Source organism: Bacillus sp. 3103sda1, from assembly GCF_024159135.1.
GTDB lineage: Bacteria > Bacillota > Bacilli > Bacillales > Bacillaceae_G > Bacillus_A > Bacillus_A rhizoplanae.
The window spans coordinates 455,515-502,500 of record NZ_JAMYWS010000001.1 but is presented as its reverse complement, the minus strand read 5'-3'; the positions used below and the strand labels follow the sequence as shown (position 1 = coordinate 502,500).

Below are 46,986 nucleotides of genomic sequence, written 5' to 3'. Positions count from 1 at the left end.
CCTTTTTTTATACATATGCATAAAAAAAAGTGCGAGAAAAAACTCGCACATGGAAAACTATCACCTGAGGAGGTATGCCCTACACTACTAACATATGAGAAATCCCCAAAAGTGTATAGACATATGCCTTGTAATATTTCACTTATTATTTCGTGCTGCACAAGTGGGTAAAACTCCACCTCTATTGATGCAATTTTTACTTTACTTTATATAAGACAAAACTTCCTCTACGTGACCTTTTACTTTCACCTTACGCCACTCTTTAACGAGTTCCCCTTCCTTATTAATGAGGAATGTAGAACGCTCAATACCCATATATTCTTTTCCAAAGTTCTTTTTTAGCTTCCAAACATCATATAGTTCTGCTACTTCATGTTGCTCATCCACTAAAAGTAAAAATGGTAAGTCATGTTTTTCAATAAATTTTAAATGTCTATTTACTGGATCAGGACTCACCCCAAGAATAACTGTATCTTTCTTTTGAAACACCCCGTATGCATCACGAAAATCACACGCTTCTGTTGTACAACCTGGTGTCATATCTTTCGGATAAAAATAAAGTACAACATGTTTCCCGCGAAAGTCAGATAGTTTTACTTGCTCTCCGTTACTTGCTTCTAGCGTAAAATCTGGTGCCATTTGTCCTACTGCAACCACGTATAATCACTCCTTGTCTTTTTCTTCCACTATATCAAATATCATATCATTTTTCAGTTTCTATAACTGTTCGTACAACAAACGCAAATGGCATCGTATACCCTATTAGCGCTTCTACAATCGCGATCCAACGCCCAATTCCAATAGGAGTTACATCCCCATATCCAACTGATAGTAATGTAATCGCACTAAAATATAAACATACCTCTACAAGTGAAAATGAATGACTCGTTATCATCTTTCCGTCTTCCTGTAATACCGAAAATCCACTTTCTTCTAAAACAACATAACTTAACGCAAACGCAATTAGTATAGTTGTATAAATAAGAAATAATGAAATAAGATTATACAAAGAAAAGAAACGATTTGATTCCCCCGCCGAACTCCATAACAATTGGATACTTCGTAACACAGCAATCGCAGCAATAAATAAAATAATTCCCCATAACATGTCCTCCACCTCATTTTATTTGTATGAGGACAAAGATAGTTTTATCCCATCCTCAATGGACAATAAAACCTAGAGAAAGAAGACATAAAACAAATTAACTTTATTAATTTCCGGCACCGCGATATCGTTTTACTCCTATATTCCAAACGAAAAAACCAATTGAGAAACAAATAATTCCAACCGCAGGCGTTGCAAATGCGTAAGAGTTCCATTCTGTTTTTCCTAGAAAATAAGATGCTGGATATACACCAACAAAAGCAAATGGCAATACAAACGTTAAAATAAAACGAATGACGCGATTATAAATGTTAATAGGATAACGCCCATAGTTTCCGATATTATACATAAGCGGCATAATCGAACTTCTTGCATCTGACCAAAAACCAATACTTGCAAGTGTTACGAAAATTCCCCCATATACTAGCGCACCGCCTAGTACCATCAATATAAATAAAAAGAAATCATACCAATGAAATGTTAATTGAAGCTGTACTGCAGCATATCCCATTACCGCAAAACCTGTTATCGCACCAAGAAGTGACTCCAGCTCCATTCGTTCTAATATGACTTGAAACAAACTGTGAATGGGACGTGTTAAAATGCGATCCATTTCACCTTTTACGATATAACGATCATTAAAGTCCCATATATTAAAGAACGCTGAAAAAACTGCAAATGGAACTAAGAAGAACCCATAAATAAAAATAACTTCCTCCCTATTCCACCCTTTCAATTCTTGTGTATGTCCAAATACAACAAGAATAAAGATTAAGTTTACTGCTTGTAACAATAAATCTGATAGTAAACCAACAATAAAATCACCGCGATATTCTAGCTTCGTTTTTATATATTGACTTGCATATTGTAAAAACAACTTAAAATATAACATTTTCTCATCATCCCCCTTGCACAATCAGCCGTTTTCTCGCTGTTTTCCACATCATAACAATTGGAATAATGAGCAGAACCGCCCATGTTATTTGAAATAATAAAGCTTTATAAATTGCCTCACCTTGTATGCCTTCAGAAAAAATCATACTTGGAATGTAACTAATCGCTTGAAACGGCAAAAACATCATTGCTTTTTGAGTCCATAACGGAAAGAAGCTAATTGGGATTAATAGTCCTGAAAACAAATCGATAACGACACGTTTCGCATACATAATTCCATTATTATTAAATAAAAAGAACGTTAACATCCCTGTCATTAAATTAATTTGTGTATTAATGATAAAACTAAATAATAGCGATAGGAAGAAGTACAACCACGTTTGGAAATTCGTTGTAATTTGCAGTGAGAATAACAATGTAACGATTACCATACCTGGAATAGAAAAGAAAGCAAATCTAAAAATCCCTTCCCCTAACCCTTGCATCACTTTCATACCTAAATAGTTATATGGACGAATTAACTCAACTGCAACTCGCCCTTCCATAATTTCCATCGCAATCTCTCTGTCAATGTTATTAAAATAAAAAGCACGGGCCATCCATGCAATTGCGATATATGTTGTCATTTGTGTAACTGATACACCCTCGATATTTTCTTTCCCACTATAAATTGCTTGCCATAAAAAATAATATGCTCCGATATTAATTGTATAAATGATAATACCGCTATAATAATTTGTTCGATAAGCAAGCATCATTAAAAAACGGACACGAATCATTTCAATATACTTATCCATGAGTTATACCCTCTTCATAAATATTACGAATGATTTCCTCCGTAGATACTTCATTAATTTTTAAATCTTTAATTGCAAAAGTTTGTACAACTTTTGATATAAGAGTTGAAATAATAATTTCTTCATTCGGAATCTTGGCAATCCACGTATTTTGTTCCTTTCCTTGCGACCAAACTACATCATTATCAGGCATTAACATCGCAAGCTGCTGATAAGCAACGGAAGTCCCAAATTGAAAATGAATTTCTTTTTCTGCTCCCCACTGCGACCTTAGCTTGTCTAAAGATCCGTCATACATTACTTTTCCTTCATCTAACATAACAACACGATCACAAAGCGCTTCAATATCTGTAATGTCATGTGTCGTTAATAAAATTGTTGTTTTATATCGCTCATTCATTTCTTTTAGAAAGTCACGGATTTTCAATTTAACAAGAACATCAAGTCCAATTGTTGGTTCATCCAAAAATAATAACGGCGGATTATGAATTAATGCTGCCGCTAATTCGCAGCGCATCCGCTGTCCAAGGGATAACTTCCGAACTGGCTTGTCCAAGAGCGGACCAATATCTAACGTTTCAATCACATGTTCCATATGTTCTTTATATTGCGCATCAGATACACCATATACTTTTTTTAACAAACGAAATGACTCTTGCACAGCAATATCCCACCAAAGCTGCGAACGCTGCCCAAACACAACACCAATCGTTTTCACAAATTCTTCCCTTTGTTTGTGCGGATTCATGCCATTCACAGTGATCTGTCCAGCGGTCGGTGTTAAAATACCTGTTAGCATCTTAATAGTAGTGGATTTACCAGCACCATTTTCACCAATATATCCAACCATCTCCCCTTGCTTTACAGTAAACGAAATATCATTTACTGCTGGCACAATCTTATAATTACGATTTAATAAATCTCGAAACGCTCCTTTTAATCCTGAGCGGCTTGAGTACGATGTAAATTCTTTTCGTAAATCTTTTACTTCAATAACCGTCTCCATACTCATTCTCCTTTCTGTTTCTCCCTAACAAGCAACACCTTTTATTTTCATATGATATAAAGATCAGCGAGCTTTTGCGGGATTTCCCTATGAACTCGCTTCATTTAACTAACCATCAATGAAGCAGATAATGCCGACGAAAGTTTCATTTTAGCACAACGAATAGTTTACCCAACAGTAGCAACTATCACAAACAATACGTCTTTTCCAAAAACGTGTTAAAATAATACATAGATTTTTGTAAGGAGATGAATTTTCGTGAAATTCACAAAATCGGAAGAATTACATAAAGAAGCATTAGAACATATCGTTGGTGGTGTAAATAGCCCTTCTCGCTCTTATAAAGCGGTTGGCGGTGGATCACCTGTTGCAATGGAGCGCGGTAAAGGCGCTTACTTTTGGGATGTAGACGGCAACAAATACATCGATTATTTAGCAGCATATGGACCAATCATTACAGGTCATGCTCATCCGCACGTAACAGAAGCAATTAAAGTAGCTGCTGAAAATGGTGTATTATATGGAACACCAACAGCTTTAGAAGTAAAGTTTGCAAAAATGCTAAAAGAAGCAATGCCTGCAATGGATAAAGTACGTTTCGTAAACTCTGGAACAGAAGCTGTTATGACAACAATTCGCGTTGCTCGCGCTTATACAGGTCGCACAAAAATCATGAAATTTGCTGGTTGCTACCATGGACATTCTGATTTAGTACTTGTAGCGGCTGGCTCTGGTCCTTCTACACTTGGTACTCCTGATTCTGCCGGTGTACCTCAAAGCATCGCACAAGAAGTAATCACAGTTCCTTTTAATAATGTAGAGACATTAAAAGAAGCATTAGATAAATGGGGACATGAAGTAGCAGCAATTCTTGTGGAACCAATCGTTGGGAACTTTGGAATTGTCGAACCAAAACCTGGATTCCTTGAAAAAGTAAATGAACTTGTTCATGCAGCAGGTGCATTAGTCATTTATGATGAGGTTATCACAGCTTTCCGCTTTATGTATGGTGGTGCTCAAGACTTACTTGGTGTAACACCAGACTTAACTGCTCTTGGCAAAATAATCGGCGGCGGTCTTCCAATTGGTGCTTACGGTGGTAAAAAAGAAATTATGGAACAAGTTGCACCGCTTGGCCCTGCTTACCAAGCTGGCACAATGGCTGGAAACCCAGCTTCTATGGCTTCTGGTATCGCATGCTTAGAAGTACTTCAACAAGAAGGTGTATACGAAAAACTAGACGAACTTGGAGCAATGCTTGAAAAAGGTATTTTGGAACAAGCAGCTATACACAACATTGATATTACAATAAACCGCCTAAAAGGCGCTTTAACAGTATACTTTACTAAAGATAAAATCGAAGACTACGATGCTGCACAAAATACAGACGGTGAAATTTTCGGTAAATTCTTCAAACTAATGCTTCATGAAGGAATTAACTTAGCGCCATCTAAATATGAAGCATGGTTCTTAACAACAGAACATACAAAAGAAGACATTGAATACACGATTGAAGCTGTTGGCCGAGCGTTTGCTGCATTAAAATAAAGTGAAACTTCCATCAGTAGGGGTTCTTCATCCCCCGCTGATGGTTAACCGATTGGGCGCATGCCAGTAGTAATACCCTCACCACTTTTTGCATAACTTTAAGATGAGGGTATTACTCCCAAAAATAGAAGTATAACGCTCAACTACAGAACAGTGAATCTCTTTTCTGATCAATAATTAATATTAGTGAAATAAAAAACAGAGGTCCCCCTCTGTTTTTTTATTTTTACTATTTCATAAATTATGAATTGATAGTATAATTATTCATAATTATTTGTTTTTAGTCTTGAATAACAATTTATTATTTTAAAATATTAGGTGTCGCACACCTTTAATATTTTGACTATTCAAAATTAACACCAGAGGGGGCTTGACGGATGCTAAATAAAACAAATAAATGGACACCGTCTTTATTTCAAAATTATGCAAATGCAGAGCATGATGCGTGTGGAATCGTTTCCGTAATGGAAAAACGAAACATTCCAACGAAAGAAAACATTAATCTTTGTATACAGTCGCTGGTGAAAATGAATCATCGTGCCGGATTTATTAATAATGAAGGTGACGGGATTGGAATTCATATTGATCTTCCAAAAACACTTTGGAAAGAAAAATTAACTCAAAATGGTTATAATCCAACATTAGTGGACCATCCTCACTTTATTGTTGGACATTTTTTTCTACACCAAAAAAGGGATACAAACTCCTTACAAAATTATATTCGTTCCTTGCTGCATAAAGAAAATCTAACTATCGTATTTGAAACTAGCACCGTAACAAACTCTGATGCACTCGGACCTATCGGCAAACAGGAAGAACCACTATTTTGGCAAATTGCTATTGTTCCGGAAAATCAACATGAAAAGATTGATCAATTATTATTCTCTCTAACGATAGAAATTGAAAAAAATGAAGCTGTTCATGTCGCGTCATTCAGTCAAGATTATGTTGTTTATAAAGTACTAGGAGCTGGCGATACACTTGTATCATACTATGATGACCTGCGAAATCCACTTATCGCATCTACAATGACACTTGGGCATAACCGTTATTCTACTAACACATTATCTAACTTTTTCCGCGTTCAGCCATTTAGTATTCTTGGACATAATGGAGAAATTAACACAATTGCTAAGCTGCGCGATCAGGCTGAAATGATTGATGTACCACTTACAATTGGCGGCAGTGACTCTCAAGATTTAAACCGTACCCTAGAAACACTTCTCACTCATTACAACTACAGCTTATTCGAAGCAATGGATATATTATTTCCGCCAATTATTAATGAAATTAAATTATACAAGCTGCATATGCAGGACTTATATACGTATATACGTGAAGCCTGGGGACATTTTGCTCAAGGACCCGCTGGAATTATTTCACGACATAAAGATGAAGCTGTTTTTAGTGTAGACTCCCTTGGCTTACGACCAGTTTGGAAAATAGAGACAGAAAATTCTTATATTTTTTCATCTGAGCCAGGTGTTATTTCTCCATCAGAATATGTTGCAGAACCAAAATCACTTGCTCCTGGAGAAAAAATTGGGTTAAAGCGGAATGCACAAGGCGAGCTTATTTTATACGAATACGATGTATATCAAGAGGAAGTATATGCACGTATGAAACAGCGAATTGACTTTATCGACTATCGTTATCATCTACATCTTCCACCAACAGAAGAGCTAGATAACCTTGCTTCAATTACTGAAGTCAAAACAGAACAATACGCAGCCTTTGGCTGGGACCGCGAGCATATTCAGCTTCTCGAACAAATGGCTGAAAAAGGCGCTGAGCCAATCCGTTCTCTCGGACATGATGCTCCTCTTGCAGGACTCGATATAGGCAGAAGAAATATTGCTGACTTTATAAAGGAAAGCGTTGCTGTTGTAACAAATCCTGCTATTGATCGCGATCGAGAAATAGAGCACTTCTCTACACGTACAATTGTAGGAACACGCCCAAATCTGTATGCCACAGAAGAACAACCATTTGTTGTAGAACTTCCGAGCCCAATTGTCTTAGAAGGAGAACCCGGACAGCAAGCGGCAAAGTATTTAGAAACAGTAACATACGAACAACTCATCCGTATGTTTTCTCTGCATAGCACTGTCTATAAATTATCTGGAACATTTACAGCAGATGAAACTTTATATACTGCACTTAATCGACTAGGAGCAGAAGCTGTAACAGCAGTAAAAAAAGGAGCCTCTCTTCTCATACTTGACGATGCAAAGGCTCATCAAAACAACCAATTATGGATTGATCCGCACCTAGTCACAGCAAAAATCCATAACGAACTTGCAAAACATAAACTCCGCCGTGATTGTGCAATTGTCGTACGTTCTGGAGCACTTCGCTCTTTACACGATATTGTAACATTATATGGTTTAGGGGCAGACGTTATAAATCCATACCTTACCTTTGCAACAGTAAATGACGGAACAGAAAAGCCTATTCTAAATTTATATAACGCATTTAATAAAGGGCTTGAGAAAGTCATCTCAACACTTGGAATTCATGAATTACGAGGCTACGGCCGCCTCTTCTCTTCCATTGGTCTACACGAAGAGATTGCACGTATACTGGATATTACAAACTTTCTTGGATCTGATACATTAACTTTTTCACTAGAAACGTTAGCTGAAGATGCAAAAGCTCGGGCAATGGATTATACAAACGAAAAAGCAAAAATACGAAAAACGTTTCATCTATTCCCACGAATTTGGAAAGCGATTGGGGACATCGCAAAAGGGAATGCCTACGATGACTATCGTGAAAAGCTAGAAGAATTAGAAGAAAAAAATCCAACAACAATTCGTCATCTCATAAAAATAAAGGAAACAAATCATAAAGTTCCAATTGAACGCGTTTCAATTGCAATAAAAAATCATAGCCTACCATTTATTATTAGCTCGATGTCATTTGGCTCACAAAATGAAATTGCCTTCCGCGCTTATGCTGAAGCTGCCGACCGATTAAATATGATTAGTTTAAATGGTGAAGGCGGCGAAATTAAAGATATGATTGGCAAATATCCACATACACGTGGACAACAAGTTGCATCAGGACGTTTTGGCGTTAACGCTGAATTGCTCAATTCCTCTAATTTAATTGAAATAAAAATTGGGCAAGGAGCAAAACCGGGAGAAGGCGGACATTTACCAGGCTCAAAAGTAACGGCAAAAATTGCAGAAGCGCGAAATGCAACAATTGGTTCGGACTTAATCTCTCCTTCTAATAACCATGACATTTATTCGATTGAAGATTTAGCACAAATGATTACAGAAATTAAAACGGCTAATCAACATGCAAAAGTTGCTGTTAAAGTTCCTGTTGTCCCTAATATTGGAACCATTGCGGTAGGCATCGCTAAAGCTGGTGCTGATTTTATTAACATTAGCGGTTTCGACGGCGGGACAGGTGCAGCTCGTATTCATGCCTTGCAACACGTTGGTCTTCCTGTTGAAATTGGTGTAAAAGCTGCTCATAATGCTCTATCAGAAGCTGGGATGAGACATCATGTAGAAATTTGGGCTGACGGTGGTATCCGCAGTGCTGCAGATGCGTTAAAAATAATGCTTCTTGGTGCAAATCGCATTGGCTTTGGTACACTTTCTATGATTGCCATCGGTTGTACGACATGCCGCGGCTGTCATTTAGATACATGTCATGTCGGAATTGCAACGCAAATTGAGTCAGAAGCGCAAGCGAAAGAACATGGTCTGCGCCGCTTTGTGCCACGAGATTTTGAAAGTGCTGTAAAAGGATTATTGAATTTATTCACAGCATTTGGAACAGAACTAAAGCGATTAACAGGACAGCTCGGTCATGTAAACTTACAAGAAATTGTCGGACGTTCCGACTTATTAGAACAAGCACACGGCCAGCATTTGCTAAATTTACATTACCTATTACAAACATTAGAAGATGTCACATACGATGCTCCGCAAACAACATCACAACAAAAGTGTAGTGAGGCTAATTATGCCATTGAATCAAAAGAACTTGTTAGTATTGGTGTCGATCAGCGCGTAATGGGCGGCATGGAATCTTGCTACCGCGTGCGCAGTAAATTATATGAAAATCATGTATTAGAGCCAATCACATTAAAATACACAAATGGTTCCGTTCCAGGAAATGGTTTAGGTGCCTATAATAGCGAAAATCTGTTCATTCATGTCAATGGCGGCGCGCAAGACGGCATCGGAAAAACAGCTTTCGGAGGCGGTATTTACATTACAAAAACAAAAGGAAAAGACAGTAAATACTATAACGGTTCTGTTGGAAAAGGATTCGGATACGGAGCACAAAAAGGATCATTATATGTACAAGGAAATGCTGATGCTAGAGCTGGAATTCGTCTATCAGGTGCTGATATGATTATTGGCGGAAGAATGACAACATCACTTCCGAAAGAAGAACATGGAAATATCGGTGTTCACGCTAATATAAAAGGATTTGCTTTTGAATACATGACAAATGGTCGCGCGCTCGTCCTTGGTGACCCTGGTCCATGGATTTGTGCTGGAATGACAGGCGGAGTTGTATACTTACGTCATCAGCCTGATCTTGGATTAACAGAGCAAGCACTAGAGCGACGAATTGCAAAAGGTGCTAACGTTACGCTTCGTCCACTCAGTAAAACAGGAGAATCTGATGTAAACGAACTATTATCGGACTATCTCCGCGTGCTAAAGGAACATGAACAATATGAAGAAGTTGCTCTTCTTTCACCTTTGCTAATAGATCTGGATTCTCATTTCTACGAAGTAATTCCAGCAAAAGAGCAAGCAGATCCGTCTGTTTCAACAGAGTAAAATAAAAGAATAACAGCTTTCTCATTGACGACTTATGTTTCTCATAGTAAGCTATAACAAATTAAAAAAACCTGCTGAAATTCAGCAGGTTTTTTCATTAAAATATTACTTGCTAACATAAGTTAATGAATGTATAGTATCATGTTGTACATTCATTATGACAAGAAAGAAAGGATATAAAAAAGAGTATGAAACTTGGTGCTCGCGTTTTAAAAACGGGTATTGCCATTACATTAGCTTTATTTGCATGTTTATTGCTTGGATTACCAAGCCCTGTATTCGCTGGGATCTCAGCAATTTTTGCTGTACAACCCTCTGTGTACCGCTCATATTTAACAGCTCTAGAACAAATTCAAGCAAATGTAATTGGGGCAATTTTTGCCATTGTCTTTGTGTTTGCCTTTGGAAACAACCCTTTTATTATTGGATTAACATGTATATTAGTTATTGCACTTGCTTTAAAATTACATTTAGAAAATACAATTTCCATTGCCCTTGTAACTGTTATTGCCATTATGGAATATCAAGGTGCAAATTTCTTTGATTTTGCCCTATTACGCTTTGCAACAATTATGGTTGGGATTATCGCAGCATCTCTAGTAAATTTAATATTTATGCCGCCAAAATACGAAACAAAACTCTATCATAAAATCGTGGATAATACAGAAGAAGTCGTAAAATGGATTCGTATGAGCAGCAGGCAAGCATCTGATTTCACAACATTGAAAACAGATATTGACCATATGAAAGAAAAAATGATTCGTCTAAATCATTACTACTTACTGTATAAGGAAGAAAGAAGCTATACGAAAAAAGTGCAATTTGCTAAAATTCGTAAGTTAGTTTTATTTAGACAAATGTTAACGGCAACTAATCGTGCTTTGAGTACATTAAAAGCATTACATCGAACAGAAAACGAATTACGTTATATGCCAGAATCATTTCAAGAATCGATTCAAAATGAACTTGATTCGTTAACACATTATCATGAGCAAGTATTGCTGAAATTTATTGGGAAAGCAAAGAAACAACAATCTGTTGAATTTCTTGACGAAGTTTCTATTGGTAAACAACAACTAATTGACATATTTATGAACTACCAAAATAAAGAAGATGAAGAAAGTTATAAAATATGGCTTCACCTGTTCACTCTCGTTTCAGCTATTATTAATTATAGCGAAGAAGTAGAGCATCTAGATTTACTTGTAGACAGCTTCTATACGTATCATAAGCCAGAAGACGAACTGAAAATTCATGATAAACAAGAAGATGAATAAAAAACGACCCTTTCACCATTACGAAGGGGTCGTTTCTTTTATATGTTGAATTTGATATAAATTATAATAATGACCACGCTTTTGCATTAATTGCTGATGAGAACCCTTTTCTTTTATCTCACCGTCTTCTAAATAAATAATTGTATCTACATGTGTAATTGTCGATAATCTATGCGCAATAATAATAGTGGTTCGATCAGCAGCTAGCGTTTGCAGTGCTTCTTGAATATAGCGTTCATTTTCTAAATCTAACGCAGATGTAGCCTCGTCTAAAATAAGCAGTGAGGGATTTTTTAAAAATACACGTGCAATTGCAATGCGTTGTCTTTGCCCACCTGACAATTTCACACCTCTTTCCCCGACCACCGTTTCATATCTATCAGGCAAACTCATAATAAAGTCATGAATATGTGCAGCTTTAGCTGCTTCTACTACCTCTTCTTCTGTCGCCTCAGGTCTTCCATATAAAATATTCGCTCCAACCGTATCGCTAAATAAAATGTTATCTTGCAAAACAAGACCAATATGACCACGTAAATTACGCACATCGTAATTTCTAACATCAATCTCATCTACATAAATCGATCCTTTAGAAACATCATAAAAACGAGGAATTAAACTTGCAAGCGAAGACTTTCCACCCCCGCTTAAACCAACAAGCGCTACTTTTTCACCTGGTGAAATAGATAAAGAAATATTTCGGAGCACATCTTGTTCATGTTCATTGTAGCGAAATGAAACATCTTCAAATACAACCTCACCTCGAAGTGACTTCTTTGTAATAGCATCTGGACGGTCTACAATATCGTACTCTTCATCTAATAATTCAAAAACACGGTCCATGGAGGCAAAAGATTGCGTAAGTGTGGTTGAAGAGTTTACAAGACGGCGCAATGGACTATATAGACTATCCATATATCCAACAAAAGCTACCATTGTACCGAGCGTTAACGATCCATGAATGACTTCATAAGCAGCAAAAGCTATTACGATTAAAGGACCAAGATCCGTTAATGTGTTTACAGTAGAAAATGTCCTCGCTGTCCAGCTCGTATGTGTTAACGCCTTCGTTAAGAATTTGCTGTTCTTCTCTTGAAATTGCTCTTTTTCATACTCCTCTAACGCAAAGCTGCGTGTCACTTGCATGCCTTGAATACGCTCATGTAAATACCCTTGCATCGTCGCCAGCGCTTGTGAACGCTCACGTGTTAATGTTCGAAGACGACTGAAGAAGTATTTAACTGCAACTACATAAACAGGTAATACGAGTAAGGAAACAAGTGTTAGTTTCACATTCATCGAAAACATAACCGCAATTGCAATAAAAATTGTTGCTGTATCAAGCCAAACATTCATTAATCCAGTAATAACAAAATCTTTTGTCTGTTCAACATCATTAATTACACGAGAAATAATTTCACCGGTCTTCGTATTAGAGTAATAACGTAAGCTTAATTTTTGTAAGTGTGCGAAAATATATTTTCTCAAATCATACAACACTGCATTTCCAATGCGCTGTGCAAAATATTGACGATAATATTCAATCGGAGGCCGTAGCACCGCAAAAATAAACAACGCAATCCCAATGGCCGTAAATAATTGAGTTGTTTTCTGTTCGAGTGAGCTTCCTCCTTGAATAATATCATCAATAATATACTTTAATAACCAAGGCATAATAAGCGGAATACCAAATTTAATGAGACCTATTACAATTGTAACCGTAATGAGCCACCGATACGGCTTTACAAATTGTAGATACCGTTTTATTCCTTTCATGCCACTCCCCCAATCATGTTCTAACAAGACAAAACCTGCAGGATGCCCTAGCAGGTTTTTCTCTAGTCTCTATACATTAAATATCGTTCATACCACATATCAATAAAATCAGGAGCAAATGGGCCCTTTCGTTGATGAATCCATTGTGTTAAATACTCAACATTTCTTTTTAATATAGTGTCAATTACAGCTGGATAGTTCATAAGCTCACGATGTTTTTCATACTCATCTTCATCTAACAATGTATACGTCATATCAGGATACACTTTAATGTCTAAATCATAGTCAATATACTTTAATGCTTCATAATCGTAGGCAAATGGCGAACTTAAATTACAATAGTAGTACACACCTTCCTGCCTCAGCATTCCAATAATATTAAACCAATAATTCGAATGAAAATAACAAATAGCTGGCTCGCGAGTAATCCACGTTCTTCCATCCGCTTCTGTTACCATCGTTCGATCATTTGCTCCAATAACAAAACTTTGTGTCCCTTTTAAAACCGTTGTCTCTTCCCACATTCTATGAATGGAACCGTTATGTTTATAACTATGTATTTGTATTTTTTCTCCTTCTTTGGGAAATCCCATACTTTCTCCCTTCTTTCGCCGTGAACGCTCTTCTAAAGTTGTTATTTGGTATACCGTTCATTTTTACTCTTGTCCCAAAACATATTGAGCCGAATTCACTTTTCTTCTTATTATAACGGTTCTGTCGAAATTTTAAAACAAAAGAGCCGATTTACAAAATCGTCTCTTAGTTCGAAAGCATTTTCTCATTTTCAAAGGAATGAATCACTGCTGCTGTTTGCTGTTCAAATTTCTCCTGTAAATCTTTTAATGTTTTTTCTGTCTTTTGGATTTCTTGACGAATAAAATGGAGCTCTTTCGCATCTTGCTGATTCATTTCAAGGTGTTGGTATTTTTCTAAATGAACTTGTAACTTTAACAATTCGTCCATCGTCCTCAATTGTTCTTCAACCAGTTCATCAAACGATCTCATTCCATACCTCCTTAAAAATACTATTACATAGTTTCGAAGAAAAACGTTCCTTCTCCTTTGACTATATTTGTTGACTTATTAGAAGTTATGTCGGCTCTCACAAATAAAGTGAAACTTCCATCAATGGGGGTTTTCTTTATCCCCCACCTAGCTTCTTCACTTTTCTCTGAATCTTGAGGCTGGGGGGCTTACTGTCCGCGAATAGCGGGATAAAGTGGAACTTCCTTTTGGGAGCTTTTTTTCCCCAGAAGGTTAGTTGAACCAATCGGGCTTTTACGGACAGTTATTCCTCACCTACCTTCTTCGCTTTCCCCCGAATCTTGAGGCGGGGGTCTTACTGTCCGCGAATAGCGGGATAAAGTGAAACTCCCTTTTGGGAGCGTTTTTTCCCCAGAAGGTTAGTTGAACCAATCGGGCTTTTACGGACAGTTATTCCTCATCTACCTTCTTCGCTTTTCCCAGAATCTTGAGGTGGGGTCTTACTGTCCGTTAATGCGGGATAACAAAGAAAAAACACTCCTCTTACATTAAAGGAGTGTTTTTTTCTTTGTTATTAAGATTGTGATTTTTTTGCTGCTGATTTTGCGTTTTGTTGTTTTACCGCTTGTACATTCGTTTCTGTTGCAAACTCTGTACCATAGCTAGCAGCTGCACTTTGAGCAGCGCTAGCAACGCCAGAAGCTTGTGATTTCTTAGCTTCTGCTTGTGCGTTTTGTTGTCTTACTGCTTGTACATTTGTTTCTGTTGCAAATTCTGTGCCATAGCTAGCGCTTTGTTGTTTTGCGCTTTGAATGCTAGCACCAGAAGTTGTTTTTCCAAAACCTTGTTGTTTTTTGTTCATCTTTCTCACCTCCACAACAAATAATGTAACCATCCTTCACTGAACATATCCGTTAAAAATGTGAAAAGAAAAATATTTTTTTACGTATACAGACAAAAACGTTCATTCAAACTAACTATGATGGAGGTGTAAATATATGTATGTTGGACGTGATATGACAGAATTATCAATGACTCCAAGAAATCAATGGAAAAAAGATGAACTCGCTCATTTTCATCATTCTCTGCAGCAAATAATGCCTTATTTAAATGTAGAAGGCCAAACTATTTACAAAGAAATTGTAAAAGAAATTGAAGCACGCGGTGGTTTACAGCGGCAATAAGCTGATTAGACACATGGTATAAAGTGAAACTTCCATCAGTGGGGGTTTTCTTCATTCCCCACTGATGGAAAGCTCTCACCAATCGGGCGCATGCCAGCAGTTATCCCCCACCTCTCTTCTGTAGAAAAGCGGAAGCGGCTCGCCCAGAATCGCAGGATGTTGGAGCACCCGACAGAGAGGCGCTTTTTGCCTCGTCCGAGGGGGCGAAACGACCGGAGATTCTAGCCGCTAGAGCTGGACAACGCTTTTCTCTGCATCTTGAGGTGGGGGTCTTACTGCCCGCGAATAGCGGGACAAAAATATCCTATGATTAAAAACCCCAGCCGCTACGGCTGGAGTTTTTTCACACACTCTTCAAAAATTGTTCGATGCGATTTAGAAATTGGTAACTGTTCAAATTCCTGAACCGTTATCACCTTTAAAATATCTGTTTCAACAATTGAACTTGTTACTGTACCATAAAATACAAATATATCCCACGTTCTATGCGTAAATGTATGCTGAACATTCATTGCATAATCATCAATAGAAACAGAAAGAGAAAACTTCTCTTTCATATAATCTGTCAATTGCTGTTTGTGGTTACGAATTCCTTCTCCAATTTCTACGTTAGGAAATTCCCACATGTTAGCAAGTAGCCCTGTGCTTCCTCTTTTATTAATGACATATTTACCGTCTTCTGTACGCAATACACCGGCAACGATTGGAACCATTTTCGGTGCTTTCGCCTTACTTTTCACAGGCAATTCCTTTTGTACTCCTTCTGCAAACGCGTGGCAGTGTTCTCTAACAGGACATAAAAGACAAGATGGATTTTTAGGAACACAAATAAGTGCACCTAATTCCATCAATCCTTGGTTAAAATAAGATGGATTTTCTTTTGAAATGATTTCACGAACAATATCTTCAAATACTTTACGTGTCTTTGGCTTAGCGATATCATCCCAAATCGATAAAATCCGTGATAATACACGCATCACATTTCCATCAACAGCCGGCTCTGGAATTCCGTAAGCGATACTTAAAATTGCTCCTTTTGTATACGGCCCTACACCTTTTAACTTTTCAATTTGTTTTACATCGCTTGGGACTTTTCCACCATATTGTTCTTTTACTTCTTTTACTGCAGCATGTAAATTACGTGCTCTTGAGTAATAACCAAGTCCTTCCCACGCTTTTAACACCTCTTCATCCTCAGCATCAGCTAACGCTTCTAGCGTTGGAAACTTTTCCATGAAGTTTGCGTAATATGGTTTTACAGCTTCAACTCGTGTTTGCTGAAGCATAATTTCTGAAACCCAAACACGATATGGATCTTTATTGATGCGCCATGGTAAATCACGTTGCTCTGTTTCGAACCAACTGATTAAATCATGTTGGAAATTTTCTATATTAAAATCATCTAGTATCTCAAGCTTCAAACTTGATCCCCCTCATTTTTTGCATATACGTACTATTATAAAGAATTTAGGAGAAAATTTAAGTAAGATAGTGTAAGAAATAAAAGGTAAATGCCTTGTGATATGAAATAAAAAGAGTTACATTAATAAAAAACGGAGGTGGTTTTCATGGACACAGCCACTCATCTTGTCATGGGCGTTACATTAGGAAGCTTAGCCACACTAGATCCAGCAATCAGTCAAAGCGATTTTGGACCGCAAGCTGTGATGCTTGCCGCAATTGCCGGTTCAAATATACCTGATATTGATACTGTTTTAAAACTGCGCAACAATGCGAAATATATTCGAAATCACCGCGGGATTACTCACTCTATCCCAGCTGTTATGCTTTGGTCATTTCTTGTTAGCGGGATTACCTTTGCAATATTTCAAGGAACCCCTTATTTCCATCTTCTTTTATGGTCATTTATTGCTGTTTTTCTTCATGTTTTTGTTGATATTTTTAATGCCTACGGTACACAAGCGCTGCGGCCCTTTACTAAGAAATGGGTGGCACTAGGCGTCATTAATACATTTGATGCAGTTATTTTCTTCATTCATTTATTAGCGATTGCATGTATACTTGTCGATGCAAATAAAGGTTATGCAGGAGTAGCTGCTTATATATTAATGACCATTTATTATATTGGCCGAATTATAATGCGTCAAAATGTAAAAAGCGTCGTTAATAAACGGTTCCGTGATGTTGAACAAGTCATTATTTCACCGTCATACCGCTTTTATCATTACCGCTTAGCGATTGTAACAAAAGATCATTACTTTGTTGCTCATTGGCATCGCGGTCATATTATGGTTCATGATAAATTCGAGCGCATTCCATTACCTAATAATGATGTCATTCGTGCCGCTCAAAAAGACGAAAACATTTCAGCATTCTTATCGTTTTCTCCTGTCTATCGCTGGGACATTTTTGAATACAACGATCATTATGAAGTTCGATTTATTGATCTGCGCTATCGCAGCAAAGGTTATTATCCATTTGTTGCAATTGTCCGGCTTAATAAAGAGCTCGATATTATGAGTTCATACACAGGATGGATTTTCAGTGAAGAAAAACTACGAAAAAAATTAGAATTAATTCCCCATTAAAAAAACGACCTCAATTGGTCGTTTTTTAATGTTTTAAATGATTTTCTTGATTAATTAAATGACTATACTTTGGATTATTCGTTTGAATTTCATGCAAACGCGCCCCTTGGTTATTAATCCATGCTCGTACAACTTTCTCTGTCATTTCAATCCCTTGATACGTTCCTGTTTTTGCATATGTCGCTCCAAAATCCTCCCATAACAGCTCAACCCAAGTACGTGCCTGAGAATAAGAAAGGGTAGCATTTTTTTCAAGAAGTTCTTTCGTTAATTTTTCAAAAATATCGTTCATTTTATGTCTCCTTTAGTCAATTTATCCATTTTACGTTATAGAATATTTTCTCTCACATTGCACATTCTATAAGTGATACTTTTTGTATCAATTTGTAGCGAGGGGGAGTTCCTCTTGGGCAAACAATCTGAAATTTGGTCTGAAGCTAGAAATAACAATAAGTTAGACGGTCCGCCAAAAGCACAAGCACGTTTTGCTTCGAAACGACCTAACGGCACTATTAATACGCATCCGCAAGAACGAATGCATGCCGCTAATCGAGAAGAAGAAGCATAACAAATGTTTATCGATAACTATACGAGGTGATAAGATGAGTTACCGCGATCATTTAGACCATCGTTCCGAGTTATTCAACCCTACATGGGCGCGTCGAAAACATGCAAAAGCACAGGTGAATGGACAAACGCAGCAAACTCAATCTCTTATTATTTTGGCAAATGAGATGAGAAAACGCCAAACTTGATTGCCTATCTCCTGTAACAACTACGAAAAGTGAAAACCAGAGCAGCCAAGGCTCTCTGGTTTTTATTTCTTTTGCAATAGCGAAATAGGAATACCAATTTCCTCTGTTTCATTTTGTTTATGGCCCCAAGCAAATACTCCATTAAAATACGTAATCGTAAAAGATACCCCTGGCTCTTCTGTAAGTTCATATGTTTCACCAATCTTAAATGCATCGATATCTGTCATATAAGCACGAGCCATTGCAATTTTCCTCATTAATACGTCAAATTCATTTACAATACCAAGTTGCTCTGCCTTCACTGCCTGTTCTTTTAAAATGCCAATTTCTTCTCTTAACTCATGTGGTGTCATCTCGCTATAGCGCTTTGGCATATTTCTCATATTTTCCCTCATCCCTCTTCACGTTTCATTTGAATAAGCACTTCTATTTCATCAATCGAAAAACCCTTTCGATATAACGCTTGCTTCATCTTATTTTCATACGTCCAGCCATCATATTTCTTGTATTTTTCATGATATTTATTACCATGATATATAAGGGCTTCTTCTTGTTGCTTATCATCCTTTTCATCCTGTAATTCTTCTAAACAAATTTGAATGATATCACGCCCATACCCTTTGCGCACTAGCATCTCTTCTAATTTTTGTTTCATTTGCAGAAAAGAATGTTTTTGATAAGATCTTTTCTTTTTTTCTATAAGTCCAAGACCATTTTCAATTTGTTTCTCTTGTGGATACTCCTGTAAACTATGAGTAATAATTATATCCGAAACACCCTTACTTAACAGTTCACGTCTAATAACAATCGGTCCTTTTTGGCTCACATTGCTATGAGTACGTACATATGCAATTGCATACTCTTTATCATTAATATAACGGTCATGCAATAGTTTTAAAATGACTTCAGAGATGATGGCTTGTCCAATTTCTTTTTTTCGTAATTGCTCTTCTACTTCTTGTTTCGTTCTCATTTGATGCGATAAATAAGTAATGGCGTATAAATACGCTTTTTGCACTTCTTCATCGTATAAAATATTTGCTAATTCAACATCATCAAATTCTAGGCCTTTTTGAAGCCCGTGTTTAATTAAGGTCACTTGATCTACACTGAAACCATATTCTTCTCCTTGACCTTTATCAACATAAATATTAAATCTTTCTTTTATTCGTTTTTGTACTTCTATTTTTGTAATGACAGCCATAAATTTCACCCCTACATTATTTTAACATATATGAAACAAATTTGAGTTTCTTGAATATACATAATGAGGAGGGATTTCTCTTGGAAATTGCTATTTCTGGAGGAACAGGTTTTATTGGAAAAGCACTCACTTTATATTTAGCAAGCAACGGACATACCGTATACATTTTGACACGTCAACTGAGAGAAAATCTTTCACCTTCAAATATTCAATATATAAAATGGGACGCTAATGCTGTGAAATTCCCCCTTTCTTCCATTGATGTTGTTATTAATCTTGCCGGGGAATCTATTAACAATGGACGTTGGACTATGAAACAGAAGGAAAGAATCGTCAATAGTCGCTTACAAACGACAAAAGGATTAATTAAGCAACTACAAACGTTGTCCCAATATCCACATACGTTTATAAATGCAAGTGCAATCGGCTATTATGGTACATCAGAAACAGAAACATTTACAGAAGAACACCTAAAATCAGGTAATGATTTTTTAGCTACTACAGTAAAGTTATGGGAAGAAGAAGCAAGCAAAGCTACTGCATTTGGTATTCGCACTGTCTATACACGCTTTGGTGTTGTTCTTGGAAAAGATGGAGGAGCACTACCGAAAATGTTACTTCCATATCAATTGTTTATTGGAGGAACCATTGGCTCAGGCAACCAATTGCTTTCTTGGGTTCATCTTGAAGATGTTGTTCGAATGATTGATTTTGCTATTCATACAAAAGAAGTGAACGGTGCATTAAATGTTACAGCTCCTCACCCAGTAACTATGGAAGAATTCGGAAGAACAATTGCGAAAGTGATGCATAGACCACATTGGTTACCGATGCCTGCCTTCGCACTCAAAACCCTTCTCGGTGAAATGAGCATCCTTATTTTACAAGGACAAAATGTATTACCTCACAAGGCGATACAACATGGGTATACACATTCTTATGATACTTTAGAAAATGCGCTTCAAAACATTGTATCTTACTAATAATTTCTAAACTTCCTCAAGAGAAAAAACTCGTATGCAAAATAAAGAGGTTATTATGAAAATATTATTTAAGCAAGCCACTGTTTACCCTATTACATCTCCTAAATTACAAGGCGATGTACTAGTAGAAAACAACAAGATTGCTGCGTTAGAACGATTTATTGAATCTAGCGAAGATATGACCGTTATTGATGCACGTGGTCTTCATCTTCTTCCAGGCCTTATCGATGTGCATACACATCTTGGCTTATATGATGAAGGAACAGGATGGGCTGGAAATGATGCAAATGAAACAGCAGAAATGCTAACTCCTCATATTCGCTCTTTAGATGGCATTCATCCTTTTGATATTGCTTTTCAAGATGCCATACAAAGCGGTATTACAACCGTACACGTTATGCCTGGAAGTCAAAATGTAATTGGCGGAACAACATGCGTCATAAAAACAGCAGGAGATAGTATCGATCACATGGTCATTCAAGAGCCCGCAGGTCTGAAAATTGCGTTTGGAGAAAACCCAAAAGGAATGCATAGTAATGGAAACAAAGAGTCTATTACCCGCATGGGAATTATGGGAATGCTGCGTGAATCTTTTTATGAAGCAAAGCATTATGGGAATGATGCAGACTTTCGAATGATTCCTATCTTACAAGCGCTCCGCCGTGAAATTCCTATACGTGCCCACGCCCACCGTGCGGATGATATTCTATCTGCTCTTCGCTTTGCTAAGGAATTTAATCTTGATTTACGTATTGAACACTGTACGGAAGGTCATCTTGTTGCTGATAGATTAGCAAACCACGATTTAAAAGTATCTGTCGGTCCAACATTAACACGTCGTTCAAAAATTGAATTAAAAAACAAGTCTTGGCAAACATACCATACCTTATCGAATCATGGGATTGAAGTCTCAATTACGACAGATCACCCCTATACACCAATTCAGTATTTAAATATTTGCGCGGCTATCGCTGTTCGAGAAGGATTAGATGAACATAAAGCTCTAGAAGGAATTACGATTATACCTGCTCGCAACTTACGTTTAGAAAAGAAAATTGGTAGTATCGAGCCTAGGAAAGACGCTGATCTTGTCCTATGGACTCATCATCCTTTTCACTACTTAGCCAAGCCTGTATTAACGATGATAGACGGAAAAATTATCCACACAAAAAATTCATAAAAACTAGTTTATTTTTTTGACTAGATGAAGTATTATACGATTATAAACTGAATGAAACCATGATCAATTTGTGTCGTGTTGAGTAATTTCAAATTGATGAATGGGGAAGGCAAATGGTGCGCCACCAGCATTATAGACTGGTTCTAGTGGGTTCGATTCCCACCCCGAAATTTTTTTAAGTTTTATATAAAAATTTCGAGGGTGGGGTGTTTTTTGTCGTCATGCTGCCCTCTTTTTAGGAGGAGATAGTATGTTAAAAAAACGTGACCTACATGACAGCCACGTTCTATATGATTTGATGATTCACCCTGATGTCTTCCCCTTTGTGCGTCAGAAGGCATCTTCTTATGAAGAATTTTTGTTTTTAACAAAACAAACAATTGAAGCTGAAGAGCGCGGAGAACTAATTTCACGCACAATTGTTGATGAATGGGGAAACCCTATTGGAACAATAACTTTATTTGATGTGCAAGAAAAAGCAGGTTTTCTTGGCACTTGGCTTGGCAAACCGTATCACGGAAAGGGTTATAATAAACCAGCAAAAGATGCTTTCTTTAGTGAACTTTTCTATGAATTAGATATTGAGACTATTTTCATGCGAATTCGCAAATTAAATACTCGCTCTATTAAAGCTGCCGAAAAACTACCATACGTTAATCTAGCAAATGAAACAAGAAAATGTGTATACGATCAAATTAACGCAAATGGTGAAGTATATAACTTATATGAAATTCCAAAAGATCAATACACACTACACACAATGCGCGAAGCAACATTCCAAGACGCTCATCATTTAAAAGAAGCATAATATATGTATATCTCCCTCTGTCATTGGTAACGATAGGTAATGACTTTATGACACGAGGTGAACTGTAATGGATAAGAAAAAACGTGAAAAATCAAGAAATACATTATCTAGCACACAGGAAGTTCTCTATCAACGTGAATTTAAAAGAGCAGATCGTGCAGCTGGATATAAACCAAAAGGAATTTATTAATATGTAGCTACCTCTTGTTCAGAAGAGGTAGCTTTTTTTGTGGAAAACTTTATCCACAAAATCACTAGAATTGTGTATAAATTCTAATATCTTTTGTATAAAAGAGGAATTTAATCACAGTTATCCTGTTTACTTTGTGGATATATTTACTAAAAATTGTGGATATTGTGGATAGTTTTGTTAATATTTAAAGTTTACTGTATATTGTAAGCGGATTCTTTTGTGGATAAAGTGAAATTTACATTCGCCCTCCTTATTTTCTCAAAATCCTGACGAAAATATCTATCCTCGTAAGTAGTGAGATGCAACCAAATGTTGGATTAGAATAAAGTTTGATTAAAAGTTACACACACATTGATTTTAATATAAAGAAAAAGACCCCGTTTTGAACAAAGTTTGATCAAAACGAGGTCACTTTTTTAATATTGATAGGTTTATTTTTATAAAAAAATTGATCATTTTGTCTGCTAATTTCAACAAACTTATGAGTATGTAAATGATAGCAAACCACGTTAGTAAGAATTCCACTAACATCCGGCAACTTATCTCTTTCGAAGGTGAGAATATTAAATGTGGATAATACAAATATGTTCAAGCTCCGTGAATTTCTTACATTAAGCCCCTATTGATCTCTGTTCAATTGAAAAACATCTTGATTGATCATTTGATGAAAGTATCTATCCATTTCTTCTGCTGAAACACTTTTTCTATTTTGTAACCACCATGTACTTAACGTTGTAATTACACCTGAATAGAATTCGATAATTAACTCATTTGGTATTGTATGGCTTTTACAAATTCGATTTAATTCTTGATTCTCCTGTTTCTTCATTTCACGGGTTTGATAATGTATAAAGTTATTAAATTGTTCATCACCCATTTGCGACTCTAATATTTTACCAATCTCTTCATGATGTAAGAATTGCTCCATCACTTGAAATGGTTTAGTTAATCGATCTAAAAGTGTTATGGCATAATCTTCCTTTTGATATTGTTTAAATCCAAATGCCAATAACGCGTCTTTATCTTCAAAATGTTTATAAAATGTTGTTCGATGTACCATCGCACGATCACAGATTTGGTTGATGGTAATGGAACTATATTTCTGTTTTGATTGTGTCATTAATTCAAATAAAGACTCCCACAATAATTTATGTGTACGTCTAACACGTAAATCCAGCTGTTCCTCATTATTTTTCATCTACACTTCTCCTTTTCTGTAGATTAATTATACAACTGGCGAAAATTGATTCTCCCTTTTTAATCTACATGTGTATATTATATTAAATATCTTAGTATACAAGTGCATTAAAAACAATCAATGCAGGAGGTGGTCCAAGGGGAGTATGTTTCTGTGCCAGACGGATTAGGTAGTCAAATTTTGTTCTATTGTACTCTGATTAGACATGGAGGGATTTATATGGAAAATACAGTCATTTCAACTTCTGAAATTAAGGGTTTTAAAACTAAATCCGAAGAATTTGCTCCATTTTCTTGGTATAAAAAAATGCTGACGGAGCATCCGATTTACTATCATGCAGACACGAACACTTGGAATGTTTTCAAATATGAAGACGTTAAGCGAGTTCTTACAAACTATGAACTATTTTCAAGTAAACGCCACCGTTCTATTTCCCAGATTGGAGCAGACACAGAGGAAGGGAGCGTCCCAGATCGCTTAAAGATTAATGAGACGGATCCACCGGAACATCGTAAATCACGTTCTCTGCTTTCGGCTGCTTTCACCCCTAGAAGTCTCAAAACTTGGGAGCCGCGTATTGAACAGATTATTAACGATTTGATTGCCGAAATGAGGGATAAGTCGGAGATCGACATTGTCAAAGATTTTACAACCCCCCTTCCGATCATAGTAATGGCCGATTTGCTTGGGGTTCCGCATAAAGACAAGCTGCTGTTTAAGAAATGGGTCGATATATTGTTCATGCCGTTCAATAGTGAAAATGCCGAGGAAGTGGGTCAACAAAAGGCGAAGGCAGCGATGGAGTACTTTAATTATCTATATCCGATCGTTGTGGAAAAAAGAAAGCAGCTTTCGGACGATATTCTTTCTGATTTGATTCAAGTTGAAATCGAAGGAGAAAAGTTTACGGATGAAGAAGTTGTTCGTGTGACTATGTTTCTTCTTGCGGCGGGTATTGAAACAACAAGTCTTTTGTTGGCTAATTCATTCTACGCATTGCTATATGATGCTCCTAAACTTTACGAAGAATTAAGAAGCAATATAAACCTCGTACCTAATTTTGTTGAGGAGATGCTGCGTTACCGTTTCAACGTTATTGTATTGGACCGTGAAGTGAAAGTAGATAACAATGTTCTAGGCGTTGAGTTGAAGAAAGGTGATTTGGTGATCACTTGGAATAGCGCGGCAAACTTTGATGAGGATGTATTCGAAGATCCATTTACTGTGAATATTCACCGAAAAAATAACAACCGGCATCAAACGTTTGGGAATGGGCCGCATTTCTGTCTCGGTGCGCCACTGGCAAGATTGGAAGCTAACAAAGCGTTCAAAATTTTTATAGAAGCATTTTCTCGCATTGAATCGGTTCCAGGCTTCAATTTGGAGGCAAGTTTACAGACCTCAGCTGCTGGCCAGGCCTTATCCAGCTTACCGCTGAAGGTTCACCGCTAGGCCAAGTTGTCCAGTAAATTGGGGTATCCCAAAAGTCATCAAAAATGACGGAGGGACGCCCTTTCTTCGTTTTGAAAATGATCTCTAATCTTCTATTTCAAATCCAAAAACATCTTGATTGATCATTTGATGAAAGTATCTATCCATTTCTTCTGCTGAAACACTTTTTCTATTTTGTAACCACCATGCAATTAACGTTGCAGTGACACCCGAATAGAATTCGATAATTAGCTCATTTGGTATCGTATGATTTTTACAAAGTCGATTTAGCTCTTGATTCTCCAGTTTCTTTATTTCACGATTTTGATAATGTATAAAGCTAATAAATTGTTCATCATCCATTTGTGACTCTAACATTTTACCAATTTCTTTATGATGTAAAAATTGTTCCATCACTTGAAATGGTTTAGTTAATCGATTTAAAAGTGGTATGGTGAAATTTTCCTCTTGATGTTGTTTAAATCCAAATGCCAATAACGCGTCTTTATCTTCAAAATGTTTATAAAATGTTGTTCGATGCACCATCGCACGATCACAGATTTGATTGATGGTAATGGAACTATATTTCTGCTTTGATTGCGTCATTAATTCAAATAAAGACTCCCACAATAATTTATGTGTACGTCTAATACGTAAATCCAGCTGCTCCTCATTATTTTTCATCTACACTTCTCCTTTTCTGTAGATTAATTATATAACTACTGAAAATTGATTCTCCCTATTTTTAATCTACACGTGTATATTACACATGATCTTTTAGATACAAATGTATTAAAAAGAGAGAGACAAAAAAATAGGAGGAAAATCGATAAATGAATATGACAGCCACGAGTTCCACAAGTAGCAAAATTGATACTTCTAATATTAGACATACACCCATTTTAATTGCATTAATTTTAGGTGCAATGGTCGCATTATTAAACGAAACATTACTTGGTAATGCTTTAACCGTATTAATGAAAGACTTTGATGTAACAGCTTCAACAATTCAATGGCTTTCTACATCCTACATGTTAGTTGTTGGGGTTTTAGTACCGATTACAGCTTTACTTCAACAATGGCTTACAACAAGACAAATGTTCTTAACCGCCATGTTAACATTTTTAGTCGGTACATTGATTGCTGGATTCGCACCGACATTTGCCGTTTTATTAATTGGACGTATTGTCCAAGCAATCGCGACTGGGTTAATTTCACCATTACTAATGAATACGATTTTAATTATTTGTCCACCTGAAAAACGTGGTGCGACAATGGGCTTAATAGCACTTGTTATGATGTCTGCTCCAGCAATTGGTCCTACTTTATCTGGACTTATTGTTGATTCGCTTAATTGGCGCTGGTTATTCTACATTGCTATTCCTATCGTAATCATTTCAATTTTAATTGGAATGAAGTATATTCAAAATGTCACAGAATTAACACGACCAAAAATTGATTATTTATCAATTCTTTTATCAACATTAGGTTTCGGTGGTATTGTGTATAGCTTTAGTTCTTCAGGTGATTTAGGATGGTCAGATCCTAAAGTTTATTACTCTTTAATTATCGGGGCTATATCATTATTCATTTTTGTTGTTCGTCAATTAAAAATCGATAATCCAATTTTAGAACTACGCGCATTTAGATTTCCAATGTTTACTTTATCAGTTGGGTTAATATTCATCGTCATGATGTCGCTGTTCTCAACAATGACATTATTACCAATGTTCTTACAAACGGTTTTACTTGTTACAGCCTTTAAATCAGGGCTAATCATGCTACCGGGGAGTATGATTAGTGCCATAATGGGACCGATTGCAGGTAAATTATTTGATAAATTGAGTCCAAAGGTTATTATCATCCCGGGTATTGTGTTAGTAGCCGTTGCAATGTGGCTATTCAAGGGCATTACCCCAGAAACAACATTAACACAAATTATCTTGATGCACAGCGTATTAATGGTTGGGCTCATGTTTGTAATGACAGCACAAACATATGGTTTAAATCAATTGACACCAGAGCTTTATCCACATGGTACAGCGCTCTTCAATACATTACAGCAGGTAGCTGGCGCGATTGGCACAGCTATATTTATATCTAAAATGTCTTCAGGCACAACTCAATATATGGAGAACTCAGCAAATCCAATGGATCCAGCAGAAAAGTTAAATGGCTTAACATCCGGCTTCCAAGGGGCATTTACGCTTGGGTTAACCTTGGTAATTGTTGCCCTCGTTGTATCGTTTTTCTTAAAAGGACAGAAAAAGAAAGCAAAAACCACTCAGCTCTTACACAATGAAAATTAGAAGAACTTAAATTTTATATTAGCTGTAGCTTGATTTAATAAGAACATCAAAAAGACATCTTTACTAGTTAAAGATGTCTTTCGTTATAACCTACGTTGGATCGAATATAGGTATATCAGTAAATTTAAAAGTCCTTAATTTTGATTTTTAAGTCTGCTTGTCAAATAGTCTACAAACAATTCCTCTTCTCCCTTTTTTAATATTACTATCCATTTAAACGAAATAACGAAAAAACCTCCTTCTACTCAGATAGAAAAGAGGTTCTTATATTAAGTAAAAGACTGCACAAGGGCCGTTGGGTGTACCGGCGAATGTACTTGTACATGATTTTCTTTTAAAATAGAATCTACAATATGAAACGCTGGTTCCGGACGATAAATGTGTTTCATCGCTTCTTTCATTTGCAATAATTTCATATCATCTTGCAATAATTCTTTCGTTTTCTGAAAGATTTCATTATCTTCGCGAATAACAATTGCTGCACCTTGTTTTTCAAAATACTTCGCATTTTCATTTTCTTGCCCTGGTACTGGTTTATATAAAACGACAGGTACTTGCAAAGCCGCTGCTTCACTTAATGTAATTCCTCCTGGTTTTGTAATCATACAAGAGGTAATACGGAACAACTCATCAATATTCTCCACATAACCGAATACTTTTAATAAATCTGGATTGCTTTCTTGTAATTGTAGCAAATCCTCTTGCAATACTTTATTTTTCCCACAAACTACGGCTACCTGCAGATTAGGAACTGACATAAAGGATTGGCATAACTCTTTTACACTTCCTAACACTCCATGCGCTCCTGCTACAATAAGCAAAATCTTTTTGTCCCGTGACAAATCATACTTATCATACAATGTTTCTACATTGATGACCGCTTCAAAATTTTTACGAATCGGAATTCCTGTTGCTACAATTTGCTCAGCAGGTACTCCTACCTTTATCATAATGTCCTTCACATAATCTGTTGCAACAAAATAACGATCTACTTCTCGGTGAATCCATATTTTATGCAAGCAAAAATCGGTAACTACATTATAAACAGGTATAGAAATATCTGTTTGCTTTTTCAACTCTGGCACCGCAATGATTGGAAATGTATTAATAACAATATCGGGTTTTTCAGCATGCAATATCGCTTTTAAACGTTTTCGACCAAAATTGGCATACCATGATGCAATTTTTTTATCGTAAATTTTCTCAACACCATAATAAAATAAGCGGTATAGCTCTTTCCCAATTGTATAACTTTTTAAATATAAATATTTTGTAATGTCTGTTATAACAGGGTGCGATTCACTAAAAAGATCGCATACGATTACATCCTCAAGTCCTCTTTGACGAAATGTTTGTTCTAATGTTTTTGCCACTTGTATATGACCGTTACCATAATGTGCTGTTAATATTAAAACCTTGGGGTTTTTTATCAAACAAATCCACTCCTAGCTTTTTCGGTCTTTCATATTGCATCTGTCACAATATAAAAAACAATTTCCTTATGATTTTGCATGTTTGAATTCCAACAAATTTTCGTTGGATCTGTACCTGTCGTGGATATGCAAAGCATATGTTATTGACCCCTTAATCCCATCTGCTCATATCTTAAACATTATACTTTCCTATAACTGCTTTCGCAATAACTTGACTTTTATCTATACTCCAAGATACGCATTACATTATTTCTTAATTCTTTCTATTGTTTCGTTTTCCCTTTACATTTTTGTAAATTTATCCATATCGTTTCTTTACAAAAATAGACATTATGTAATCTTAGTATACTCTTTTCCTTATTTTTGCTCTACTATTTGTCAGCAGAAAGCAAAAAGCCTAATCCACAATTGGATTAGACTGCTGCTAAAATATGCTTTGCTTTTTGAATGCTTTCTTCCGTTGGAGGCTCTACTCCTTCAAGAGGATATTTATGCCCTAACGCCTCCCATTTATAAACGCCTAACTTATGATATGGTAAGACTTCTACCTTTTGTACGTTATCAAGACTTTGGATAAAGGCTGCCAAATTTTCTAAGTCCTCTGTACCATCTGTAATTCCAGGTACAAGTACATGACGCACCCAAATTGATTTCTTTTTATCTGATAAATAACGAGCAAATTGTAAAATATGTTCGTTCGGTTTTCCTGTTAATTTGCGATGTTTCTTCGAATCAATATGTTTTAAGTCAAGTAATACCAAATCTGTATATTCCATCAAAATATCTAATTTTCTTTGGAATTCTTCATCTTCAGAATAGCACCCTCCAGAAGAATCAATTGTCGTATGAATCCCGATCTCTTTACATTTCTTAAACAGCTCAGTCAAAAAATCTAACTGCAGTAAAGGCTCGCCGCCACTTACTGTAATACCACCGCCAGAAGCTTCTATAAAAGGAAGGTAACATGTAACATCCTGCATCACTTCTTCAACTGTTATTTCTTTCCCTTTACCAATCTCCCACGTATCCGCATTATGACAATATTGACAGCGTAATAAGCACCCTTGTGTAAATATGACATAACGAATTCCTGGGCCATCAACAGTACCACAAGACTCTACAGAATGTATTCTTCCTTTTACCATGTTGCTTCCCCCTCTATTGAAACAGCCTCCCTCTGTCTTCATGAGAACAGAGGGAAAGCTTTTACTTACATACTTTCGTGCATTGTACGGTTAATAACGTCAATTTGTTGTTCACGAGTTAATTTAATGAAGTTAACCGCATAACCAGATACACGAATTGTTAATTGTGGATATTTTTCAGGATGTTCCATTGCATCCATTAATGTTTCACGGTTAAATACGTTAATATTTAAGTGATGTCCTTCTTTTACTGCATATCCATCAAGCATAGATACTAAGTTGCGAACTTGTACATCATCTTCTTTTCCAAGTGCTTTTGGAATAATAGAGAATGTATTAGAAATGCCATCTCTTGCATCTTCATATGGTAATTTCGCAACAGATAATAATGATGCTAGTGCTCCTTTTGTATCACGACCGTGCATTGGGTTTGCCCCTGGTGCAAACGGTTCGCCCGCACGACGGCCATCTGGTGTGTTACCAGTTTTCTTACCGTATACAACGTTAGAAGTAATCGTTAAGATTGACATTGTGTGAATAGAATTGCGATATGTTGTATGTTTACGAAGCTTGTTCATAAATGTTTTCACAAGATTTACCGCAATTTCATCAACGCGATCATCATTGTTACCGTATTTAGGGAACTCGCCTTCGATTTCAAAGTCTACTGCAACTCCGTTTTCATCACGAATTGGTTTTACTTTTGCATATTTAATTGCACTTAAAGAGTCAGCTACTACTGATAACCCTGCGATACCTGTTGCCATTGTACGAATTACTTCAGTATCATGAAGCGCCATTTCAATACGTTCATAACTATATTTATCGTGCATATAATGGATGACATTTAATGTGTTTAAATATAAACCTGCTAGCCATTCCATTGTCATATCAAATTTACGCATAACTTCTTCGTAATCTAATACTTCAGAAGTGATAGGTGCAAATTCAGGTCCAATTTGTTCTTTTGATTTTTCATCTTTACCGCCGTTAATTGCATATAATAGTGTCTTAGCTAAGTTTGCACGAGCTCCGAAGAACTGCATTTGCTTACCGATTCTCATTGCAGACACACAACAAGCAATACCGTAATCATCGCCATACTCTGGCCGCATAATGTCATCATTTTCATATTGAATTGCAGATGTCTTAATAGACATTTTCGCACAGTAGTTTTTAAAGTTCTCTGGTAATTGTTTAGACCAAAGAACTGTTAAGTTTGGTTCTGGAGCTGGTCCTAAGTTATCTAATGTATGCAAGAAACGGAATGAGTTTTTCGTTACTAATGGACGACCATCAAGTGCAATACCACCGATAGATTCTGTTACCCAAGTTGGATCACCAGAGAATAATTCATTATAATCAGGTGTTCTTGCAAATTTCACAAGACGTAACTTCATAATGAAGTGATCAACAATTTCTTGTGCCTCTTCTTCTGTTAATGTACCGTTTACTAAATCTCTTTCAATAAAGATGTCTAAGAAAGTAGACGTACGGCCAAGACTCATCGCTGCACCGTTTTGTTCTTTAATTGCTGCAAGATAAGCAAAATATAACCATTGGAACGCTTCTTGTGCATTTGTTGCTGGCTTAGAAATATCAAAACCATGAGAAGCTGCCATTTGTTTTAATTCTTGAAGTGCACGAATTTGCTCAGATAATTCTTCGCGTAAACGCATTGTATCTTCGCTCATTACACCGCCAGTTAAATTCAAATCTTCTTTTTTCGCTTTGATTAAACGATCTATACCGTATAATGCAACGCGGCGATAGTCACCAATAATACGGCCGCGACCGTATGCATCTGGAAGACCTGTAATAACGCCTGATTTACGAGCTGCTCTCATTTCAGGAGTATAAGCATCGAATACACCTTGGTTATGCGTTTTACGCCAGTCTCTGAAAATACGGCTCAGTTCTTTGTCCATTTCATATCCGTAAGATTCACAAGCTTGCTCTGCCATACGAACGCCACCAAATGGTTGTAATGAGCGTTTAAATGGCTTGTCAGTTTGGAAACCAACTACTTTTTCAATATCTTTATTTAAATATCCTGGGTCATGTGATGTAATAGAAGAAACAATTTTAGTATCCATGTCAAGAACTCCGCCATTGTCACGTTCTTGTTTTGTTAATTCCATTACTTGATCCCAAAGTTGTTTCGTCGCTTCTGTCGCTTCAGCTAAGAAGGATTCATCCCCCTGATGAACGTTTATATTATTTAAAATGAAATCGCGAACATCAATCTCTGCTTTCCACTTTTCACCTTTAAAGCTTTCCCATGCATTTTTTACATTTTCTAATACTTGAGTCATCCTAATCTCCTCCATTTTTTGATTAGTACAGGACTAAGATTTTTTGTATAACAGCTTATGTGCTTAGCATACTACTTTTTTGAAAAAATGAACGTTAAAGTTGTGACATGTTTGTGAAACAATGAGCAAACTCCTATGGACATAGTGAAAACGTTATTGGAATCTTTATTGAATTAACCCCTTTTACTAATTTCTTTTTTGGGTATTCTAATAAAAGAATCCTTTTCTGCAAGTTAAGAGTCGTATCCACTTTAAACTGTAATACTCTCCCTCCCTATTCTGTTATAGTATTTTTGAAACAGAATAAAAAAAAGTGTGCCTGTTTCAGCACACTTTTTTATTTTGTTTCTCTCTTACGTCCTCCATCATGAAAACCACCTCGAATGCCAAGTTCTACTATCACACATGACATCCCCTCTATGTAATCCTCAATACAGCTGGGGCATGCCCCTCCACTGCAAAATGTTCACTCGGCCGACTTCGATTCATTTAGTCTAAATCCACAAGAGGTAGAGAATCCTGCTAATATCGCCTTCACCTGTGCCACACATGGAAATAAGAAAGCATCAAATCCGATATATTCTAAACAAACCTTACTAAATGCATTTGGTACGGCTACCAGCGAACCTACACCTAAATCTTTTCGGTTACAAGCCAAGTTTAAAGCATATTTTAGTGCCGTAACAAGATGTAACGGTGCTCGTAAATCTAAATAATAATTTAAATCATTCAACGCCACGTCTTGTCCGTCCGCAATCGCTTTTGCAAAATCCCCATCAATAAATAGCACGATATCCCCTCCCCTATAGAACGTCCCACATCATTTCCAAGCGTTTCTTCATAAATAATAGTTGTAGCCCCGCATTACTTTGCAATTGTCGCTGTCTTATCATTCAATCCATTAACAGCAACGATAATTTCAAGTGGCTCAATTTTACGTGCTTCTTGAATAACCGATGCAATCGTCATTTCTTCGTTTTGAACAGTCTCTTTATCCGCTCCATTCGCAATAACAATAATTTCATAAGGTTGTACTTTTTTACTTCTTCCAACACACCACCTATCGTTTGTGCTTCATTATGTGTTGGAATCACAACAGATACGCGCATGTTATTCCTCCTAACTATACAATCGAACATATGAAACAACTGGAATTCTTACAATAACATCTTCTAGTGGACCATAGGACGGAGCTGTTCGTATGACAATTACTCCATCTGTTACAGATAAAATACTCCCAGTTACAATTTCTCCAACAGTTACAACTTGAGCAAGTTGTCCCACATGAGACCGTAATGCATCAATAAACGACATTTTATTTCCCCCTTTCTCTATACCTCACGAATTGAAATAATACTTGAAAATGGTAATGAAATAGTTGCTCCAGTTAATTCTTGTAATGTTAAAAAGTCATCTCCTACTTGCGCAATGATACCTGTTAAACCTCCAACAGTTACAGTAATTTCGACCTCTTTCCCTAACAATTGTTCTGCAATTTCTTTAAATGGAGAAACATTACATTCTTTTAAAATAAAACAAATAATATTTTGAAATTCCTGCGATTTAATGTATTCTGCAACACCTTTTTCTGTATAAATTTCTATATACCGTGCAAACCGCGGTGAAAATAATTTTTCTTCCATAACAGGGATAAATTTCTTATATAAAAAGCAATCTAATTGTTTATCGACAGCATGTGCAAACTTACGCCAATAATCTTTAAATAGAGACATTAGACTTTCCCCCTATATACATTTTGTTGTATGGACAACTTGTTCACACTTATCAGCGTATACAGAAATAACACTTTTGGTGCTAAATAAACTACACATTTTCTATAAAACAAATCACATACCTATACATGAAGTACACATACAATTGCCAACATAATAAAGTGAAACTTCCAACAATAGGAGGATTTATTGTCCGCTAATATGTGGGTTAAAAAAGGAGGAATTTTATATGCGAAAAACAAAAATCGTTTGCACAATTGGACCTGCAAGTGAACAATACGAAACATTACTTTCTTTACTAGAATCTGGAATGAATGTGGCTCGGTTAAATTTTTCTCATGGAACACACGAAGAACATCGCGCACGTATAAATACAATACGAAAGGCCACAGCGGCAGCTAAAAAAAATATTGCACTCTTACAAGATATTAAAGGACCAAAAATTCGAACCGATGAATTTGAAGGAGGACAGGCAGAACTGCTTGAAGGTACGACTGTTACCGTTTCAATGAAAAAAGTACTCGGAACATCTAAACAGTTTTCCGTCACATACGAAGGTCTATACGATGATGTAGAAGTAGGATCTCATCTATTACTTGATGATGGATTATTAGAGCTAGAAGTAATAGAAAAGGCAAATGGTGAGTTACAAACAAAAGTTATACATGGCGGGATAATTAAAGATCATAAAGGTGTGAACGTACCGAATGTAAAAATCCGCCTACCTGGTATTACGGAAAAAGATAAAAAAGATATTCTTTTTGGAATAGAGCAACATGTTGACTACATCGCCATCTCCTTTGTACGTAAAGCTGCTGATATTTTAGAAGTACGCGACATATTAGCGAAGCATAATGCCTCACATATTCGCGTCATCGCAAAAATTGAAAATCAAGAAGGAATTGATAATATAAAAGAGATTGTAGAAGTTGTGGATGGAATTATGGTTGCCCGGGGTGATATGGGCATTGAAATTCCAGCAGAATATGTACCGATTATCCAAAAAGAATTAATCCATACCTGTAATCTGCTCGGAAAACCGGTCATTACAGCAACGCAAATGCTGGATTCTATGCAAAGAAACCCAAGACCAACAAGAGCAGAAGCTTCAGACGTAGCAAATGCAATCTTTGATGGCACAGATGCGATTATGCTTTCAGGAGAAACAGCTGCCGGTGAATATCCAATAGAATCCGTACAAATGATGAATAAAATCGCTCTGCAAGTAGAGGAGTCTTCTCTATTCCAAAGTCAAAAGCAATTGCTTCATGATAACCATAAACAAATAACAGAAACAATCGGTGCTGCTGCTGTCCAAGCAGCTTATTCCTTACAAGCAAAGGCAATTTTAACACCAACCAAAAGTGGTTATACAGCACAAATGATTTCAAAATATCGTCCGTACACTCCTATTATCGCAACAACATCTGAACAATCTGTTATGCAGCAACTCGCACTCGTATGGGGCGTACACCCATTTTTCACTGCACCAAAACAAACGACAGATGAAGTAATTGAACAAGCATTATGTAACGCTAAAGAACAACAACTGATCTCTACGCAAGATATTGTCATTGTAACAGCAGGTGTCCCTGTTAACGAACGTGGAACGACAAATCTGATGAAAATTGAAGTTGTAAAATAAAGTAAAACTTCAATCCGTGAGCCCGCCAATAAAGTAAAAGAGGCAGATGCACTACGTCATCTGCCTCTTTTTCACTCGCAACCCTCTATATTACATGTCATGCCATTTGAAAATGTTGCTTTTTCTTTTTTTAATTCCTGCTCGATTATAGCCTCTAATGCTTCTTTGTTACGTACACCTTGTACTACACTCTCGCCAATAACAAATGTCGGCACAGCTTGTACCCCTTGTTCGTAATAAGCATGATGTACAGCTTTTTGATGCGCTTCTTTATACGTACCATTCTCTAGTGCTTGACGAAATTCATTTTGATTTAATCCTAATTCTCCGGCGATTTCTACAAGTACATCCACTTCTCCTATATTCCGTTCCTCTTGGAAAAATGCAGTAAACACGCGGTGCTGATATTCATTTCCTTTTCCATTTTCTTTCGCATATTGATATCCTTCAAATGCAGTATGTGTATATGGATGTGGTGACAAACGAGGTAATTTTATATCAACACCCATTTGCTCTGCCCACGGTGCAATTGTACTTTGGAACATCCCTAACTTGTCTGGTTCATTCCATGGATCAATACGTTCCGCTGGATATGGACGTAATTCAAATGGCATCCATTCTACTTCTACATCTTTGCCTTGAATTGCTTCTTGTAATGGTTGTTCACCAATAAAACAAAATGGACAAACATAATCGGAATATACTTTTATTTGTAATGTCATTATTTTTACTCCTTTGTTTTCTGATTGTAACAATTATAGTTACAACAAGGATTTTCTGTCAACTAAAAAGTGTTTCCATTCAAAAGAAGACATCTAACGATTTTTCAAAGCTACTATTGCGGCTACCGCATAATACAAAGCTTTCTCATACTTTGAATGTTCCACAATTGATAAATTAACGAGCGAACCGCCGCTCGCAGAAAAATATTCAATTGCTTCTACTGGAATCGCATCTTCTTTTACTTCAATAAAACTGCCATCTTTCCAATGTCCCTTTTGGATATTCGCATACAAATCTCCAGTAATTTCGCCAATTTCTTCATCATGCTCAGACCGTAAAAGCCATTCCAGCTTTTTTAAACTCAACGTCTGTTTCAGTTCACAAATCTTATCTCCTGCTAGATCATGAAATGTATAAGAATAGTATGCTCTTTTTCTTACAATCAATATCTCTTCTCCCAGTTCGTTATACAAAATAAATCGCTTTTCATTCAATGATTTCAAGAAAAACGATATGAAAATTTTCCATATCTTTTGCATTTCTGTTTCATATTCTTCTCTTAAAACTCCAATTGTATTTCCATCCATTGAAAAATACGTAACTATAGTGGCTAAAGACATTTCTCTTCGTACAACAAACCGATGTTGATGCAGTAACGGCGATGTGCCTTTATTACAAATCATTGTCCCAATTCTCTTAGCTCTCTTTCTTTCTACAAAACTATAAATCATAAAAAGAAAAGCCATTATAATCATACTTATAAAAGTCATAGTACCTTTGTTCCACTGAAGATGCGGCGTCCGAATAAAATCAAGGATAAATGCTATAATAGCAACAAAAAATATAAAGAGAGAGAGAATAAATAGTCTTTTTCCATTCCGTTCATGATGATCATGGATCCCCATATACAACCCCGCTTTTTTACATTTTATTATCTCATTTAACCATTATTTTTCCAAACGAATCCCCGACTGAAAATATATAAAAAAAGCTATCTTATAAGATAGCCTTCTAACCTTCTACATGCCGAGTCATTGTATAAATATCATTACTTAATACACCAAACGATTTAATGTTATTTTGAATATTAGATAATAAAACCACATACGTACTTCCATTTTTACTAAAACTATTTAAACAATTCCATCCCGGCATAACGCCATGATTTGAATAACTACCAGGGTCCACATACCAACCAAAACCATAATCTTTTTTAAATGCTGTAAACATTTGATGATAGCTTTCATTTGAAATGAGCTTTCCCGTAAATAAAGCTTGATCAAATAAATATAAATCATATGCAGTCATGTATATATCACCGCATCCAAATAACTGTGACATACTTGGTAAAGCTGGTGTTGTCATCTTATTATCTACAATTTTATAGCCGGTAGAAGGATATTTTTCTTGTTGAAACTCGTCACCAAATCCGGAGTGCTTCATACCAGCTACTTCAAATATGTGCTTTTGAATATAATCCTCAAGAGATTCCCCACTCACTTTCTCTACAATATACGCAAGCACAGAATAGTTAGAATCGGAATATTTCCATTTCAATCCGGGAGGGAATGCCAACTTTTGATTTCCTATTCTTTTAATCAGTTCATCATGTGTGATGTTCTCTGATCCCTCTGGGTACTCTGGAATGCCTGATGTATGCGTAAGAAGATGTACTAATTTAATTTCTCCGCCTCTTGGGAAGTCAGGAATATATTTTGCCACAGTATCTTCTGTGTTTAATTTATTTTGTTCTTTCAATTGCATAATAGAAGTTGCGACAAAAGCTTTCGTAATTGATCCAATGTAATAGGATGTATCTGAATTATTAGAAATTTTTTCACCTTGATTAGCAAGTCCATATCCTTTATTCAAAAGAACTTTTCCATTCTTTACAACAACAGCTGTACCACTGAAGTTTTTACTCTTTATATACTCATCTAATTGAGCATTGTTATTGATTTCTTGCGGAGATTGCTCAGTTACCAATTCTTCTGAACGTTTCTCTACAGGTTCTGTCTTTACTTCTTTCGCTTCTTTCGCTGCTTGCAATGTTTCCTTTTCTTTATTGTTCGAAGTAATTTTCGTATACCCCCAATATACAAGGATGAATAACAGACTGAGAATAATCGTTCGCTTTATATATATAATCGGTCTGCGAGAGCTCATAACAATAAAAACCTACCTTTTCTCATAGTTGCTCATTTTACATCTTACTTTATCACGCAATGGGTGGTTTACCAACACCATGCACAAAAAATAAAAAAAGAGCATCTAAAATGCAAGATAGTCGTTACATTCGTAATGAAGTGAAACTTCCATCATTGTTTTTTTTCATCCTCCACCTATCTTCTTCGGATTCCTCACAATCTTGAGGGGGGTCTTACTGCCCACGGATAGCGGGATAAAAAAATCCCTCATTTTTATCAATGAGGGATTTCTTTTCATTATTTATACATGTTTTTTCATATCATCAGCAACAGACTCAACGTTTGTACCAACGATAACTTGTATACTTGTATCACTTAGTTTCATAACACCTTTTGCACCGGCACGTTTTAATGCTGGTTCATTTACTAAGTTTGCATCTTTTACTTGTAAACGAAGGCGAGTTGCACAGTTATCAATTACTATTAAGTTTTCTTTTCCGCCTAATGCTGCTACGTAAGTTTCACCGATAGACCCTGCAACTGGTGCTTCGCCTTCTTCTACTAACTCATCGTCATCTTCACGACCTGGAGTTTTTAAGTTAAATTTCTTAATTAGGAAATAGAACACGAAGAAGTAAATTGCTGCATAAATTAAACCAATTCCTGCTAATAATAACGGTTTTGTTGCAATACCGAAGTTTAAGAAGTAATCAATTGCACCGGCACTAAATGAGAAACCGTCATGAATGCCGAGTTGTGTTGTAACAAATAAAGAAATACCTGTTAATACAGCATGAATACCATATAATACTGGTGATAAGAACATGAATGAAAATTCAATCGGTTCTGTAATACCAGTTAAGAATGAAGTTAAAGCAAGACCACCTAACATACCCGCTACTGCTTTACGCTTTTCTGGTTTAGCTGCTGCAATCATCGCAAAACATGCTGCTGGTAAACCAAACATCATGATTGGGAAAAAGCCGGTCATGAACGTACCTGCAGTTGGATCTCCCGCAAAGAAACGAGCAATATCACCATGAACAATATCGCCTGCTGCATTTGTAAAATCGCCAAGCACAAACCAGAAATATGTGTTCATTACATGGTGTAAACCAATTGGAAGTAATAAACGATTTAATACTCCGAAAAGACCTGCACCAATCGCACCTAGATTAACGATACCGTGTGCCACTGCATCAATACCACTTTGAATCGTTGGCCAAATTTCTCCAAATACTAAACCTAATAAAAGCATAACTACAGCTGTAATAATTGGAACAAAACGTTTACCAGCAAAGAATCCTAACCATTCTGGTAATTTGATTTTATAAAATTTATTATATAGCAATCCTGCAACCACACCTGCAATAATACCACCTAAAATCGCCATATTAATTTTCGGTGCTAACGTTGCCGCCTTTGAAATCTTCCCTAAAGTATCTGCTACTTTAGACGGATCAACAGAACCAACTAAATGTTGCACACTTTGTAATTTATCGTTTAACTCTGCCGCCGAATACCCTTTACTTAAAGTATCAGTTGTATTTTTCAGAACAAGATAGCCAATTGCACCTGCAAGAGCTGCGGCACCGCTCCCATCAACAGACAAACCAACTGCAACACCAATCGCAAAAATAAGTGCTAAATTATCAAAGATTGCTGCACCGGCTTGTGCCATAACAGGAATATTAAATACGTCAGGCTGCCCTAAACGAAGCAAGAGCCCCGCTGCTGGCAATACTGCAATTGGAAGCATTAATGCTTTACCAATACGTTGTAAAAACTGCAACATCTGAATTCCTCCTATTCAAAAATATGAAAACGTTACCATTTGTAAATAAGTTTTAGAAAACGCTTTCTATTACAGAATCATAATAACATATAGTTGTATAGATGTGTAGTTATTATTTCAGGTTTTTTATGGATTTATTTCCCTTAACCCTGGTTGTTTGTAGGATTCATCCTTATTCTAATCACTAAAAAGCAAATTGATTAAAATTATCATTTTTATAAATAACGAAGCGTCCTCATGAATAGAAGTTTCATTTTATCATTCCTCATTTTCATGTTATTATTTATTTCCGCGCTTGTCGGGAAAGTTAAATTTAGTAACTAATATAATAGGAGTGGTTTATTATGCAGTGTATCGAGACTAGCAATTTACAACAGTTATTAGATCAAGTTCAGCCCTATACAAAACAAGGTAAGCTTGCAACATATATTCCCGAGCTAGGAAATGCAAATCCCGATGATTTAGGCATCGCAATTTACCATAAAGAAAGCCATTACGTTCATGCAGGAAAATCCCAGATACTCTTTACGCTTCAAAGTATTTCAAAAGTAATTACACTCGCACTTGCTCTTTTTGACCGCGGTGAAGAGTATGTATTTTCTAAAGTTGGCATGGAACCCACCGGTGATCCTTTTAATTCTATTATTAAATTAGAAACAACAAGTCCCTCTAAACCATTAAATCCAATGATTAATGCTGGGGCATTAGCTATCACAAGTATGATTGCAGGAGAGTGCAATGAAGAAAAAATGGAACGCATCCTTCACTTTGTCCGTGATATTACAGATAATCCTTCCATTAACTACTCTTCTAAAGTTGCCATCTCTGAATTAGAAACTGCCTATTTAAACCGCTCTCTTTGCTATTATATGAAGCAAAACAACATTATTGATGGTGATGTTGAAGAATTAATGGATCTATATACACGCCAATGTGCGATTGAAGTAAACTGCATCGACTTAGCCCGTATCGGACTTATCTTTGCGATGGATGGTTATGACCCATATCGCAACAAACAAATTATCCCAAAACACATTACAAAAATTTGTAAAACCTTCATGGTAACGTGTGGTATGTACAACGAATCTGGAGAATTTGCAATTCGCGTTGGAATTCCAGCAAAAAGCGGTGTAGCTGGTGGTATCTTTGGATGTGTCAAAGGTGAAATGGGTATTGGTATTTTCGGTCCTGCGCTAGATGAAAACGGTAATAGCCTTGCTGGATTTAAAATATTAGAGTTACTTTCTGAACAAGAAGGCTGGAGTATTTTCTAAAAAGCGTCTGAAATGGCGCTTTTTTCTGTATAATTTTGCATATTTCCTATACACCTGCGAATAGTATAGTACAACCTAGTGTTTTATCATATGAAACTTCCATGTAGGAAATACCTTTACACTAATCAAATCTTATGGAAAGTATCCGGCGAGCAAACAGGATAAAGTGAAACTTCCATCAGTGGGGGGCTTCATCCCCCACTGATGGTTGGTTGAACCAATCAGGCTTTTACGGGCAGTTGTCCCCCACCTATCTTCTTTAGAAAAGCGGAAGCGGCTCGCTCAGAATCGCAGGACGTTGGAGCCCCTGACAGAGAGGCGCTTTTTGCCTCGTCCGAGGGGGTGAAACGACCGGAGATTCTAGCCGCTAGAGCTGGACAATGCGTTTCTCTCTGCATCTTAAGGTGAGGGTCTTATTGCCCGTTAATGCGGGATAATAGGGAGGTGCCCATGAAACTCATCCTTCAAACAGAAGATCAGGCAGTTCTTGAGAAAACTATCCTTCTTTTTGTATTAAGCATCGTTGAAAGTTTAAAATTAAAAGTTGTTTCCCTTGATGAAGCCTATCGATACATATTTAATTTAGATGTACTGGAATTATTAATGGACCGAAGTATTGATGATAAAGTACTAGAAATTGTTCATTTCGGCATTGAATTAGAAGACATACAAAACTTAATCCCCGAAGATTTAGAACAAAATATCGAAGAGTTGAAATGGCGCTGTATTCAAGTGCTAAGTGACTATGAGATGTATGAGGAAACGGAGCAATTGATTGAAGATATTCGGTAAAGCGAAAATTCCAGTAAAATACTGCGCTCCTTCTCCACATGAAAGCAGGAAAAAAGCACCTCTTTAGGTGCTTTTTAATGTTTTTTTAAACTATTTTTATATGTTTCAATATTTACTGGTAGCTCTTCCTCTTCTAACGTATGTTCATTTACATCTTTATGAATGTAAGCACCCTTTGGAGGTTGATGATCGTGTCCTTTTTTCTTATGATCAAAAGATTTACCGCGTCCCATACTAACACCCCTTCCTTTGAATAAAGTCTATGTTAGTATAAATAAAAGATCGTCGACATATGCAATTGTTTGTTGCATTTCCAAGGAAATGATAGAAATTTGTTTGATCCCTCGCTTAACAAGCTGTGAGCCCCCACTGATTAAAGTTTCACTGTATTATAAACTTTGCGCTTCTGCCGTATTCGTCTCTTCAACCTGTTTCACTTTATTGTTCTTATTTTTAGAAAAATGGTAAAACAGTAAGCAAACAATCATAAATGGAATACCGCAATACAATGCCATACGTTGATCTGGAATAAAGGCCATACTCACAATTACAATCATATTTAATGTAAAAGCAAGAAGTGGAACAAACGGATATAACGGCGTTCTAAATTTCAAATCCTTAATATCCCCGCCTTGCTTTACATACGTTCTTCTCGCTAAAAGATTTGATAAAGCAATAGATGCCCAGACCAGTATTGCACCAAATCCTGCGATAGAAAGAAGCCATAAATAAACTGTATCTTCTGCATATATACCGCATAATAAAGAGAGACAACCAACAATGGTACTTGCAATTAATGCGTAAATTGGAACACCCTTTTTAGATAACTTACCAAAAATCGGACTAATCATTCCTTGGTTCGACATAGACCAAAGCATACGAGAAGTGGCATATAAACCAGAGTTTGCTACTGATAACACTGCTGTAATAATAACGAAATTCATAATATCTGCTGCATATGGAATACCAATTTTATCAAATACAACTACAAACGGACTTTCTACTAATCCCGCTTGTTCCCATGGGAATAAGCCAGCAAGTATAAATATAGAAAGTATAAAGAAAACTAATATACGCCAAACCGTATTATTAATTGCTTTTGGAATTGTTTTCTCTGGATTTTCACTCTCCCCAGCCGCAATACCAACTATTTCTGTTCCCTGGAAGGAAAAATTGACGGCAACCATTGTAACTAAAATAGCTGTCAGCCCATTTGGAAACAGTCCTCCGTGATCAGTAAAATTCGAAAGCATCGGGGCTGGTTCGTTTCCTTTCATATCTAAAAATCCAAACATAGCTGCCCCGCCTAAAATAATAAATGCAATAATCGTAATGACTTTAATGCTCGCAAACCAAAACTCAACCTCTGCAAAACTTCTTGAAGATAATGCATTAACAGCAAAAAGAAGTACTGCAAAAACTATGCACCAAATCCAAGATGGTACATCTGGAAACCAACGTTTCATTAAAATACTAACTGCAATCAGCTCAATCCCTATCGTAGCAGACCAGTTTAACCATGACATCCAACCTACTACATAACCTGCCGCAGGCGAAATATGCTTTGTAGCATACACTTGATAAGATCCTGCACTCGGCATGGAAACTGCTAATTCCCCGAGGCAGAGCATTGTTAAATACATAACAAAGCCTCCAACAAGATATGCGGCAATTGCCCCGCCTGGTCCAGCTTCATGAATAGTATAACCGGATCCTAAGAAAAGACCTGTACCAATAACCCCTCCAAGTGCAATCATAAATATGTGTCGACTTTTTAGCTCTCGCTTTAACTCCTGATTTTGCTTTTCCATATGAACCCCCCTTTAATTTTATCCCGCTATTCGCGGACAGTAAAACCCCCGCTGATGGAAGCCTCACTTTATAAGCACCCCAAAATGTAAACGCTTTACATTTAATATGAAAAATAAAAATGAATAAAGTGCATTTTTATTTCATCGTTACTATAGATTTGTAATAAGAGGGAGATTTTTCAAAAGAAAATCTCCCTATACAAGAAAATACCCAAAACACGATAGATTGTTCATACGAAAACTTTCTTATGCTTCACTTGGTAATGACATAAATTAAACAATTGTTTAAAAGAGCATTAGAAAACGGTACATAATCCAGAAGGCTTTGTATCAATCACTTCCTGTGATCAACAGATCATCCCTGACTGTTATTAATAATGTTTGATTTGTGATAGCTTGTCCTTCTTCTACTTCTAACAACTCCACATAGCCACTGATTCCCACTTTAATCTCTACTTTCTGTTTATCCATCGTTTCAATTAAAGCTAATTTCTCCCACTCATACACATAGGAACTTTCATTAATAAATAATTTTTCAACTTTACCATAACAAGGACTGTACACGTTTTCTATCACTGTTCTCATCTTTTAAACCCCTCTTTCTTATTAAGTGCAGATGTAACTCTTTCAACTTACCCCCCATCTCAAAATTTAAAGTATTCAACTACTATTAATGCAAGATATGTACCAACCTAATTTCTTACGTGGAATTAAGAGTTAGTACTGAAAAAATTTTAATACGCGCAAAATTTTTCTTCTCCTTTACAGATTTTTAACCCAAAAACGCAAATTTTTTTTGCATACTTACAATAATTTTATTAAAATTAAGAAAAATCAGTCTTCATAGGGTATAACAAGGAGAAGATGAAAGATGCATACAGAAGAAATTAATTTCAAAAAATTAGTCGAAATGAATATGCTATATGAAACCTTACTCAATGAAATTGATATTGGGATTCACATTATTAACGAAGAAGGCAAAACAATCATCTACAACCGCAAAATGATGGAAGTTGAATCAATGAATCATAAGGAGGTACTATATAAAAATCTTTTAGAGGTATTTGCATTTGAAGAAAATCAAAACAGTACTCTTATAGAAGCACTAAAACTAGGAAAAGCGAGAAAAAATATAAAGCAAACGTATTTTAATAATAAAGGACAAGAGATCACAACAATTAATGATACCTTTCCCATAGTAGAAAATGGAAAAATAAAGGGTGCCATTGAAATAGTAAAAGAGATTCCCCAGATAAGGCAAACAAGTAAAGCAAATGCCCTTCGAGGCCATAATACTAAATTTACCTTTAATCATATAATAGGTAATTCTAAAGCCATTCAATCGGTTATTATAGAAGCAAAAAGAGTAACACGCACCTCTTCCTCTATACTTATCGTGGGAGAAACGGGGACTGGAAAAGAATTATTTGCACAGAGTATTCATAATGAAAGTTATCGTGCAGGGAAGCCTTTTATCTCACAAAATTGTGCTGCTATACCTGAAACTCTAATGGAAAGTTTATTATTCGGCACAAACAAAGGGGCTTTTACAGGTGCAATAGATAAACCAGGTTTATTTGAAGAAGCACACGGGGGAACTTTATTATTAGATGAAATTAACTCATTAAGCCCAGCACTTCAAGCTAAATTGTTGCGTGCAATACAAGATAAAACAATACGAAGAATCGGAGGAACACAAGAAAAAGAAGTAGACGTTCGAATCATAGCAACTATTAATGAAGATCCAATTGAAGCCATTACACACAACCGCTTACGAAAAGACCTATATTACAGATTAAGCGTTGTTACTTTATTTCTTCCACCTTTAAGAAAACGAAAAGAAGACATCTTCCCCCTTCTTCATAGTTTTATTGAAAAATATAATATGCAATTTGGCTTAAAAGTAAAAGGGATTGCTGACAACGTAAGGGACTTTTTCTATAAACACGATTGGCCTGGAAATATAAGAGAATTAGAACATATAATTGAAGGATCCATGAATTTAATAGAAGATGAGGAAATGATTACAACATCCCATCTTCCAACACGTTTTTATGAGTTAACAAAAAATGAATTCAACATTCACCCTCCTCTAACTAGGTGGGAGACAGATAACTCAGATTCCACATCTAAAACTTTAAAGAACACAATAAATGAAATGGAAAAAGAATATAT

43 protein-coding genes and 3 pseudogenes (1 of these 46 only partly in view) are annotated in these 46,986 nt (G+C 36.3%); 17 read left to right on the top strand and 29 right to left on the bottom strand.

Going from position 1 to position 46,986, the window contains the following annotated elements; genetic code table 11:
* Window positions 1-201: 201 nt before the first annotated feature.
* From bcp to NKR74_RS02495, 5 genes are all read right to left on the bottom strand, one after another.
* A complete protein-coding gene (gene bcp / locus NKR74_RS02515; protein ID WP_253628535.1) occupies window positions 202-657 on the bottom strand; it encodes a thioredoxin-dependent thiol peroxidase in 456 nt (151 codons plus the stop codon).
* 46 nt (window positions 658-703) lie between these two features.
* Window positions 704-1,108 carry an ion channel gene (locus NKR74_RS02510; protein ID WP_098306920.1) on the bottom strand — a complete coding sequence of 135 codons (405 nt, stop codon included), beginning with the start codon at window positions 1,106-1,108 and terminating at the stop codon, window positions 704-706.
* Between the two features lie 103 nt (window positions 1,109-1,211).
* Entirely contained in the window at window positions 1,212-1,997 is a 786-nt protein-coding gene (locus NKR74_RS02505; RefSeq protein ID WP_098306918.1) for an ABC transporter permease, read from the bottom strand.
* Between the two features lie 7 nt (window positions 1,998-2,004).
* Entirely contained in the window at window positions 2,005-2,796 is a 792-nt protein-coding gene (locus NKR74_RS02500; protein WP_098306916.1) for an ABC transporter permease, read from the bottom strand.
* Window positions 2,789-3,802, bottom strand: a complete 1,014-nt coding sequence (locus tag NKR74_RS02495; RefSeq protein ID WP_253628534.1) for an ABC transporter ATP-binding protein — start codon at window positions 3,800-3,802, stop codon at window positions 2,789-2,791. The genes NKR74_RS02500 and NKR74_RS02495 overlap by 8 nt, the downstream gene beginning before the upstream one ends.
* 252 nt (window positions 3,803-4,054) lie before the next feature.
* Between NKR74_RS02495 and hemL the strand changes: the two genes are divergently transcribed.
* From hemL to NKR74_RS02480, 3 genes are all read left to right on the top strand, one after another.
* A complete protein-coding gene (hemL, locus tag NKR74_RS02490; RefSeq protein ID WP_098306912.1) occupies window positions 4,055-5,350 on the top strand; it encodes a glutamate-1-semialdehyde-2,1-aminomutase in 1,296 nt (431 codons plus the stop codon).
* A gap of 377 nt (window positions 5,351-5,727) precedes the next feature.
* Window positions 5,728-10,167, top strand: coding sequence for a glutamate synthase-related protein (locus tag NKR74_RS02485; protein WP_253628533.1), 4,440 nt, complete (start codon window positions 5,728-5,730; stop codon window positions 10,165-10,167).
* 188 nt (window positions 10,168-10,355) lie between these two features.
* On the top strand, window positions 10,356-11,444 hold the full coding sequence (locus NKR74_RS02480; RefSeq protein WP_253628532.1) for an aromatic acid exporter family protein: 1,089 nt from the start codon (window positions 10,356-10,358) through the stop codon (window positions 11,442-11,444).
* 18 nt (window positions 11,445-11,462) lie between these two features.
* Here NKR74_RS02480 and NKR74_RS02475 read toward each other — a convergent pair whose 3' ends face one another.
* From NKR74_RS02475 to NKR74_RS02460, 4 genes are all read right to left on the bottom strand, one after another.
* The gene (locus NKR74_RS02475) at window positions 11,463-13,220 is read right to left on the bottom strand and encodes an ABC transporter ATP-binding protein (RefSeq protein ID WP_098306905.1); all 1,758 of its coding nucleotides are present in this window, start codon (window positions 13,218-13,220) and stop codon (window positions 11,463-11,465) included.
* Window positions 13,221-13,282: 62 nt separating this feature from the next.
* Window positions 13,283-13,813, bottom strand: coding sequence for a nucleoside tri-diphosphate phosphatase (gene ntdP, locus NKR74_RS02470; protein ID WP_098306903.1), 531 nt, complete (start codon window positions 13,811-13,813; stop codon window positions 13,283-13,285).
* A 166-nt stretch (window positions 13,814-13,979) separates the two neighbouring features.
* Window positions 13,980-14,225 carry a YgaB family protein gene (locus NKR74_RS02465; protein WP_098306901.1) on the bottom strand — a complete coding sequence of 82 codons (246 nt, stop codon included), beginning with the start codon at window positions 14,223-14,225 and terminating at the stop codon, window positions 13,980-13,982.
* A 553-nt stretch (window positions 14,226-14,778) separates the two neighbouring features.
* Window positions 14,779-15,081, bottom strand: a complete 303-nt coding sequence (locus NKR74_RS02460; protein ID WP_253631065.1) for a gamma-type small acid-soluble spore protein — start codon at window positions 15,079-15,081, stop codon at window positions 14,779-14,781.
* Window positions 15,082-15,202: 121 nt separating this feature from the next.
* Here NKR74_RS02460 and NKR74_RS02455 point away from each other — a divergent pair, with 121 nt between their 5' ends.
* A complete protein-coding gene (locus NKR74_RS02455) occupies window positions 15,203-15,388 on the top strand; it encodes a hypothetical protein (protein WP_098306897.1) in 186 nt (61 codons plus the stop codon).
* Window positions 15,389-15,714: 326 nt separating this feature from the next.
* Here the strand turns inward: NKR74_RS02455 and mutY are convergent, their stop codons facing one another.
* On the bottom strand, window positions 15,715-16,809 hold the full coding sequence (gene mutY, locus NKR74_RS02450; protein WP_253628531.1) for an A/G-specific adenine glycosylase: 1,095 nt from the start codon (window positions 16,807-16,809) through the stop codon (window positions 15,715-15,717).
* 147 nt (window positions 16,810-16,956) lie between these two features.
* Here mutY and NKR74_RS02445 point away from each other — a divergent pair, with 147 nt between their 5' ends.
* Window positions 16,957-17,937, top strand: a complete 981-nt coding sequence (locus tag NKR74_RS02445; RefSeq protein ID WP_253628530.1) for a metal-dependent hydrolase — start codon at window positions 16,957-16,959, stop codon at window positions 17,935-17,937.
* A 25-nt stretch (window positions 17,938-17,962) separates the two neighbouring features.
* Here NKR74_RS02445 and NKR74_RS02440 read toward each other — a convergent pair whose 3' ends face one another.
* Window positions 17,963-18,229, bottom strand: coding sequence for a YfhJ family protein (locus NKR74_RS02440; RefSeq protein WP_098306891.1), 267 nt, complete (start codon window positions 18,227-18,229; stop codon window positions 17,963-17,965).
* A gap of 114 nt (window positions 18,230-18,343) precedes the next feature.
* On the opposite strand from NKR74_RS02440, the gene NKR74_RS02435 reads away from it, so the two are divergent.
* Window positions 18,344-18,505: a small, acid-soluble spore protein K gene (locus tag NKR74_RS02435; protein WP_098306889.1), complete on the top strand. Its 162-nt coding sequence runs from the start codon at window positions 18,344-18,346 to the stop codon at window positions 18,503-18,505.
* Window positions 18,506-18,539: 34 nt separating this feature from the next.
* Complete coding sequence (locus NKR74_RS02430) at window positions 18,540-18,692, top strand: YpzG family protein (RefSeq protein ID WP_253628529.1); 153 nt, start codon at window positions 18,540-18,542, stop codon at window positions 18,690-18,692.
* Window positions 18,693-18,754: 62 nt separating this feature from the next.
* On the opposite strand, the gene NKR74_RS02425 is transcribed toward NKR74_RS02430, so the two are convergent.
* Entirely contained in the window at window positions 18,755-19,075 is a 321-nt protein-coding gene (locus NKR74_RS02425) for a YfhH family protein (protein ID WP_253628528.1), read from the bottom strand.
* A gap of 8 nt (window positions 19,076-19,083) precedes the next feature.
* Complete coding sequence (gene recX, locus NKR74_RS02420; protein ID WP_098306885.1) at window positions 19,084-19,896, bottom strand: recombination regulator RecX; 813 nt, start codon at window positions 19,894-19,896, stop codon at window positions 19,084-19,086.
* A gap of 80 nt (window positions 19,897-19,976) precedes the next feature.
* On the opposite strand from recX, the gene NKR74_RS02415 reads away from it, so the two are divergent.
* The 4 genes from NKR74_RS02415 to NKR74_RS02400 all read left to right on the top strand — a co-directional run bounded on the left by NKR74_RS02415 (window position 19,977) and on the right by NKR74_RS02400 (window position 23,057).
* Complete coding sequence (locus NKR74_RS02415; protein WP_253628527.1) at window positions 19,977-20,879, top strand: TIGR01777 family oxidoreductase; 903 nt, start codon at window positions 19,977-19,979, stop codon at window positions 20,877-20,879.
* 55 nt (window positions 20,880-20,934) lie between these two features.
* A complete protein-coding gene (locus tag NKR74_RS02410; RefSeq protein WP_253628526.1) occupies window positions 20,935-22,059 on the top strand; it encodes an amidohydrolase in 1,125 nt (374 codons plus the stop codon).
* 250 nt (window positions 22,060-22,309) lie between these two features.
* Window positions 22,310-22,867: a GNAT family N-acetyltransferase gene (locus tag NKR74_RS02405; protein WP_253628525.1), complete on the top strand. Its 558-nt coding sequence runs from the start codon at window positions 22,310-22,312 to the stop codon at window positions 22,865-22,867.
* Window positions 22,868-22,934: 67 nt separating this feature from the next.
* On the top strand, window positions 22,935-23,057 hold the full coding sequence (locus NKR74_RS02400; protein WP_098306877.1) for a YfhE family protein: 123 nt from the start codon (window positions 22,935-22,937) through the stop codon (window positions 23,055-23,057).
* 622 nt (window positions 23,058-23,679) lie between these two features.
* Here the strand turns inward: NKR74_RS02400 and NKR74_RS02395 are convergent.
* Window positions 23,680-24,258, bottom strand: a complete 579-nt coding sequence (locus tag NKR74_RS02395; RefSeq protein ID WP_253628524.1) for a TetR/AcrR family transcriptional regulator — start codon at window positions 24,256-24,258, stop codon at window positions 23,680-23,682.
* A 219-nt stretch (window positions 24,259-24,477) separates the two neighbouring features.
* Between NKR74_RS02395 and NKR74_RS02390 the strand changes: the two genes are divergently transcribed.
* Window positions 24,478-25,710 (top strand): cytochrome P450, encoded by a 1,233-nt coding sequence (locus tag NKR74_RS02390; RefSeq protein ID WP_253628523.1) that lies wholly within the window; start codon window positions 24,478-24,480, stop codon window positions 25,708-25,710.
* A gap of 84 nt (window positions 25,711-25,794) precedes the next feature.
* On the opposite strand, the gene NKR74_RS02385 is transcribed toward NKR74_RS02390, so the two are convergent.
* Window positions 25,795-26,373 (bottom strand): TetR/AcrR family transcriptional regulator, encoded by a 579-nt coding sequence (locus NKR74_RS02385; RefSeq protein WP_253628522.1) that lies wholly within the window; start codon window positions 26,371-26,373, stop codon window positions 25,795-25,797.
* A 155-nt stretch (window positions 26,374-26,528) separates the two neighbouring features.
* Here NKR74_RS02385 and NKR74_RS02380 point away from each other — a divergent pair, with 155 nt between their 5' ends.
* Window positions 26,529-27,998 (top strand): MDR family MFS transporter, encoded by a 1,470-nt coding sequence (locus NKR74_RS02380; protein ID WP_375337687.1) that lies wholly within the window; start codon window positions 26,529-26,531, stop codon window positions 27,996-27,998.
* Between the two features lie 269 nt (window positions 27,999-28,267).
* Here the strand turns inward: NKR74_RS02380 and NKR74_RS02375 are convergent, their stop codons facing one another.
* The 7 genes and pseudogenes from NKR74_RS02375 to NKR74_RS02345 all read right to left on the bottom strand — a co-directional run bounded on the left by NKR74_RS02375 (window position 28,268) and on the right by NKR74_RS02345 (window position 34,624).
* Entirely contained in the window at window positions 28,268-29,431 is a 1,164-nt protein-coding gene (locus NKR74_RS02375) for a diglucosyl diacylglycerol synthase (RefSeq protein ID WP_253628520.1), read from the bottom strand.
* A gap of 413 nt (window positions 29,432-29,844) precedes the next feature.
* Window positions 29,845-30,576, bottom strand: coding sequence for a pyruvate formate-lyase-activating protein (pflA, locus tag NKR74_RS02370; protein WP_098306867.1), 732 nt, complete (start codon window positions 30,574-30,576; stop codon window positions 29,845-29,847).
* Window positions 30,577-30,641: 65 nt separating this feature from the next.
* Window positions 30,642-32,891, bottom strand: coding sequence for a formate C-acetyltransferase (gene pflB, locus NKR74_RS02365; protein ID WP_253628519.1), 2,250 nt, complete (start codon window positions 32,889-32,891; stop codon window positions 30,642-30,644).
* 337 nt (window positions 32,892-33,228) lie between these two features.
* Window positions 33,229-33,875 (bottom strand): annotated as a pseudogene (locus NKR74_RS02360) (glycosyl transferase); the annotation flags it as partial.
* A gap of 12 nt (window positions 33,876-33,887) precedes the next feature.
* Window positions 33,888-34,000 (bottom strand): annotated as a pseudogene (locus tag NKR74_RS02355) (glycosyltransferase); the annotation flags it as partial.
* Window positions 34,001-34,010: 10 nt separating this feature from the next.
* Entirely contained in the window at window positions 34,011-34,205 is a 195-nt protein-coding gene (locus NKR74_RS02350; RefSeq protein WP_098306863.1) for a hypothetical protein, read from the bottom strand.
* A 17-nt stretch (window positions 34,206-34,222) separates the two neighbouring features.
* Entirely contained in the window at window positions 34,223-34,624 is a 402-nt protein-coding gene (locus NKR74_RS02345; protein WP_253628518.1) for a DUF2642 domain-containing protein, read from the bottom strand.
* A 229-nt stretch (window positions 34,625-34,853) separates the two neighbouring features.
* Here NKR74_RS02345 and pyk point away from each other — a divergent pair.
* Window positions 34,854-36,263, top strand: a pseudogene (gene pyk, locus NKR74_RS02340) (pyruvate kinase); the annotation flags it as partial.
* A 77-nt stretch (window positions 36,264-36,340) separates the two neighbouring features.
* Here the strand turns inward: pyk and NKR74_RS02335 are convergent.
* The 4 genes from NKR74_RS02335 to nagE form a co-directional block, all read right to left on the bottom strand.
* Window positions 36,341-36,991 carry a DsbA family oxidoreductase gene (locus NKR74_RS02335; protein ID WP_098306857.1) on the bottom strand — a complete coding sequence of 217 codons (651 nt, stop codon included), beginning with the start codon at window positions 36,989-36,991 and terminating at the stop codon, window positions 36,341-36,343.
* A 93-nt stretch (window positions 36,992-37,084) separates the two neighbouring features.
* Window positions 37,085-37,897 (bottom strand): sugar ABC transporter ATP-binding protein, encoded by an 813-nt coding sequence (locus tag NKR74_RS02330; protein WP_253628517.1) that lies wholly within the window; start codon window positions 37,895-37,897, stop codon window positions 37,085-37,087.
* A 106-nt stretch (window positions 37,898-38,003) separates the two neighbouring features.
* A complete protein-coding gene (locus tag NKR74_RS02325; RefSeq protein WP_253628516.1) occupies window positions 38,004-39,158 on the bottom strand; it encodes a serine hydrolase domain-containing protein in 1,155 nt (384 codons plus the stop codon).
* Between the two features lie 282 nt (window positions 39,159-39,440).
* The gene (gene nagE / locus NKR74_RS02320; RefSeq protein WP_253628515.1) at window positions 39,441-40,934 is read right to left on the bottom strand and encodes an N-acetylglucosamine-specific PTS transporter subunit IIBC; all 1,494 of its coding nucleotides are present in this window, start codon (window positions 40,932-40,934) and stop codon (window positions 39,441-39,443) included.
* Window positions 40,935-41,278: 344 nt separating this feature from the next.
* On the opposite strand from nagE, the gene glsA reads away from it, so the two are divergent.
* The gene (gene glsA / locus NKR74_RS02315; RefSeq protein WP_253628514.1) at window positions 41,279-42,208 is read left to right on the top strand and encodes a glutaminase A; all 930 of its coding nucleotides are present in this window, start codon (window positions 41,279-41,281) and stop codon (window positions 42,206-42,208) included.
* Window positions 42,209-42,658: 450 nt separating this feature from the next.
* Window positions 42,659-43,000 (top strand): DUF3969 family protein, encoded by a 342-nt coding sequence (locus NKR74_RS02310; RefSeq protein ID WP_098306847.1) that lies wholly within the window; start codon window positions 42,659-42,661, stop codon window positions 42,998-43,000.
* Between the two features lie 74 nt (window positions 43,001-43,074).
* Here NKR74_RS02310 and NKR74_RS02305 read toward each other — a convergent pair whose 3' ends face one another.
* The 3 genes from NKR74_RS02305 to NKR74_RS02295 form a co-directional block, all read right to left on the bottom strand.
* A complete protein-coding gene (locus NKR74_RS02305) occupies window positions 43,075-43,233 on the bottom strand; it encodes a hypothetical protein (protein ID WP_020061179.1) in 159 nt (52 codons plus the stop codon).
* 156 nt (window positions 43,234-43,389) lie between these two features.
* On the bottom strand, window positions 43,390-44,811 hold the full coding sequence (locus NKR74_RS02300; protein ID WP_253628513.1) for an amino acid permease: 1,422 nt from the start codon (window positions 44,809-44,811) through the stop codon (window positions 43,390-43,392).
* Window positions 44,812-45,141: 330 nt separating this feature from the next.
* Complete coding sequence (locus NKR74_RS02295; protein ID WP_098306843.1) at window positions 45,142-45,396, bottom strand: biotin/lipoyl-containing protein; 255 nt, start codon at window positions 45,394-45,396, stop codon at window positions 45,142-45,144.
* 286 nt (window positions 45,397-45,682) lie between these two features.
* On the opposite strand from NKR74_RS02295, the gene NKR74_RS02290 reads away from it, so the two are divergent.
* On the top strand, window positions 45,683-46,986 hold the 5' portion of the coding sequence (locus tag NKR74_RS02290) for a sigma-54 interaction domain-containing protein (RefSeq protein WP_253628512.1). The gene runs 112 nt beyond the window's last position; the window shows 1,304 of its 1,416 coding nt (coding positions 1-1,304); its start codon is at window positions 45,683-45,685; the stop codon falls past the right edge of the window.

Bases quoted from the DNA above. Each gene is read 5' to 3' on its own strand.
- NKR74_RS02510 (WP_098306920.1), bottom strand. From the start codon at position 1,108: ATGTTATGGGGAATTATTTTATTTATTGCTGCGATTGCTGTGTTACGA.
- NKR74_RS02505 (WP_098306918.1), bottom strand. From the start codon at position 1,997: ATGTTATATTTTAAGTTGTTTTTACAATATGCAAGTCAATATATAAAA.
- NKR74_RS02500 (WP_098306916.1), bottom strand. From the start codon at position 2,796: ATGGATAAGTATATTGAAATGATTCGTGTCCGTTTTTTAATGATGCTT.
- NKR74_RS02495 (WP_253628534.1), bottom strand. From the start codon at position 3,802: ATGGAGACGGTTATTGAAGTAAAAGATTTACGAAAAGAATTTACATCG.
- NKR74_RS02485 (WP_253628533.1), top strand. From the start codon at position 5,728: ATGCTAAATAAAACAAATAAATGGACACCGTCTTTATTTCAAAATTAT.
- NKR74_RS02480 (WP_253628532.1), top strand. From the start codon at position 10,356: ATGAAACTTGGTGCTCGCGTTTTAAAAACGGGTATTGCCATTACATTA.
- NKR74_RS02475 (WP_098306905.1), bottom strand. From the start codon at position 13,220: ATGAAAGGAATAAAACGGTATCTACAATTTGTAAAGCCGTATCGGTGG.
- ntdP (WP_098306903.1), bottom strand. From the start codon at position 13,813: ATGGGATTTCCCAAAGAAGGAGAAAAAATACAAATACATAGTTATAAA.
- NKR74_RS02465 (WP_098306901.1), bottom strand. From the start codon at position 14,225: ATGAGATCGTTTGATGAACTGGTTGAAGAACAATTGAGGACGATGGAC.
- NKR74_RS02455 (WP_098306897.1), top strand. From the start codon at position 15,203: ATGTATGTTGGACGTGATATGACAGAATTATCAATGACTCCAAGAAAT.
- NKR74_RS02445 (WP_253628530.1), top strand. From the start codon at position 16,957: ATGGACACAGCCACTCATCTTGTCATGGGCGTTACATTAGGAAGCTTA.
- NKR74_RS02440 (WP_098306891.1), bottom strand. From the start codon at position 18,229: ATGAACGATATTTTTGAAAAATTAACGAAAGAACTTCTTGAAAAAAAT.
- NKR74_RS02430 (WP_253628529.1), top strand. From the start codon at position 18,540: ATGAGTTACCGCGATCATTTAGACCATCGTTCCGAGTTATTCAACCCT.
- NKR74_RS02425 (WP_253628528.1), bottom strand. From the start codon at position 19,075: ATGAGAAATATGCCAAAGCGCTATAGCGAGATGACACCACATGAGTTA.
- recX (WP_098306885.1), bottom strand. From the start codon at position 19,896: ATGGCTGTCATTACAAAAATAGAAGTACAAAAACGAATAAAAGAAAGA.
- NKR74_RS02410 (WP_253628526.1), top strand. From the start codon at position 20,935: ATGAAAATATTATTTAAGCAAGCCACTGTTTACCCTATTACATCTCCT.
- NKR74_RS02405 (WP_253628525.1), top strand. From the start codon at position 22,310: ATGTTAAAAAAACGTGACCTACATGACAGCCACGTTCTATATGATTTG.
- NKR74_RS02400 (WP_098306877.1), top strand. From the start codon at position 22,935: ATGGATAAGAAAAAACGTGAAAAATCAAGAAATACATTATCTAGCACA.
- NKR74_RS02395 (WP_253628524.1), bottom strand. From the start codon at position 24,258: ATGAAAAATAATGAGGAACAGCTGGATTTACGTGTTAGACGTACACAT.
- NKR74_RS02390 (WP_253628523.1), top strand. From the start codon at position 24,478: ATGGAAAATACAGTCATTTCAACTTCTGAAATTAAGGGTTTTAAAACT.
- NKR74_RS02385 (WP_253628522.1), bottom strand. From the start codon at position 26,373: ATGAAAAATAATGAGGAGCAGCTGGATTTACGTATTAGACGTACACAT.
- NKR74_RS02380 (WP_375337687.1), top strand. From the start codon at position 26,529: ATGACAGCCACGAGTTCCACAAGTAGCAAAATTGATACTTCTAATATT.
- pflA (WP_098306867.1), bottom strand. From the start codon at position 30,576: ATGGTAAAAGGAAGAATACATTCTGTAGAGTCTTGTGGTACTGTTGAT.
- pflB (WP_253628519.1), bottom strand. From the start codon at position 32,891: ATGACTCAAGTATTAGAAAATGTAAAAAATGCATGGGAAAGCTTTAAA.
- NKR74_RS02350 (WP_098306863.1), bottom strand. From the start codon at position 34,205: ATGTCGTTTATTGATGCATTACGGTCTCATGTGGGACAACTTGCTCAA.
- NKR74_RS02345 (WP_253628518.1), bottom strand. From the start codon at position 34,624: ATGTCTCTATTTAAAGATTATTGGCGTAAGTTTGCACATGCTGTCGAT.
- NKR74_RS02335 (WP_098306857.1), bottom strand. From the start codon at position 36,991: ATGACATTACAAATAAAAGTATATTCCGATTATGTTTGTCCATTTTGT.
- NKR74_RS02330 (WP_253628517.1), bottom strand. From the start codon at position 37,897: ATGGGGATCCATGATCATCATGAACGGAATGGAAAAAGACTATTTATT.
- NKR74_RS02325 (WP_253628516.1), bottom strand. From the start codon at position 39,158: ATGAGCTCTCGCAGACCGATTATATATATAAAGCGAACGATTATTCTC.
- nagE (WP_253628515.1), bottom strand. From the start codon at position 40,934: ATGTTGCAGTTTTTACAACGTATTGGTAAAGCATTAATGCTTCCAATT.
- glsA (WP_253628514.1), top strand. From the start codon at position 41,279: ATGCAGTGTATCGAGACTAGCAATTTACAACAGTTATTAGATCAAGTT.
- NKR74_RS02310 (WP_098306847.1), top strand. From the start codon at position 42,659: ATGAAACTCATCCTTCAAACAGAAGATCAGGCAGTTCTTGAGAAAACT.
- NKR74_RS02305 (WP_020061179.1), bottom strand. From the start codon at position 43,233: ATGGGACGCGGTAAATCTTTTGATCATAAGAAAAAAGGACACGATCAT.
- NKR74_RS02300 (WP_253628513.1), bottom strand. From the start codon at position 44,811: ATGGAAAAGCAAAATCAGGAGTTAAAGCGAGAGCTAAAAAGTCGACAC.
- NKR74_RS02295 (WP_098306843.1), bottom strand. From the start codon at position 45,396: ATGAGAACAGTGATAGAAAACGTGTACAGTCCTTGTTATGGTAAAGTT.